The sequence below is a fragment of the Pantoea sp. SoEX genome (assembly GCF_009829945.1).
In the GTDB taxonomy this organism is placed as follows: Bacteria; Pseudomonadota; Gammaproteobacteria; order Enterobacterales; family Enterobacteriaceae; genus Pantoea_C.
Genome location: NZ_SZZT01000002.1, coordinates 1 through 57,671, shown reverse-complemented (window position 1 = coordinate 57,671; position 57,671 = coordinate 1). Strand labels below are relative to the sequence as shown.

Sequence of the window (57,671 nt, the reverse complement as noted above, 5' to 3'; positions counted from 1 at the left end):
TAGATATATAATTTAGTAATTATTAAAAATAAAAAATTATCTAAATAAATAATGATAACTATCTATCATTTATCCTTATTATAACTATTCAATGAAAAAAGAAATATGTTTTAAAAACTTGCAATTTATAACAGTAAGTTAAATGATATCTATAGTCATAGAAATAATATTGCTGAGATCAATGGTTTATTATAAAATAAACCATTTTATTATAAAATAATATGTTTTGTATAATTTTAAAGTGAATTTTTAGATGATTTTTGTTTTATAAATATGTATTATGTTAAATAATTAGTAGGTAAGTATGTAATTTATTATAATCTTCTTACTTTTCTAAATTAATTATTTTTATGATTTTTTCCAAAAAGTTATCTTAATTTCATTTTTTAATGATAGTTTCTATTATTCTAATTATTATATTAACCTTAATTTCCAAGACAAATAACAAAATAAAATACAATAATCTTCTATTAAAAATTTTAATTATTGTGAATTGGTAAGTATGTAAGAAAATAAAATAACTATCTTGTATGCACTAAATTATAATTGATAATTATAGTAATTTTTTCATTATGTTTTCAAGATATTTTTTGAAGTTAGGAGTTAACATGGATTTTAGTGTAAAAAGTGGAAGCCCAGAGAAACAGCGTAGTGCTTGCATCGTAGTAGGTGTTTTTGAAACTCGTCGTTTATCAATTATTGCTGAACAATTAGATAAAATAAGTGATGGGTATATAAGTTCTTTACTACGTCGAGGAGAACTAGAAGGTAAAGTAGGACAAGTTTTATTGCTGCATCATGTACCTAATATCCTATCAGAACGTGTTTTACTTATAGGTTGTGGTAAAGAACGTGAACTTAACGAACGTCAATATAAACATATAATACAAAAAATTATAAATACATTAAACAACACTGGATCAATGGAATCAGTATGTTTTATAACAGAACTACATGTTAAAGGACGAAATACTTATTGGAAAGTACGACAAGCAACTGAAGCTTCTATAGAAGCTTTATATAATTTTAATCAATTAAAAACAAACAAAACAGAAATAAGAAGACCATTGCGTAAATTAGTGTTTAATGTATCTACTAGACGTGAATTAAGTATAGGAGAAAAAGCTATTCAACATGGTATTGCAATAGCTAATGGGATAAAAATTGCAAAAGATCTTGGTAATATGCCGCCAAATATATGTAATTCTGAGTATCTATCACTGCAATCACGTAAACTTGCTGAAACATTTGATAATATTAGCATAAATACAATTGAAGAAAATCAAATGAAAAAATTCGGAATGAACGCATATTTAGCAGTAAGTAAAGGTTCTCAAAATAAACCATTAATATCAATTATTAAACATAAAACAAATTATTTAAAATCTAAACCTATTGTATTAATTGGTAAGGGTGTAACATTTGATTCTGGTGGTATTTCTATAAAACCATCTAGTAATTTAGACGAAATGAAATATGATATGTGTGGTGCTGCAGCAATATATGGAATCATGCATGTAGTATCAACATTGAACTTACCAATTAATGTTATCGGTATTATGGCCAATTGCGAAAATATGCCAGATGGAAATTCTATTAGGCCAGGAGATATAGTCACAACAATGTCAGGGCAAACAGTGGAAGTATTAAATACAGATGCTGAAGGTCGTTTAATATTATGTGATATACTTACTTATGTTGAAAAATTTGAACCAGAAGTGGTTATAGATATAGCTACTCTGACAGGAGCTTGTGTAGTTGCTTTGGGCCATCATATAAGTGGTTTAATATCAAATAACAACTCATTAGCTCATGATCTTATTCATGCATCTGAGCAATCAGGAGATCGTGCATGGCGATTGCCTATGACTGATGAATATCATGATCAATTAGAATCCAATTTTGCAGATATTGCAAATGTTGGTGGACGATCCGCTGGAGTTATAACTGCTGCTTGTTTTCTTTCTCGTTTTACCAAAAAATATAACTGGGCGCATTTAGATATAGCGGGTACTGCTTGGAAATCAGGAACTATAAAAGGTTCTACTGGAAGACCAGTAGCTATGATATCTCAGTATTTATTAAACCGCGCAGGATTAAATGAACATGATTGATATTTACTAATTTTATTTGATATTTTTTTATGAAAACAGTAACGTTTTATATTGTTAAATATTGTTCATTGAGCAATTATGTTAATAGCATTGATAGTTTGTTATGTCATTTATCCCGAAGATATTGGTATCAAGGAAAACGTATATTAATTTATTGTAAAAGTAAATTACAAGCTATCCATATTGATAACCTTTTATGGGAACAACCTGTAAATACTTTCATTCCACATAATATTGTTGGGGAAGTAATCGATGGCGAATCACCAATAGAAATAAGTTGGATAAAAAACGAAATCAGTCTAACTTCTTATAATGTATTGGTTAATTTACTTTTTGATTTTCCATCATGTTTTTTTCATTTTAAAGAAATAGTAGATTTTGTACCTTATGAAGAAAATTATCTTAAAGAATCAGGTCGTATACGTTATAAAAAATATCGTAAATTTGGTTTTAAAATCAATATAATCATATTATAGTTATAAAGAAATATACAGAAAATGGAAAAAAAATACGATCCAAAAAGCTTTGAACAAAGCATTTATAAACATTGGGAAAAAAGTGGTTATTTCAGACCAACTGGAAATTTTAATCAAGATAGTTTTTGCATAATGTTGCCTCCTCCAAATGTTACTGGTAGTTTACATATGGGACATGCTTTTCAACAAACTATAATGGATATTATGGTCCGTTATCACAGAATGAAAGGTAAAAATACATTGTGGCAAACTGGTACAGATCATGCTGGAATTGCTACTCAGATAATTGTTGAAAATAAGATTAGATTTGAAGAAGGTAAAGTACGTCTAGACTATAAAAGAGATGAATTTATACAAAAAATTTGGGACTGGAAAAAAAAATTAGGTAATACAATTAATTCTCAAATGAGAAGATTAGGAAATTCTATTGATTGGGAAAATGAAAGATTTACTATGGATAAAGAGTTTTCTAAAGCTGTAAAAAAAGTATTTATTAATCTTTATAACGAAAAATTAATTTACAGAGGAAAACGTCTAGTTAATTGGGATACTAAATTATGTACTGCTATTTCCGATTTAGAAATAGAAAATAGAGATGTTAAAGGTAAACTTTGGTATATTAGATATCCCCTTTCTGATAGCATTAAAACTAATGATGGTAAAAATTATTTAACAATTGCAACTACACGTCCTGAAACATTTTTAGGTGATACTGCTGTTGCAGTTAATCCACATGATATTCGTTATAATAAGCTCATCGGTAAATCAGTAATATTACCTGTAATAAACAGAACAATTCCTATTATTGGTGATGAATTTGTAGATATGACAAAAGGTAGTGGATGTGTAAAAATTACTCCAGCTCACGATTTTGTTGATCATGAAGTAAGTCGTCGTCATAAATTACCTATGATCAATATTTTTACATTGAATGGTTGTATTTCTGATTATTTCCAATATTTTGATACAAATGGCAAGAAAATTAATGTAAGTTTTAATAATACAATTCCCCTACAGTTTAGAAAACTAGATCGTTTTATTGCAAGAAAAGTCATTGTAGAAATTATTGATTCACTAGGTTTATTAGAAAAAATTGAACCCCATAATTTAACTGTTCCTTACGGTGATAGAAGTGGGGTCATAATTGAGCCAATGTTAACTGATCAATGGTATATACGAACTAAAAATTTAGCAAAGATGGCTATTGAAACTGTAAGACAGGGAGATATAAAATTTGTCCCCAAACAATATGAAAATATGTATTTTTCCTGGATGGAGAATATCCAAGATTGGTGTATTTCACGTCAGTTATGGTGGGGACACCGTATACCTGCTTGGCATTCAAAAGACGGAAACATCTATGTTGGTTTAAATGAACAAGAAGTAAGACAACAAAATAATTTAAATAATAATGTTATATTAGAACAAGAAAATGATGTATTAGATACCTGGTTTTCATCTAGCCTTTGGACTTTTGCTGCTTTAGGGTGGCCCCAAAAAAATAATCAAAGGCTTAATACTTTTCATCCAACTAATATAATAGTGAGTGGTTTTGATATTATTTTTTTTTGGATTGCTCGCATGATCATGTTAACTATGCATTTTATTAAAGATAAAAATAGCAAACCACAAGTTCCTTTTAAGGTTGTTTATGTTACTGGCTTAATTCGAGATGAAAGAGGTCAAAAAATGTCAAAATCTAAAGGTAATGTTCTTGATCCTATAGATATAATAGATGGAATATCTTTAGATGACTTACTAAAAAAACGCACTAGTAATATGCTATTACCACAATTAGCTAATAAAATTTACGAAAGCACTAGAAAACAATTTCCAAATGGTATTAAACCATATGGTACTGATGCTTTAAGATTTACTTTAACTGCTTTGGCTTCTACAGGTCGTGATATTAATTGGGATATGAAACGATTAGAAGGGTATCGCAATTTTTGTAATAAGTTATGGAATGCTAGCCGTTTTGTTTTGATTAACACAATAAATTATGATTCTAAAAATAATAAGGAAATAAAGTTATCAATTGCAGATAGATGGATTATAAATCAATTAAATGATCTAGTTAAAAATTATAGAGAAGCGCTAGATTCTTATCGTTTTGATATTGCAGCTAATAAATTATATGATTTTACTTGGAATGAATTTTGTGACTGGTATGTAGAAATAACTAAAATAATATTGAGTAATAAAAATCAAAATGAAATATATAGTGCACAAAATACTTTATTATTTATATTGGAATCACTTCTTAGATTAGCCCATCCTATAATTCCTTTCATCACTGAAAATATTTGGCAAAGAATAAAAAAAATCCAAAATATAGAAAGTGATACAATAATGTATCAAAATTTTCCTGAATATAATCAACAAAAAGAGGATAAAAAATCAAAAAAATACTTTGATTGGATAAAACAATTTGTAATCGCAATACGTAGTATTCGTAAAGAGTTAAATGTACAATTTAACAAACCAATAGAAATATTTTTATATAATTGCTCTGAATCAGTTGTAATGATCGTGCAATCTAACTATCATATTTTAATAAAATTAGCAAACTTAAAAAAATTGAATATTTTGTATACTTTATCTAAGACAAATCAAGATATGATATCTTTGAATAAAACCATCAAAGAAGCTGAAATAATAATACCAATGCTAAATTTAATAAATAAAGATACTGAATTAAATCGGTTAAATAAAAAAATAATTAAATTGAATATTGAAATAAATTCAATAAAATGTAAACTTGCTAATAATCCCGCATCTAATGCTATTCCAAAATATATTCTTATCAAAGAAAATACTAGAATAGAAAAATTAGAACAAGAAAAAGAAATACTAATTAATCAAAAAATTAAAATCCAAAATTTATAAAAATTTTATTTTTAATAAATCATGTGTATTTTTGATTAATTTCATTAAAACAGTAATATATTTTTAAATTAAATAATTAATACATAAATGTTTAATAGTAAAATATATTATTTCATTAATATCAAAAAATCAGAATCATTTTATTATCAAGTTGTCGTTAGTAGTAGCGTGGAGATTTATATGAGTCAACTATATTTGCGCCATTTTTTAAGATTATTAGATTTTTCTTCTGACGAAGTAAAATATTTAATTAATATTTCATCACAATTAAAACAAGCAAAAAAAGACTCCACTGAAACAAAATACCTAAAAGGAAAAAATATTGTATTAATATTCGAAAAAGAATCTACTCGTACTAGGTGTGCTTTCGAAGTAGCTGCTTATGATCAAGGTGCTAATATTACATATTTGACCAAAAATGATACTCAAATTGGTTATAAAGAATCGATAAAAGACACAGCTCGTGTACTAGGTCGTATTTATGATGGAATTCAATATCGTGGGTTCAGTCATAAAATAATAGAAAAAATTGCTAAATATTCTGGCATTCCAGTATGGAATGGTTTAACAAATGAGTTTCATCCAACCCAATTAATTGCAGATTTGTTAACGATACAAGAACATCTACCAAATAGACAGTTAAATGAAATAAAATTAGTTTATGTAGGAGATGCAAGAAATAATGTAGTAAATAGTATATTAGAAGCTGCTGCTTTACTTGGTTTTCATTTAAGAATATTAACACACAAAAAACTTTGGCCAAATAGTCAATTCATTGAAAATTGTATGCATATTTCCAAAAAAAATGGAGGAAAGATAATTTTTACAGATGATATTATTTATGGAGTAAATGGTGCTGATTTTATTTATACTGATGTTTGGGTATCTATGGGAGAACCAGAAGCAACTTGGGACGAACGTATTGAACTATTACGAAATTATAGAGTAAATGTTAAAATGCTCGAGTTAACTAATAATCCTAAAGTAAAATTTTTACATTGTTTACCGTCATTACATAATAAAGAAACTGATCTAGCTGTTGAATTATTAAAAAAACATAATTATTTTAAAAATGGATTTGAAGTAAGTAATGAAGTATTTGAATCAAATCATAGCATTGTTTTTGATCAAGCCGAAAATAGAATGCATACTATTAAAGCTATAATGGTAGCAACTCTTGTTAAATTGTAATATGAGATTCATGTTTTATAATGATCCTAATTATTATAATAAATTAATTAAAAATACATTAAGTGGTAATCCTTGATTAAAATCGCTAATTATTTGGTTATATTAGCCTGTAATTAAATATTTATTAGTAATATCATAAGGAAAAAAAGAAATATATGTCTAATCCATTATATCACAAACATATTATTTCAATAAGTGATTTTAACTCCAATGAGTTAATGCTTACTCTACGTGCGGCAAAAATACTTAAGTTAAATCCACAACCAGAACTATTAAAAAATCATGTTATAGCTAGTTGTTTTTTTGAAGCATCAACACGTACTCGCTTATCATTTGAAACAGCTATACATAGATTAGGAGCTTCAGTAGTTGGTTTTACTGATGTTAATACTACTTCTCTTGGTAAAAAGGGAGAAACTTTAATTGATACTGTTTCAGTAATTAGTAAATATGTAGATGCTATTATCATTAGACATCCAAAAGATGGAGCTACTCGTTTAGCAGCTGAGCATTCAGAAGGTATTCCAATTTTAAATGCTGGTGATGGCACTAACCAACATCCAACACAAACTTTACTAGATTTATATACTATTTATGAAACACAAAATCGTGTAACATCTCTGAATGTAGCTATCACAGGCGATTTAAAAAATGGTAGAACAGTTCATTCGCTCACTCAAGCTCTAGCTAAATTTAATGATAATAGATTCTTTTTTATATGTCCTCGGGATTTATCTATGCCTAGTTATATAATTAATATGCTTGATAGAAAAAATGTTCCATGGTCTTATTACGATAATTTCAAAGAAATTATTCATAATATAGACATTATATATGTAACTAGAATACAAAAAGAACGTATCAAACCTTCAGAATACTCTAAGATAAAATCAAGTTTAATTTTAACAACTAGCGATTTAGAAAATGCTAGAGATACTATGAAAATTTTGCATCCACTGCCACGTGCTAATGAAATTAGTACTGATATAGATAAAACACCTTATGCTGAATATTTTCATCAAGCTAAAAATGGAATCTACACTCGTCAAGCTTTGTTAGCATTAGTTTTAAATAATAAATTTATGGTATAATTATAAATTATAGAATGAAAATTATGGACCAAATTAATAAATTACAAGTAGAAGCAATCGAACAAGGTACTATTATAGATCATATTCCGATAAAAATAGGAGTTAAATTACTATCATTATTTAATTTAAACATTATTAATCAAAGAATTACTATATGTTTAAATTTACCGTCTAGTTTAATTGGTTGTAAAGATTTAATTAAAATGGAAAACACTTTTCTTGATCAGGAACAGATAAATCAATTAGCTATATATGCACCGAATTCTACAATAAAACAAATTAAAAAATATAAAGTAGTATCAAAAATAACTCCTTCACTACCAGATTTTATTAAAGATGTCATAATATGTCCTAACAATAACTGTATTAGCCGTAGTGAATTAATATTTTCTAGCTTTATTATTGAAAAAAATAAAAATAATCAGCAGTTAAAATGTATATATTGTGAAAGAGAATTTACAAACCATATAATGTTAATAAAATAATTAAATAAACACATTTTATTAGGAATTAAAATGTTTTACGAAATAAACACAAAACAAGCTCCATGTCCCATTGGTCCTTATGTTCAAGGTGTAGATTTAGGAAATATAATTATTACTTCCGGACAAATACCTATAAATCCAATTAATGGTACAATTGATAACGAAATATGTAAACAAACACGTCAAACATTAGAAAATATAAAGGCAATTATTAAAGCAGCACAATTAGATGTAAAAAATATTGTTAAGACTACAATTTTTTTGATAAATCTCAATGATATTGAATTAATAAATTCAACTTATGAACTGTTTTTTATAGAAAATCAATCAAATTTTCCAGCTCGTTCTTGTATTGAAGTTTCAAAATTACCGAAAAATGTAAAAATTGAGATAGAAGCTATTGCTATTCGTCAATAATGAATATAAAAATTTTTTCTTTTATAATGACCTTAGAAAGGAAAATTATAATATATTAATTCATTTTTTATCAAAACGTATTCCTATGCCATATGATTTTTGTTCCAAATTTAGTCTTATTATCAGTCATTTTTATTTCTTCTAACGTGATTAACCAAATAGGAGCAGAAATAAAACGTGACATCGGAAAACGTTTATGATAAGTAACCAATGCTTTCTTTTTATTTGTTTCCTCTTCTAATATTGAAATATATCCTTTATACTGTATTCCTTGTATTAATAATACATTTTTTTCACCATTGTTAATAGTTCCAGCAATATTAGAATTTTGCATTAAATATGATCCATGTCTAGTATTTGGTGAAGTCATCAAATATAATGACATACTTTTATCATCCTTAAATACATAAAAACAATTAGCACACCATAACTGATCATTATTAATACAACACAATGATAGTATGTGTTGTTTCTTTAAGAAATCTGAAATACAAGAAAATTTATGCACTGTCTATCCAAAAAATTGATTTGCTCAAAAATAAATCAGATATATAAAATAAAGTTTTAAAATTATAATATTAATGAGTTGTTCATATAGGTAAAAAGGAACTAAAATATTTATGAAGTTCCTTTTTCAATTATAATTTAAGTTATTTTAATATATTTGTTAAATTATAATTTAGATAGTTATAATAACTACATTGAAATCATTTAAGATTTAATACCACGACGTTCAGCATTAAAATTATTGCGATTATGATGTCTATTATATTGACGATTTACCTGTCCTTTATTTAGCTGCGAATCACCTATTAATTGCATATTAATAGGTTTATTTAAAATACGAGTCCTATTAAAGCACTGCATTACATTACATTTGATATTTTTTGATAACTCTATTATTGAGTGATTATTAAATAATTTAATATTCCCTATACAACTACTACTAATAGAACCTTCATTTGCAATAGCACCTACAATATGACGTACTTCCACTCCATCATCACGTCCTACTTCAATACGATATAATCTCATCTCATTCATTTTAATACTATTCATTTGAGTATTTTGATAATTATTTTTTTCTAATTTATTTCGTGCATGGCGATTTTCAGTACGACTATATAATTTATTGCGAGTAAAATTATTATTACATGGGTTGATATCTTTAGGTAACACCAATGGACGTTCTCCTTGAGCTATCTTTAATAACACTGCTGCTAAAGTTTCCATATCTAAATTTTCTTCGGGATGCATTTTAGAAAGCAATCTTCTATACTGATCGAGATCATTATTTTTGAGTTGTTTTTTTACTTTTTCGGTAAACTTAGCTAAACGACGTTTACCTAATAATTCAGAATTGGGTAATTTAACTTCGGTGATTGTTGTATTAATACTTTTTTCAATATTACGTAATAAACGACGTTCACGGTTTTCAACAAATAAAAGTGCTCTACCTGAACGACCAGCACGTCCAGTTCTGCCGATACGATGAACATAAGATTCTACATCTAGTGGAATATCATAGTTTATTACTAAACTAACACGTTCTACATCTAAACCTCGTGCAGCAACATCAGTTGCTATTAATACATCAATTCTACAATTCTTAAGACGTTCTAAAGTTTGTTCTCTTACTGATTGGTTAATATCACTATTTAATGCAGCACTATTATAACCATGTTTTTCTAGAGCACTAGCTAATTCTAAAGTGGTATTTTTAGTACGTACAAAGATAATTGCAGCATCAAAATCTTCGGCTTCTAAAAATCTAACTAATGCATCAATCTTACGACCGTATGCTGTCCAGTAACTTTGACTAATATCAGGTTGAGTTTTTATACTTGATTTAATACGTACTTCTTTAGGATCTTTCATAAAACGCTTTGTTATACGACGAATTTCATCTGGCATTGTTGCAGAAAACAAGGCAGTTTGACGATTTGCAGGAATGCATGATACAATATTTTCTACATCTTCAATAAAACCCATTCGTAACATTTCATCGGCTTCATCTATCACTAAGCCTGTTAAATTGGATAAATTTAAGGTCCCACGTTTTAAATGATCTAGAAGACGCCCGGGAGTACCTACTACAACTTGTGGTCCCTGACGCAATGCACGTAATTGTATATCATAACGCTGACCGCCATAAAGAGCGATTATATTTAATCCACGCAAGTATTGAGAAAATTTAGTAATAGCTTCAGTAACTTGAATTGCCAGTTCTCTAGTTATTGATAATACTAAAATTTGTGGTATTTTTTGATCAACATTAATATTATTCAACAAAGGTAAAGCAAAAGCTGCTGTTTTACCACTTCCGGTTTGTGCCATACCCAAAACATCATTACCAGATAATAAGTAAGGAATACAACCAATCTGAATCGGAGAAGGTTTTATATAGCCCATCTTTTTTAATGATTTAAGTATTTCAGATTTTAAGCCAAAATCATTAAAAGTTATTTTATTGTCAGTCATGCAATGTATGTTCCTCTTAATTTAGAAACTAATTTAGTTTATAACTTTAGGTTATTTTGAATGGAAAAGTATTGACAAAAAAAAGTATACCGTCATAAGAGATAATGCTTCTTTAATGTAATAAATTGTGCTTTATTAAATATTGTTAATAGATAAAATGATAAAAAATCTGATAATATTTTCTCCTTTATTTTCATAAAAAATAATTCATAACAATTTCGCTATAAAAAATAACATTTTTATCATCAAATAATATAGTATAATATTTGAAAAAATATTATCCACACTGATTATTATATATTACTTTTTTAATATAATTTTCTTAGGTTTTAAATTTTGTTCTACAACATCTTTTATACTTAATCTAATACGTCCTTGGCGATCAATATCTATTACTTTAACTAATATTTCTTGTCCTATATGTAAATAATCGGATACTTTGTCAACACGTTTATCCACGATTTGAGATATATGAACTAAACCTTCTTTTGTGGTATTAATAGAAACAAAAGCACCGAAATCAACAATACGAGTAACTTTACCGGTATAAATATTACCTATTTCTATTTCTGAAGTTATTTCTTTAATTCTCTGAATTGCTGCTGCAGCTTTTAAATTATCAGTGGCTGCTATTTTTATAGTACCATCGTCTTTAAGTTCAATATTAGTTCCTGTTTCTTCTGTAAGACTACGAATCACTGAACCACCTTTGCCTATGATATCCTTAATTTTTAATGGACTTACATAAATAGTATATATACGCGGAGCGAATTCAGAAATTTCATTTCTTGGAATACTAATTGCTTGTTCCATAACACTAAGAATATGTAATCTAGCACCTTTTGCTTGATTTAAAGCAATCTGCATAATTTCACGAGTAATCCCTTCTATCTTAATATCCATTTGAAGAGCAGTGATACCTTCTTTACTACCTGCTACTTTAAAATCCATATCTCCTAGATGATCTTCATCGCCTAAAATATCTGATAAAACAACAAATTTTTCGTTTTCCTTCACTAACCCCATTGCAATACCTGCAACAGCAGATTTAATCGGTACTCCAGCATCCATAAGTGCTAAAGATGCTCCACACACAGATGCCATAGAAGAGGAACCATTAGATTCCGTAATTTCAGCTACAATACGAATGGTATAAGGGAAATCTTCTTCTTTCGGCATAACCGCTATTATGCCACGTTTTGCTAATCTGCCATGACCTATTTCTCGACGTTTAGGAGAACCTACAATTCCTATTTCTCCTACAGAATACGGAGGGAAATTATAGTGAAATAGAAAATTATCTGTTCTTTCTCCCATTAATTCATCTAAATTTTGAGCGTCTCTAGTAGTACCTAAAGTAGTAGTAACTAATGCCTGTGTTTCTCCGCGAGTAAATAAAGCAGAACCATGCGTCCGAGGCAATACACCTGTTCTAATATCTAGACTACGAATCATATCTTTCTCTCTACCATCAATACGTAGTTCACCATTCATTATATTATTTCTAACAATATTTTTTTCTATATAATGTAATACCTTATTAATTTGCGTTTCTGATAAAGATTCATCTTCAATTTGCATAGTAGCAATAACATCATTTTTTATTAATTTAATCTGTTCATATCGTTCTTGTTTTTCAGTGATACAATAAGCATTACTCAATTTATCTTTAGATAATTGCTCAATACGTAATTTTGATATATCATTAATTATTTCTGGTTTCCAATCCCAACTAGTTCTACCTGCTTCATTGACTAATTCTTGTATATTATCTATGACAATTTGTTGTTGATCATGACCAAAAATTACAGCACTTAACATTTGTTCTTCTGTTAGAATTTTAGCTTCTGATTCCACCATTAATACAGCGTTTTTGCTACTAGATACAATTAAGTCTAACCGAGATTCTTTAAGTTCATTGATAGTTGGGTTTAGCACATATTGATTATTAATATATCCTACTCGTGCAGCACCAATAGGTCCATTAAATGGAAGTCCTGATAGAGATAAAGCCGTAGATGCGCCTATCATTGCTACTATATCTGGATGAATTTGAGGATTGACAGAAAGTACAGTAGCTATTATTTGAATTTCATCATTAAAACTTTCAGGGAATAAAGGTCTAATAGGGCGATCAATTAAACGTGCAATTAAAACTTCACTTTCACTTGGGCGGCCTTCACGACGGAAAAAACCACCAGGAATACGACCAGCTGCATAACTTCTTTCCTGGTAGGTAATATTTAAAGAAAAAAAATCTTGTTCGCACTTGATTTTTTTCTGACCCACAACAGTCACAAATACTGCAGTATCATCCATACTTACCATTACGGCTGAAGTAGCTTGTCGTGCTATCATACCAGTTTCTAAAGTAATAGTATGTTGACCGTATTGGAATTTTCTTAATATCGGATTCAACAAAATCACAGTCCTCAGTTTTGAGGGCAACGCTATTTTCAGCCTGCCGTTTATTTTTAATCTATAATTTCATATTTAAAATTATTAATACAAAATTTTCATTTTATGAAATAAAGACCATGTTAAGTAACAATAATCCATGTTATGAATTATTGCTAATTGATTTAGTAATATAAAATATTATTTTATTAAGTATATAGAATTATTTTATACTTATTTATATTATTTTTAGTTAAAAAATTAAATTATTTAACGACGTATATTAAGACTTTCAATTAAATTATTATATCTTATTGCATCTTGACGTTTTAAATAATCTAATAGTTTGCGACGCTTAGATACTATGCGTAATAGTCCAATTCGACTATGGTGATCTTTATTATGTTTAGAAAAATGTAGTTGCAGATCACTGATACGAGCACTTAATAAAGCAACTTGTACTTCAGTAGTACCTTTATCATTAGGATTATTCCTGTATTTAGAAATTATTGTTTCTTTTAGTTCTATTCCTAGAGACATAATGTAATACTCCATTGAATGAATATAAAATTATTATTTACTTTATATCTACTTAAGATATTTCATTAATTAACTTAATTATTAAAATAAAAATATTCACAAAACTAATGAAAATTATCATAAACTATTTAACAAACGATGTAGTATGAGACATTTATCATTATTGATTTTTGCAATACCTATAAATTTATGTAATTCACCTTCTGTTACACGTATGAAACCTTTTGGTGGTAAGTTATTAATAAATGTTAATTGTCCTTTTTTGAACTTTTCTGCTATAAAAGAAGGTAAATTTACCATAGGCAAATGAGATAATTGGCTATCTATTGGCAATAATAATTGATTAATAAATTCTTTTAAAGAAATACCAGTTTTAATAAAAATAGAAAATAATTTGTTTAATAGATCTAAAGTGATCATCTTATCTAAAGAACAATTTGCAACTTGTAATCTATGTAGTTTAATAACATGAGCACTGCAACCTAGTTTTTCACCTATATCGTCAATAAGAGTACGAATGTAAGTGCCTTTAGAACAATTTATTTCCAATTCAAGTTCATCTTTATTGTATCTAATTAGTTTTAGCTCATTTATGAAAATAGGCCGAGCTTTACGCTCGATTATTATACCCTTACGAGCATATTTATACAAAGGACGTCCCTGATATTTTATTGCTGAAAATATAGATGGAATTTGTAATATATTACCTCTAAAAGTATCTAATACCTCATGTAGATATTTTTCATTGAACATAATAGGTTTTTCTTTAATTACCATACCATACGAATCTGCAGTATCAGTTTTTTTACCTAATTTAGCTATGACTAAATAACGTTTATTCGCATCTGTCAAGTATTGAGAAAATTTAGTAGCTTCTCCAAAACAAATAGGCAACATACCAGTTGCTAAAGGATCTAGAGTACCAGTATATCCAGCTTTATTAGCAAAGAGTATACGTTTTACTTCCTGTAATGCGTAATTAGAAGAAATACCCTTGGGTTTGTCTAATAGTAATATACCAGCAAAATGCATTAATTTTCCTTTTTGTCATATAATTGATTAATAATATTACAAATATATTCTCCTTTTTTAAGAGAACTATCATAAGAAAAACTTATTATAGGAATAATTCGCAATTTCATATTTTGCTTCAGTAAAACACGAATATATTTGCTAGATGCTTTTAATGCTTTCATTCCATTCTTTATAGTATACAAATCATGCTTTGCTTTAAAAAAAGTAACAAATACTTTTGCATAAGATAAATCTCGGGAAACTTCTACACTAGACACAGTAGTAATCATTTTTAAACGAGGATCATCTATTTTTCTTTGTAATATTATTGTTATTTTTTTTTTGATTTCTTGTGCTATACGTAAGGAACGATCAAATTCTTTTACCATTAGTAGCTTATCCTGCTAATTTGATAGGTTTACAGAAACAAAAACCTATCGAATCATATTAATTGATACGTTTTATTTCTATATTTTTAAATACCTCAATTATATCATCAACATTAATGTTATTATAATTTTTAATTGCTATTCCGCATTCCATACCGTTACGTACTTCACTTACGTCATCTTTAAAACGTCTTAAAGAACCAACTTCACCTTCATAAACTACTATATTATTACGTAAAATACGAATAGGATCATTACGTTTTATAATACCTTCTATAACCATACAACCTGCAACAGAACCAAATTTTATAGATTTAAATACATCGCGAACTTTAGCTAAACCAGTAATCTGTTTTCTGTATTCTGGTTTTAACATACCATGCACTATTGCTTTTATATCATCTAATAAATTATATATTACAGAATAATAACGTAAATTTAAACCTTCAGTATCAACTATATAGCGAGCTGATGCATCAGCTCTTACATTAAAACCTATTATAATAGCATTGGAAGCAGATGCTAATGTTACGTCTGTTTCTGTTATACCTCCTACAGAACAATATATAATATTTACTTTTATTTCTTTAGTTGATAATTTATTTAAAGAATCACAAATTGCTTCTACAGAACCTTGCATATCTGCTTTTAAAAGTATATTTAGTTCTGACTTTTCTTTTTTATCTCGACTAAACAATATATTGTCTAATTTAGATTGTTGTTGACGAGCTAATTTGATTTCTCTTAATTTTCCTTGTCGATGCAGAGCAACTTCTCGCGCTTTTTTTTCATCTTGAACAACTGTTATATCATCACCTGCAGATGGAACTCCAGATAAACCTAAAATTTCAACTGGAATAGAAGGATTTGCTTTTATTACTTTTTGTCCTCTTTCATTACGCATAGCTCTAATACGACCATATTCAAAACCACATAATACGATATCATTTTGGTTGAGTTGTCCTTCTTTAACCAATACAGTAGCAACAGGTCCTCTGCCTTTATCTAGAAATGATTCTATTACTATTCCTTTTGCCATGCCTGAACGTATAGCTGTTAGTTCCATTATTTCTGCTTGCAATAAAATTGCACTTAGTAAATCATCTATGCCAGTACCGTTTTTTGCAGAAACATTAATAAACATATTTTCACCACCCCATTCTTCTGGAACAATACCATATTGAGTTAGTTCTTTTTTAATACGTTCCTGATCATGACCTTGCTTATCAATTTTATTGACTGCAATTATAATTGGTACTTTAGCTGCTTGCGCATGCTGTATTGCTTCAATGGTTTGCGGCATCACACCATCGTCTATAGCAACAACTAAAACTACAATATCAGTTATCTTTGTACCACGTGCGCGCATTGCAGTAAATGCTGCATGTCCAGGTGTATCAAGAAATGTTATCATTCCATTGCTAGTTTCAACATGATAGGCACCAATATGTTGAGTAATACCACCTGCTTCACCAGGAGCTACTTTAGTAGAACGGATATAATCTAATAATGAAGTTTTACCATGATCAACATGACCCATAATAGTAACAATCGGTGCTCTATTTTCCTTAATAGCATTATTAATGTTACGATCTTTTATTAAAGATTCTTCCAGCTCATTATCTTTACGCAAGATTACTTTATGTCCCATTTCTTCTGCAACTAATTGAGCTGTTTCCTGATCAAGAACTTGATTAATTGTTGCCATTGCACCCATTTTTATGATTGCTTTGATTACCAAAGAACCTTTTATAGCCATTTTATTTGCTAATTCTGCAACAGTAATAGTTTCGCCAATAACTATATTACGACTTACTGCCTGTATTGGTTTATTAAATGATTGTTGTATTGTATTTTGTTGTTTATGACGATTTCTATTGTTTTTACCTAATTTATTAAAATTTCTTATTTCTTCATTTTCGTTTTTTAGTTCTGTACGTTTATAGCCTTTTTTCTGGGATCGTAACATTTTATTATTACGTATATATTTATGACTGGGTTCAATTTTCCTATATTTATCTTCTTCAACATTACGAGCATCATAACCTGATGTACGAGAGTTGTAATGATTCTTTTCTTTTTTTCCCCATTCATCTGCTCTTTTTTCAGATAAAATTCGAGCTTTTTCTACTGCAAGACGTGCTTGTTTTTCAATTCTACTACGAGCTGTTTCTTCAGCTTTACGTTTTAATTTAGGCAATTCAGATTCAAGGAGATTTTTTTTGCTTTGCTGATTTATTGTCATTTCTTCGGTAATTTTATTGTTTATATTTTTATTAACTTTTAAATGATTAATTTGTGCTTTAGGTAAATTTGTTATTTTTGATTTTATTTCATTTTCAGTAGATAACTTATTTTTTATTTCTAAATCTTTTTCTATATTAAATTTTCCAACTTCTAAGATATCTTTAGTATAAGTATGTTTTTTGCGAACTTCAATTTTTACCGACTTAGCTTTTCCTCCAATACTTGGTATATTTAATGTACTGCGAATTTTACGTTGTAAAATTAATTTATCAGAATAATTTTTATTTCCATGTTTATGATTTAAATAAGATAATAAAATTTCTTTCTCATGCTGAGTTACTACATCATTTTCAGATTTGGATATTCCTGCATTAGCAAATTGTTGAATTAACCGATTTACTGAAATCTGAATTTCTGAGGCCAGCGATTGTACGGTTACATCTATCATTATATTCCTTCCCGTTATTACGCTTTATTACTAAACCAACATACATTACGTGCAGCCATAATTAATGCACCAGCTTGTTTTTCAGTTAGTTCTTCAATATCGATTAGATCGTCAATACTTTGCTCAGCTAAATTTTCTATTGTTGAAATACCTTTTGATGCTAGGCGAAAAGCCAAAGTACGATTTAAGCCTTTTAAATTTAAAAGATCCTTATTAGGTTTATGTCTAACTATACTTTCTTCTTTAGCTAATGCTATAGTAGTCAGTGCATTCTTGGCTTTCTTTCGTAAAGTTTTAATAACTTCTTCTTTAAGTCCTCCAATTTCTAAGAGTTCATGAACTGGTACGTATGCTAGTTCTTCCAAAGAAGAAATACCTTTTTCAACTAAAATAGAAGCAAAATCACTAGTGATATCAAGATGTTTAGTAAAATTATGGATTGCTGCATGTGCTTCAGATTGATATTTTGCTTGTAAATCTTCAATGGTCATTACATTCAATTCCCAACCACTAAGTTGTGAAGCTAATCTAACATTTTGTCCATTACGACCAATAGCTTGAGCAAGATTATTAGGTTCAACCGCAATATCCATAGTGTGTTTATCTTCATCTACCACAATAGATGTTACATCTGCTGGTGCCATTGCATTAATAACAAATTGAGCTGGATTATCATCCCACAACACAATATCAATACGCTCTCCTCCCAACTCATTAGATACAGCTTGAACTCGTGCGCCTCGCATACCAACACAAGCACCTATAGGATCAATCCTTTTGTCGTTAGTTTTTACTGCAATTTTAGCTCTAGAACCAGGATCTCTAGTAGCTGCTTTAATTTCAATAATCTCTTCATTAATTTCTGGAACTTCAATACGAAATAATTCTATCAACATTTCTGGTTTAGAACGAGTTATAAAAAGTTGAATACCTCTTGCTTCAGGACGTATTGAATATAAAACTCCACGTAATCTATCACCTGGCCTAAAATTTTCCCGAGGTAGATAATCTTCTCGTAAAATTATAGCTTCAGCATTATTACCTAAATCCAGAGATATACTATCACGATTAACTTTCTTTACCATACATGTGAGCATTTCGCCCTTTTGTTCACTGAATTTATCAATGATCATAGCTCGTTCAGCTTCACGTACTTTTTGTACTATTACTTGTTTAGCAGTTTGAGTAGTAATCCTATCAAAAGTTACTGATTCTATTTTATCTTCAACATAATCACCTATATTTAACTTATGATTTTCAAATCTAGCTGCATCTAAAGTAATCTCACGTGTTGGTTGTATTACTTCTTGTACTATTTCCCATCGACGAAAAGTATTAAAATCACCACTTTTACGATCTATACTGACACGTACGTCTATTTCATGTTCATATTTTTTTTTAGTTGCTGTAGCTAATGCACGTTCCAGTGCTTCAAAGATTTTTTCACGTGGTAAAGCTTTTTCATTAGAAACGGCTTCTACAACAGCTAATATCTCTTTGTTCATTTTGGTTTTTCTCAAGCCGGATTTTGGAAGTAGGGAATTAAGCTAGCTTTTTTAATACTATTTAAAGAGAAAACTTCATCATGTCCCTCAACATTTACCGTAATTAAATCTCCTTTTACAGATTTGATAACTCCCTCCCACTTTCGACGATTTTTATTCGCTACATACAATAATAAACTTACTTTTTTACCTAAAAATTTCAAATAATCTTCTGAATTAAATAAAGGACGGTATAATCCTGGTGATGATATTTCAAGATTATATGGTACATTAATTGAATTATCTAGTTCCATTATTGTATCTATTTTATAGCTAACATTTGCACAATCTTCTATATTGACACCATTTTTATTATCAATATAAATACGGAAAGTTGATACACGATTGTTTTTAATAAAATCAATCCCTATTAATTTGTATCCTAGATTTTCTATTTGTGTTGATATTAACTTTAGTAAGTTTTTTCTTAATTTCGGCAAAACTATTCCTCAGCATAGTAATAAAAGGGTTATTTCCTACTATTTTATGTAATCAACTGATAACAAAAAACCCCGAGTTCGGGGTTTTTGTTATCAGTTCACTAAATATTAAATGCTCTAGAATAACAAATAACCTACCCCCTAAAAGATCCTTAATATACCTAACCTAAATAAACAAAACCTAACATAAATAAACAAAAAGTTTTAAAAATTAATAAAAAATAATCAGTAAGCTATATTATATAATAATATATACAAATAAATTATAACACAATATTAAACATCTCTTTATAATATCATATTTATCAAGAATAATAGTATAAATAACAGTTTCATGAATTTAATTTATAATATTATGATTATAAAAATGGTACCGAGGACGGGATTTGAACCCGCATACCAAAATAGGCACTACCACCTCAAAGTAGCGTGTCTACCAATTCCACCACCTCGGTATTATTAGTTAAATTTGTTCATTCAACGTATTGTAATTATTGCTTAATAGACTGATAACTTTTTTTGCCTGATTTTTTTAAAGGGGCAGAAAGATTTTCCCATTCATTTTTGTCTAGTATTTTATTACTATTTAAATTGTTTAACATTAAACTAATTAAAAAAAACAATATAGCTAAAATAGCGATAGTTTTATTTAAAATACTATCAGAGTTTATAGAATCAAAAATCACATTTGATGCATTTGAATTAAAAGAAGTTTCTATCCCAGCACCTTTATTTTGTTGAAGCATAACAAAGAATATAAAAGCAATACATACAGCAAAGAAAAATATTAAAATAGCTAAGTACATAATTAACTTAATTATCCAAAAAAATTATTTTTTATGATTTACATGATATATGTTAAGAATTTTAACAAACATACTGTTTTTCTGCAATATTTTTTTGAAAATACGATGAGTATATAATTATATTATATTAATAGTTAATTTAATTTGATTTACTAGAAGATCAGATAATTTTTTAATTTGTTCTTTATCTTTACCTTCTACCATGACACGAATAAAGGGTTCAGTACCTGATTTTCTTAATAGTACACGACCACAACCAGACAATTCTTTTTCAATTTTTTGAAATAATTTTATTACTTCATTATTTTCTAATGGGTTTTTGTTTTTTTCTAACAAATTTTTATTATCAGGTAGATGAATATTGACTAATATCTGTGGCAACATATTTATTCCAGTACATAAATCATGTAAACTCATTTGATTACTAATCATTGCAGAAAGCACTTGTAAACTAGCAACAATACCATCGCAAGTAGTTGTTTTATCTAATATAATTATGTGACCAGAATTTTCAGCTCCTAATCTCCAACCTTTCTTGTTCATTTTTTCTATTACGTAACGATCACCTACTTTTGTGCGTTCAAATGCAACACCCAATTGGTTAAGTGCAATTTCTAAACCCATGTTACTCATTAAAGTACCTACCACTCCACCATGTAAATTACCATGACGCAAACCTTCTTTTGCAATAATATAAATAATTTGATCACCATCTACTTTAGATCCTAAATGATCAATCATCATGATACGATCACCATCACCATCATACGATAAACCTATATCAGCTTTTTCTGATAAAACACGTTGCAACATATAGCCATGAGATGTACCGCATTCTTTATTAATATTTACGCCATTTGGTTTTACAGCAATAGGCACTACTTCTGCTCCAAGTTCGCGAAGTACATTAGGTGCAATATGATAAGTAGATCCGTTTGCACAATCAACAACAATTTTTATTCCGTTAAGATTTAAATTACTAGGAAAAGTTCCCTTACAAAACTCGATATAACGACCTGACGCATCAACAATGCGGCTAGCACGTCCTAATTGTGATGGTTCCACACAAGTTATTTTTTTTTCCATTTCTAATTCAATAGATTTTTCTATATGATTAGGTAATTTAGTGCCTTTAGAAGAAAAAAATTTAATACCATTATCGTCATAAGGATTATGAGAAGCAGAAATAACAATTCCAGCTTCTGCTCTAAAAGTACGAGTTAAATAAGCAATTGCTGGTGTTGGCATGGGTCCTGTAAAAGCAACTGATAAACCTGCTGCAGATAAACCTGCTTCTAATGCTGATTCTAGCATATAACCAGAAATACGAGTATCTTTACCTATAATTATTTTTTTTGATCCCTGTCTTGTAAACACTTTCCCAGCTGCCCAACCTAACTTTAAAACAAAATCTGGTGTAATTGGTAATTCTCCTACTTTTCCTCTAATACCATCAGTACCAAAATATTTAAGATCACCCATAATTACGTTCCTTTATATCTTGTATAATTTTTACTATGTTCATTGCCTCTGCAGTTTCTTTAACGTCGTGTACACGAATAATTTGAATATTCTGTAGTAAAGCAATAACTGCACAAGTAACGCTGCCTATTAAACAGTTTGATGGATTAGCCTTTAATACATTACCAATCATTGATTTACGGGATATGCCTATTAATATGGGTAATCCAAAATGATGAAATTTATTTAGATTAGCTAATAACTGATAATTATGACTGATGTTCTTACCAAAACCAAAACCCGGATCTAAAATTATATTACTTTTCTTTATTCCTGATTCTTCACATCGAGTAATTTGTTTATGAAAATATTTATTAACTTCTTCTATAACGTTTTCATACTTATATTTATTATGACATAATATTCCTGATGGTCCATGCATGATACAAACAGGTAAATTAGTATACACTGCAGCTTTTAAAGCTCCATTTTCATACAGTGAACGGACATCATTGATCATATGAACCCCTGCTTTAAAAGATTCATAAATTAATTCAGGTTTAGATGTGTTTACTGAAATCCATATCTCAAAATTTTTTTTAATAGCTTCTATTATAGGAATAACACGTTCTAATTCTTCATTAACTGATACACTATCAGCACCAGGACGAGTTGATTCACCGCCTACATCAATGATATTAGCTCCCGCTTTAATCATATATTCAACATGTAGTAAAGCTTGTGATAATGTGTTATATTTGCCACCATCAGAAAAGGAATCAGGCGTGATATTCAGAATTCCCATGATATTTGGTTGAGATAAAAGTAAACAAGAATTTCTGGAAAATAATTTCACAACATTAAATCCTAGTTCTTAATGATACTTAAATTTTAAAAGGTCATTACGTTAAATTTATACTAACTTTCTTTATTAAGTTGTGTGAGTTATATTATTTATTGAGTTTTGATTTTTCATATCATTAGAACCTTCCCAACTAGCTGGATGACGAACCTTACGCCGTGCCATTAAATCATCTATTTGTAATGCATCAATTGTTTCATATTTCATTAAAGCATCTTTCATGGCATGAAGTATATCCATGTTTTCATATAATATACACCTAGCACGTTGATAATTGATATCTATTAGCTTCCTAATCTCTTGATCAATAATACGAGCTGTTTCATCCGATATATTTTTAGATTTCGCTACAGAACGTCCTAAGAATATTTCACTTTCTTCTTCTGCATATAGTAAAGGACCTAATTTTTCAGAAAAACCCCATTGAGTTACCATATTTCTAGCTAGATTAGTAGCAATTTTGATATCATTTGAAGCACCAGTAGAAACATAATCTATACCATATATTACTTCTTCAGCTAGTCTACCTCCATAAAGTGTAGAAATCTGACTTTCTAATTTCTTTTTACTTATACTAATTTCATCATCTTTAGGAAGGAAAAAAGTAACACCTAATGCTCTACCTCGAGGAATTATTGTTACTTTGTGAACCGGATCATGTTCTGGCACTAAACGACCAATAATAGCATGCCCTGCTTCATGATATGCAGTTGATTCTTTTTGAGATTCTGTCATCACTAGAGATCTTCGTTCTGCTCCCATCATAATTTTATCTTTTGCTCTTTCAAATTCAGACATTGACACAACTCTTTTATTTAATCTAGCAGCAAATAAAGCTGCTTCATTAACAAGATTTGCCAAATCAGCACCAGAAAAACCTGGGGTACCACGGGCTATAATAATAGGTTTAACATCAGCAGAAAGCGGTATGCGACGCATATGTACTTTTAAAATTTGTTCCCTTCCACGAACATCAGGTAATCCAACTACAACTTGTCTATCAAATCTACCAGGACGAAGTAATGCAGGATCTAGAACATCAGGACGATTTGTTGCTGCAATAACTATTATTCCTTCATTTCCTTCAAAACCATCCATTTCAACCAACATTTGATTTAGTGTTTGTTCACGTTCATCATGTCCTCCTCCTAAACCTGCTCCTCTTTGACGTCCTACAGCATCAATTTCGTCAATAAATATAATGCAAGGTGCTGTTTTCTTAGCTTGTTCAAACATATCTCTAACACGAGATGCTCCTACTCCTACAAACATTTCAACAAAATCTGAACCTGAAATAGCAAAAAATGGTACTTTTGCTTCACCAGCTATTGCTTTAGCCAGTAAAGTTTTACCAGTACCAGGAGGTCCAACCATCAATATACCTTTTGGAATTTTTCCACCTAATTTTTGAAAGCGATCAGGTTCACGTAAATATTCAACTAATTCGCTTACTTCTTCTTTAGCTTCATCACAACCAGCAACATCAGCAAAAGTAGTGGTAACTTGATTTTCTGTCAACATACGAGCTTTACTTTTACCAAATGACATTGCACCTTTACCACCTCCTTGTATTTGGCGCATAAAAAAAATCCAAATACCAATCAGTAACATCATTGGAAACCAAGATATAAATATCGAAGCTAATAAACTAGGTTCATCTGGAGGTGCACCGACAACTTTAATGTTTTTGGTCAGTAAGGTATCAAGAAGTTTAGAATCATTAATAGGAATATAAGTTATATATTTGCGATTATCTTTTTTGATAACAGTAATTTCCCGCCCATTGATTCGTACTTCACGTACTTTATCTTGATTGATTTCAGATAAAAAATTTGAATAATCAATTTTATGACTAGTTAGTTGATTGGGACCAAAACTTTGAAATAAAGACATCAACACAATCGCGATGACTAACCAAAGAACTAGGTTTTTCACCATATCACTCAAAGGATTAACCTCATATTACAACAATGTTAATAAATATAGTAGGTTACTATTTATCCTGATAGTCATTACTTATATGATTGTAACGAATATTACCTACTTATGCATAAATTTTAATTATAAATTTTGGATCAACTGCAATTAAATACTATTAATAAAATTTTGTTGTTTTTTATCTTAATAAATTGATTTTATCAAATTTAACAGTATATGTTGTATTTATAAATAGTTAATTGTTATAATATATTGAATAATTTCATTGTGAATATTAAGAAAAAACTCAACAATTTTGTATTTATATTATTAGTAATACATTAATTTTTTATTCATAATTATTTCCGTAATAAAAATTCTTACTTAAAGATGATGATAGATAAAATTTAAGATAATTTTTATTTCGTATGGAATATTTAGTTTCCTTAATAGATCATTATATCTATTTTTTCTTAAAAATTTAAATTAATTTACTTTTTTATTTGTAATAATTATCATTATTATATATCACAAGCATTTAAATCGAGATGGCGATAAAAATAGTTATTTTCAATCCCCTAGTATAGAAAAAATTGAGATGAATCTAAATGTTAGTTAAGTATTGAATTTATTATCGAATAATTTTAATATCATCCGTTTTAAAAAAATAGCTAATAAAATTATCGTTAATAGGGAATAAAATCAACTGATTACTCAAAAAGGCTGCATTAGCGCAGCCTTTTGTATAATTCTACATTAATTTTTTATTTCTTTACAAGATTAATGTTTAAAGGTATTCAACATTCAAAATTTTGTATTTTACATCACCACCAGGAGTTTTTATCATTGCAATATCATTAGATTTTTTGCTGATTAATCCACGAGCCATAGGTGAATTTATAGATATCAAATGTTTTTTGCAATCAGCTTCATCATCACCTACAATTCTATAAGTAAATTTTTCATCTGTGCTAATATTAAGTACACTTACCGTTGAACCAAAAATCACCCGTCCTGTTTTTGGTAACTGAGTTATATCAATTATTTGAGCATTAGAGAGTTTTATTTGAATCTCTTTAATACGACTTTCACAAAATTCTTGCTCTTCACGAGCAGCATGATATTCTGCATTTTCTTTTAAATCTCCGTACTCACGTGCTTCAGCTATAGAAGCAATTATGCGTGGACGTTTCACGTTTTTTAGTTCATTTAATTCTTTTCTTAATTGTTCAACACCTTTTAAAGTCATTGGAATTGGGTTCATTTAGTAATTTCCTCATTTTTTTATCTATCCTAAATAATTTCTCCTGATCAGTGATTATTGAAATGGTTTTCAAGAGTAATTCGATTTTTATTAAATTTTATTTAATCAATAAAAATGCGAAATTTTAAAGAGCTACTACTCATATAAATTAAAATTTAATAAATATATTTAGCTACTATATATTTTCTTGATACATAAAATTATTCTAAAATACTTTTTATAATTTTATCGTTTATATTATAAACATAAACAACTATTGCATAACTAACTGTGATAGTTAATTTTGTCACATATCAGAATTTAATGTTTATTCAAAATGAACATTTAACCGTTTTTATGAAACGATTTTTATATTAAAGAGCATGAAATTCTTTAAGTATCGTAAGTAATATCTTATATTTTTTTATTACATAACCTTTTTCTAATTATATCATATAATTAAGATTAATTATGAAAACAATTAATCATTAAATTTATGTATTTGCTATTTATATATATAATAATAAATTTGTAAAATCTTAATTTATTTTACTAATTATAATACAAATATATCGCGTTTTTTAGTATATATATTTCATGTTAAGTAATAATATTTATATCTTTAAGAGAAAGGAAAGAATTTAGATTGTATTAATTTTTACTAGGATAAATTATTAATTTTGTTCTTGTTCACCTTGTAATTTAATGTAACTAATTAAATCACCACATAAATTTTTAACACCTTTCTTAGTAAAACTGGAAATCAAGTAGAATCTATCTTTCCAGTTTAAATAATTAATAATTTCTTCAATACGTAACTGAATTTTTTTTTCATTTATTAAATCGATCTTATTAAATACTAACCATCTTGGCTTATTAAATAAATCGTCATTATACTTTTTAAGTTCTATGATTACAACATTGATATCTTTAATTAAATCGGTTTCATTATTAATATTTGAAATATCTACCAAATGTAGTAATAATTTACAACGTTCTAAATGCTTTAAGAAACGTATTCCTAAACCCACTCCATGAGCAGCACCTTCTATTAATCCTGGAATATCAGCTATTGTAAATTTCTTATTATCTATATTTACCACTCCTAAAGTCGGTATTAAAGTAGTAAAAGGATAATTAGCTACTTTTGGTTTTGCAGCAGAAATACTACGAACAAAAGTCGATTTTCCAGCATTTGGTAAACCAAGAACTCCTACATCTGCTAATAGCATTAACTTAAGATATAAAGTGCGTTTTTCCCCTTTAGTACCTGATGTTTTTTGATATGGACTACGATTAGTGGAAGATTTGAAGCGGTAATTTCCTAAACCATGCCAACCTCCATTACTAACTTTTAATTTTTGATTATGATCTATCATGTCTCCTAATATTTCATTGTTATCATAATCAATAACACGAGTACCTAATGGCACTTTAACAAAAATATCTTCTCCACTTTTTCCTCGACAATTCTTGCTACCACCATTTTTACCATGTTGAGCATAAAAAACTTTCTTAAAATAAAAATCAATTAGAGTATTTAAATTTTCATCAGCTATCAAATAAACATTACCACCATCTCCACCATCACCACCATCAGGTCCTCCTTTAGGTATATATTTTTCACGACGAAAACTTACACAACCATTACCACCATTACCTGCCACTACTAAAATGGTTGCTTCATCAACAAATTTCATTATTTATTTCTACCATAAAGTAAAGTAATAGAATCAAGTACGATAAAATGTGATGTTAAATATATAATTAATTCAATTTTATGCATGAATAATACTTATATATCTACGTTTTTTTGGTCCTTTTAACTCAAATTTAATGTTTCCACTCGTTAGTGCAAATAAAGTATGATCACGACCACATCCTACATTGCTACCAGCGTGAAATTTTGTGCCCCTTTGTCTAACAATAATATTACCTGCCATAACACATTCTCCTCCAAAACGTTTTACACCTAATCTCTTGGAATGAGAATCTCTTCCATTTCTAGATGAACCACCAGCTTTTTTATGTGCCAATTTCTAAACCCTCTAAGTATTAATATTAATAATTTTTACTTTAGTAAACCACTGACGATGTCCTTGTTGTTTTCTATAATGTTTACGGCGACGGAATTTAATCACTTTAATTTTCTTATTCCTTCCATGATAGATTATTTCTCCATTAATGGTACTGTTTAAGACAAATGGTGTACCAATTTTAAAATATTCACCCTTTGAAATCATTAAAATATCTTTAAATTGAATTTTATCTCCAATTTTTAAATTTAATTTTTCCAACTGAATAATTTGACCTTCAATTGCCTTATATTGTTTACCACCACTCTGAAAAACAGCATACATATAAAGTTCACCTTTAAACTATTGTTTAGTTATATTTAGATTATTACTTTTTATTAAAAAATCAAATTTTACACAAATCATCAAATTAAAACAACATTACAAAACAATAATCCAAAAAAAAACCAATTTAAAATTAATACAATTGTATATAATTTTGATATAATATACTAATTGATATATTATTCAATTAATTAATAGAACTAAATAAAAAATAATGAATTTAGAACAAATCAACAAACTTATAGAAAGAGACATGAATGATGTCAACCAGAGTATCATGAGTAATTTAGATTCTAAAGTTTCACTCATAAATAATCTGGGATTACATATAATAAATAGCGGAGGAAAACGTATACGTCCGATAATAGCAATATTATCTGCACGTTCTGTTGATTATCATGGTAAATTACACATAACTAATGCAGCATTGATAGAATTCATACATACTGCTACATTATTACACGATGATGTAGTAGATGAATCTAGTATAAGAAGGGGAAAAGTTACAGCTAATATAGAATTTGGAAATTCTTTTAGTGTTCTGTCAGGAGATTATATTTATACTAAAGCATTCCAAATGATGGCTAGTATAGGATCAATTAGAATTGTTTCTTTAATATCAAAAGCGATAAATATAATAATAGAAGGAGAAGTATTGCAGTTAATAAATTGTAAAAATTTAGATATTTCTGAAAAAGATTATATGAATGTAATTTATAAAAAAACTGCTTGTTTATTTGAAGTTGCTGCACAAAGTGCAGCTATTATTTCAAACGCAAATGTAATACAAGAAAAAGCACTAAAAAAATATGGAATGCATATAGGTATGGCTTTTCAACTAATTGATGATATTTTAGATTATTGTTCCAATAATAAAAAAATAGGAAAAAATACAGGAAAAGATTTAAAAGAAGGTAAAATTACTTTACCATTGTTACATGCAATTAGAAATAGTACTCCACAAGAGAAGAAAATTATTTATAAATCGGTTAAAGAAGGAAATGATATCAAGTTAATGCAGCCAATATTAGATATTATGAATCAATACGGATCATTAGATTGGACCAGGATAATAGCAGAACATGAAATAAACAAAGCCATTGATGCACTAAACTTTTTACCAAAAAATCAATGGAGTGATGCTTTAAAATTAATTGCTAACATTTCAATAAATAGAAAACATTAAATAACTTTATAATGTGATTATAAATATTATAATAAAAAATAACAATTACTTAATTCTTTTTACTATAGCTCCTATAGAAGCTAACTTATTTTCTATATTTTCATAACCACGATCTATGTGGTAAATATGATCTATTATCGTAGTTCCCTTTGCTATACATCCTGCTAATACTAAACTAGCTGCTGATCTTAAATCAGTAGCTGTTACTCTTGTTCCTTTTAAACTATTGACTCCTTGAAAAATAGCAGTATTAGATCTTATTGTTACATTTGCTCCCATACGTATAAGTTCTGGAAGGTGCATAAATCTATTTTCAAATATAGTCTCTTTAATAATGCTTCTACCTTCTGCTATCATATTTAGTAAACTAAATTGGGCTTGCATATCAGTAGGAAATCCAGGGTATGGAGAGGTATAAATGTTTACAGCTTTTGGTCGTTTTCCTTTCATCTTAAGACTAATCCAGTCTACACCAATGTTAATATCAGCACCTGCTGCATATAGTTTAGATAATACAATATTTAGTAAATTAGGTAATGTATTAAGACAAATAACATTACCACCTGAAATAGCAGCTGCTACAAGAAATGTACCAGTTTCTATTCTATCAGGTAAAATGCGGTATACACCCCCATATAATTTTTTTACTCCTTCTATAATAATTTCATTACTACCTGCGCCATTAATTTTTGCACCTAGAGTATTAAGAAAATTTGCTGTATCAATAATTTCCGGTTCTTTGGCAGCATTTTTAATTGTTGTTATTCCTGATGCTAATGTGGCTGTAATCATGACTGTAATAGTAGCTCCAACACTGATTGATTCCATCGATATATAGGCACCTTTTAGCTGTGTATGTATTTTAGCTTGAATATAACCTTCTTCTAAATTCACTATAGCACCTAATTTACTCAAACCATGTACATGCAAATCAATTGGTCTATTACCGATAGCGCAACCTCCAGGCAGTAAAATCTGTCCGCAACCAAATCTTGTTAATAACGGACCTAATGCCCAAATAGAAGCTCGCATAGTTTTAACTATACTATAAAGAGCTTTATAAGTATTAACTTTACTTGTATCAACATATATAGAAGAATTATTACATTTAATAGTTGCCCCTAATTTTCTAAGAATTTGTATAGCAATATCAATGTCATGTAAACGCGGAATATTTTGAAGCTCAATTGGTTCTTCAGTAAGTAAAGTGGAAAATAAAATAGGTAATGCTGCATTTTTTGCTCCAGAAATAGATACCCTACCATTTAAGCATGTAGGACCTTGCACATAAAATTTTTCCATTAACAAGATACCTAATAAATTATTATCATTAATAATATAGATACATTAAGAATTAAAAGTTAATAAATTTTTTATTATTAGACCATTCTTGAGGAGTATAAGTTTTTATGGAAACAGCATGGATTGTTTTATCTGAAATATATTTAGCTAGTGGTTTATAAATTAATTGTTGTTTTTGTACATAATTCAGTTTGCTAAATATTTTTCCAATTGCTATTATTTTGAAATAATTTTCATTTTCACTCGTTACATAAACTTTATCTAAATTTAATGATGTTGTTAATAAAGTTTTAATATCATTTTCTTTCATTTTTATATTTCACTATAACGTTAGATTTTTAAATATATATGATATTCATATTATTAATACTTTTATTAAAACAATAGAAAATTTATAAAAATAATAAGTAATTAACTTTAATTAAATTCTAGTAAATAAATAGTATTTTCCCTTGTAATTAATTTATTAATCTAAACTATTCTTGAATTTAACTAATTACAGTAATCTTAAAGAAAATTTTACTTTAAAAAAAATAAAATATCAAATAATCAATGACGTTAAAAAAATATTATTTTATTAAATTTAAAAGATAAATTAAGTTTATTGCTACATTGTAGTGAATATTTACTTCTATATTAAATAGTTATAATTTATTGAAATATTTCATAAATTATACTATTATTTGTGGTTTATATAAATGATCAGGTAAATATTTAATCTAAAAGTATAATAAACACATTATTTAAATATTAACAAAAAAAGATATTATAAATAATTAATTAGTAAAACTTTTATTTATTATTTTTAATAACACTAACATGTCAATATTAATCGCAAAAAATTTAGTTAAAATATATGAAAGTTGTAATATAGTAGACAATGTAAGTTTATATATAAAATCTGGAGAAATTATAGGATTATTTGGTCCTCAAAATTCGGGAAAAACTACTATAGGTTATATGTTGATGGGAATATCACCTATAAGTGAAGGTAAAATAACTATAAATGAGAAAGATATAAGAGATTTTTCTATATCTAATCGTAATGCATTTGGTATAGGATATATCCCTCAAAAACCATCTATTTTCCGTAATTTAAGTGTATATAATAATATTATATCTATAGTTCAAATCAGAAATGATATAAATGAAAGAGAACATCATATTTATGTCGATAATTTAATGAAAGAACTACATATAGAACACCTAAAAGATAATATGGGGAGTGATCTGCTAGGAAGTAATAGAAAAATTGTAGAAATTGCACGCACTTTAGCTGCTAACCCTAAATTTATTATAATGGATGAACCATTTAGTAATATAGATAACAATTCAAGAAAAATTTTAGAAACAGCTATAAACTATTTAATAAAAATAGGAATAGGAGTATTAATTATTGAACAAAATGCTATCGAAACACTAAAAATTTGTAAACGTGCCTATGTATTAAACAAAGGAAAAATTATTATGCATTTTGATTAGTTAATAATTTAATTCATGTGTTAATTTTGGTTACTAATATCTAGTAACCGTTATTAATAATTTTTAATAACAAAGAATAAATTATTTATACATAAAAATAATCAATGTAATCAAAAACATCAAGTCAAATTTCTTTTTTGTTAGTTAAAGTTATTAATAAAGTTACTTTATAATGCGAAGGTAAGGATGTTTTTTATCTCGATTATTTTTAGTGATATCTTCGTCATGTTTTTTATTATTTCCGTTAAATTTATCTTTAACATTTTTCTTATTGTCTATTAATGACATTTGAATATTATTATGAACATTTAAATTATTTTTAGATATTAATTCATTATTAGATTCAAATATAGTACCTATTCCATTTTCGCTTGCATATATAGCCAAAACTGATTCTATGGGAATATTGATATTATGCACAATTCCGCTAAAACGTGCATTAAAAGAAATATTATTATTGCCTAAATTTAAATTTTTTACAGCATTTGGTTCAATATTTAATAGAATTTGACCATCAGCAGCATATGTAAGAGGTACTTTTACTTCAGCTATATTAATATCTACTAGTAAATAAGGTGTCAATTGATTGTCTATTAACCAATTATAAAAAGCACGTAATAAATAAGGACGAACATTAGTCATTTTTATGTTTTCCATCATATTAACTCCTAAATTGTGAACGCATTTCACGTTCAACATCAGTCAAAGAAGTAAGAAAAGAGTCTCTACTAAAAATTCGTTTCATATATTCATGAAAAGCATCACAATACATTTCATCTACATTGATGCCAAGTAAAGGTAATCGCCATAATAATGGAGCTAAATAGCAATCTACTAAGCTAAATTCTTCACTCACAAAAAATGGTGAATGACTGAATAATGGAGACACTTCTAATAATTCTTTTTGTAATTTTTTAGAGGCTATTTCGGATTCGTTACCAACGGTATTTTCTATAATATTCATTATACTATACCAGTCCCGATTAATTCTATGCATCATTAAACGACTTTCTCCTCGTGCTATTGGATAAACTGGCATTAAGGGTGGATGCGGAAATCTTTCATCTAGATATTCCATTATAATACGTGATTCATATAATGTTAATTCACGATCTATAAGTGTAGGAACAGTACCATAAGGATTTAGTTTAATTAATTCTTTAGGTGGATTATCTATTTTAATATGCTCAATTTCTACATTTATTCCTTTTTCGGCTAATACAATACGTACTTGGTGACTAAAAACGTCAGAAGGACCAGAAAATAATGTCATTACAGAGCGTTTATTAGCAGTAACTGCCATTAAAACCTCCTTGCATATTTTTAATAAATCAGTTCTTTCATAAAAGTTTAGTTTCGTAAAAAACAAAAAACCTGCCCAGCAGGTCTTTTGTTAATGTTATTTCATAAGATAATAAATTTATTAGCGTTTTGAAAATTGTGGACTACGTCTAGCTTTACGTAAACCTACTTTTTTACGTTCCACCTGGCGTGCATCACGAGTAAGGAGACCTGCTTTACGAAAATCATTATGTAGATATTTATTATATTTTATTAAAGCCCGAGTAATTCCATGACGAATTGCTCCAGCTTGACCAGATACACCACCACCTTTAACAGTAATATATAAATCCAACTTGTTATTTAAATTAACTAAATCCAAAGGTTGTAGTACAATCATGCAAGCATTTTTCCTACTAAAATATCCTTCTAAAGTACGGTTATTAATTGTAATGTTACCGCTACCCGGTTTAATAAATATACGTGCAGATGAACTTTTCCTACGACCAGTTCCATAATTATAGTCCTGAACTTCAACCATTACTTTTCTCTATTATATTTTAAATACTAAAAAATTATTGTATATTTTAAATGTTAAGGAATTGAGGTTTTTGTGCTAGATGTTTATGCTTATTACCTGAATAAACTTTTAGTTTACGATACATAGCATTTCCTATTTTATTTTTTGGCAACATTCCCTTAACTGCTATTTTAATTATACGTTCAGGAGAACGAATAATCATTTCTTCAAAATTAGATTTTTTAATACCACCTGGATAACCACTATGATGATAGTAAATTTTATTGGAACGCTTATTACCAGTTACTAAAATTTTGTCAGCATTTAAAACAATAATATAATCACCTGTATCAACATGAGCGGTATATTCAACCTTATGTTTACCGCTTAATCTACGTGCTATCTCACTTGCTAAACGACCTAAAATCTTACCAGAAGCGTCAATAAAATAGATGCCATGTTTAGTGGTCTCTTTTTTAGCTGTAAAAGTTTTCATTAAAAGTTTACCCAAAATATAAATTTGATATGGATAAAATTATAATTATCACTTATGAAAAGTCAGATATTAATTTTATCTATAATTAGACAACTTACCATATCAACTATATCATAAAAATATTGTACCAACATATTATAAATAATTAAACCATAAAAATCGAATTTTATTTTTTGTAGGTAGCAAAATATTGATGTTGTGATTTAAAATAGTTGTCACTTTGCATTTCTTCTAAACGTGATACACAACGTTTATATTCAAATTTTAGTTTTTTACCCTGATAAATATTGAATCTATCGGTTTCTGCAGAAATTATTAATCTAATGTTATTAGCATATAATTCATCTACTAACAACAAAAATCTTTTTGCTTCATTTTCATGATTATACATCATAATTGGAATATTATGTACTAATATACTATGAAAAATACTGCATAGTCTTACATAATCGTGTTGATTACGACCTTCTCCACAAATTACATTAAAATCTACTGATAATACATTATTACTGTTGCCAAGTACTATTATATCACGGTAATTAATATTTAATATAGATGTTTTAAGTTTATTTCCTGATAAATAGTAGAACATTTTTTCCATATAATCATATGCATCACTATTAAGTGGAAATTTCCATAAACAAATAGATTTTAAATATCTATTCCTATAATCGATTCCACAGTTCATATTAATTATTTTAAAATATTTTTTTATGTTTTTAATTATCAACAACAAACTATTATTTTCTGAATATTTATGATTTAATCCTTCGGGATGTATATTAGAAGTTAATATTAAGATTACTTTACTTTTTAATAATTCATTAATTATAGTACCAATAAGTATAGAATCATTAGCATCAGATATATAAAATTCATCTATAAACAAAATATCTGTTTCTTTTTTTAATTGATTACAAATCATTAATAAAGGATTACTATGACCTTGCAATATTTTTAATTTTTGACGAATAAATAATATAAAACTATAAAAATGAAAATACATTTTTCTTTTGCTAGAAATTGATTGAAAAAATAAATTTATTATCCAAGTTTTTCCACATCCAGGATTACCCCATAAGTAAGCTCCTTTTGTTGTTATTTCTATTTTATTTTTTTTAATATATTTAATTATTAATCTCAACCATTTTTTTAAATTATAATACTTAAATTGATGATTATTAAATGAATTGTTGTATAATTCATTTAATAAACTTATAGTTTTATACTGTACTTCATTAAATACAAATTGATTTATCAATATAGATTTTTTGTATATGAGACCTAGAGGAAAATTTTGCATTATTTTTTTAAATTATTAAAATATTTAGTTATAAATAGCAATTTTTAAAAACAATACTATTAATTACAATAAAAAACTTATTTTTTAATTGATATTTAATAAAAGTAATTTTTGATAAAAAAATATTAAAAATATATATCAATATCACCAGCAAACTATAAATATACAACTTATTATATCATAAAAATAATTATGTTTGTAGTAAGTAGTAACTTATTAATAAATAAAGTAATAAATGAAAATTATTTTATTTTTATTTGTTAAATAAAAAATAAATATATTTTGATTTATTTCAGCTTAACAACTATTTTAAACATTACTATAGTATGACAAGTAATAATCTAAATTAATAATTTTTTATATATTAAATTAAGTTAAAAACAAATTATCACATTAAAACATTAAATTTTATTTTAACACTTTTTGTTAAAGCAAGAGAGCATTGTAGAAATGAAAAAACAAGTGAGATTGTTTCATTTACTATTTTTAAGTATATGGATTAATTTTGTTATTGTTCTAGATGTAGTAGCAACTGTACCAATAAGTATTAGAAACAATATACCTAGTCTAGCACCCGTGTTAGAAAAAGTATTACCTGCTGTAGTTAGTATATATGTTGAAGGAGATACATTAGAACAACAAAAAATAGATTTTTCTGAAACATTAAAAAATTTTGATAAACAAGAACCACAAGATAGATTACAACCATTTGAAGGACTAGGTTCTGGCATAATTATAGATGCAAATAAAGGTTATGTATTAACTAATAACCATGTTATAAGTGGAGCTCAAAAAATTTATGTTAAATTAATAGATAATAGAGAATATAATGCTAAATTAATTGGATGTGATAAAAATACAGATATTGCACTAATTAAAATTAATGGTGCAAAAAATCTTACTCAAGTAAAAATAGCAAATTTAGATATTACTAAAGTAGGTGATTTTGTTATAGCTGTTGGTAATCCTTTTGGTTTAGGTCAGACTGCAACTGCTGGAATTATTTCAGCTTTAGGAAGAAATGGTTTAAATATACAAGGATTAGAAAATTTTATTCAGACAGATGCTGCTATCAATAAAGGTAGTTCTGGTGGAGCGCTAGTAAATTTAAGTGGTGAATTAATTGGGATTAATACCGCTATATTAGCATCAAATAGTGGAAGTGTAGGAATTGGGTTTGCAATACCTAGTGATATAGCTTTAACTTTAGCACAACAATTAATAAAATACGGAAAAATACAACAAGCTAGATTAGGCATTAAAGGTACTGAAATTAGTATTGATATGGCACATATATTTGATTTAAAAGGTCAAAATGGTGTATTTATTTCAGAGGTTATTCCAAATTCAGCTGCACAAAGATCGGGAATTAAAGCCGGTGATGTAGTTATGTTAATGAACAATAAACCTGTTAACAGCTTTAATGAATTACGTGTTAGGATTGGAATTACAGTACCTGGAAAAAATATCAAATTAATTTTGCTTCGCGATGGAAAAATATTTTCTATGGATGTAAATATTGAAAAAGATATAGTAGCACCAGTTGATGAAAAAATTGTATTTCCTATGCTACCAGGTGTAATTCTTGAAAATAGTGAGACAAAAAAAGGTGATCAAGGTATACTAATTAAAAATATTGAACAGGGAATAGTATCAGACACATTAGGATTAAGAAAAAATGATATAATCATTAGTGTCAATCGTAAACGTACTTTTACAATAGAAGATATGCATAAAGTAATAACAAGTGATCCATCTATGTTAACACTAAATATAATAAGAAACAATGAAAGTATATATTTATTATTAAAATAATAATTAGCGGATACCTATTTATTATATTTACGTATCCGCTTTAATTCAGTTTTTAATTGTTTTATTTATATTTATCACTTTGATAAATATTTTTTAATAAAAATATTTAATTCTAATGCTAGAATTAAATATTAACAACGATCCATAGGAAAAGTCATTACCTCATCTATGGAATTTATATTCAATGCTAACATTACTATCCTATCCAAGCCCATTGCTACACCAGAACAATCAGAAATACCTTGTTTAATTGCTTCTAGTAACCTATCATCCATGGTATTTACTGGTAATTTATTATTTATACGTATGTCATTATCTTTTTCAAAACGTATAATATGTTCTTTAGGATCAGTTAATTCAACACATCCATTTGCTAATTCAATTCCTTTATAATAAACTTCAAAACGCTCTGCTATACGATTATCGCTACTATTTATTTTTGATAATATTGCTTGATTAGACGGAAAATTATAAATGAAACAAGGATTTTTTTTTCCAATATTTGGTTCAATAATAATCATAAAAATTATCATTAGTATTGTACTTATATCTTTTTCGGCAGTTATTAAATTTTTATTATCTAACTTATTTGCAATTTCATTGAGTTGTGTTAAATTAGCAGAAAGAGGATCTACATCAAGATATTCAATAAAAATATCTTGATAAGAAATAAAATCTGCACTACTACAACCTAAAATAAATTGTAAAAAATCATTTACTTCATTCATTAAACAAAACATATCACATTTAGGACGATACCATTCTAACATAGTAAATTCTGGGTTATGATAACGTCCAATTTCTCTATTACGGAAACTTCTTCCGATTTGGTAGATTGGCCCACTTCCTGATGCTAGTAATCTTTTCATATGATATTCAGGGCTAGTTATTAGCCAAAGATCCATTTCATTCAAGGTATAATCAATAAATTTAGTTTTAAATGGTACAATATAAACATCAGTAGTTGTTCGTTTGCTAATTATAGGTGTTTCAACTTCAAGTACACCATTTATAGAAAAAAATTTTCTAATTTTCTCTATAATTTTAGCTCTTCTAAACAAATTATTTATTGATATACTAGGTTGCCAATTTAATTGTTCAGTCATATGTAGTATCTCTTTTAAAAAAGAATCAATTAAATTGTTCTGAAATTTTATTTATCAAGAATAATTTAACTTTATTATAAATAAGTACAAAAATTATCTTATTTTATTATTTATAATAAAAACATTAATTATTTAATACGAGATACATATTCTCCAGAACGAGTGTCAACTTTAATTGTTTCACCTATTTTTAAAAACAAGGGCACTTTAATTACTGCACCTGTAGATAAAGTAGCAAATTTACTAGTAGTACCAATAGAATCTCCTTTCAAACCTGGATCAGTTTTAATAATTTTTGCTTCTATAAAGTTTGGAGGTTGAATATTAATGGGTATATTATTCCACAAAGTAATAATATAACAAATGTTTGTTTGCATCCATTTAGTGGTATCACCCATGGTTTTTTTATTTACTTGAAAATGTTCAAAATTTTCAGGATGCATAAAATAATAAAATTCATTATCATTATACAAATATATTAAATTAGTATCTGAAATATCTGCTGATTGAAAATAATCCGTAGATTTAAAAGTTTTTTCAACTCTAGTATCTGTTAGTAATCTTCGCATTTTAACACGAACAAAGGCCTGTCCTTTTCCAGGTTTAACAAATTCACTATATTCTATAGTATATGGTTCGTTATCAAAAATAATCTTTAAACCAGCACGTAAATCATTACTAACGTAATTTACCATTTTAACTCCTTATCAAAATTAATAATAGAGAACATGAAAAGTGGCAAATATTATAACTGTAAATCACTACTCTTACGAAAAAAAAGAAGTAGAGTGGCTCAAACAGCTTGCTAATGTTATCACTGAGCCAAAAAAATTATTAAAAATATTAGAGATAGAAGATAAATATATAACTAAAAAATCTGCCAAATTAAATAATATTTTTCCTTTACGCGTACCACAATCATTTATTAATAGAATGGAAAAAAATAAAATAAAAGACCCATTACTTTTACAAGTTCTCATTCAACATCAAGAGTTTCTGAAAATTTCAGGATATACTAAAGACCCATTAAATGAACAACAAAATAAAATACCTTGTTTATTACATAGGTATAGAAATAGAATCATATTACTCTTAAAAGGTGGTTGTGCTATCCATTGTAGATATTGTTTCAGACGTTATTTTCCTTACCAAAATAATCAAGGCAATAAAAACAATTGGAAAAAAGCACTAAATTATATCAGTTCTAATAATGAAATAAACGAAATAATTTTTTCAGGAGGAGATCCTTTAATAGCAAAAGATCATGAATTAGAGTGGATTATAAGTCAATTAGAAAATATATCGAATTTAAAAAAATTAAGAATCCATAGCCGTTTTCCAGTTGTTATACCCTCACGTGTAACAAATAAATTATGCCAAATATTAAAAAAAACAAGATTAAAGATAATATTAGTTACACATATTAATCACTCTCAGGAAATAAATGAAGAATTATTTGATGCAATATCTAAGCTCAAAAGAATAGGAGTTACTTTATTTAATCAAAGTGTTTTGTTAAAAGGGATAAATGATGATTTAGAATCATTAATGAAACTAAACAATACTTTATTTGATATTGGAATATTTCCTTATTATTTACATATGCTAGATAAAGTACAAGGTACATCTCATTTTTACGTGACAAAATATAAAGCTATAAAATTATTAAAACAACTATCAAGTAGAGTATCTGGTTATATAGTACCAAAGCTAATAGAAAATAGTCAAAATATCAAAATAACACTTAACAACCGAAATTAATTTTAAATAGGTAACTATAATAGTACCGTTCCCTCTAATCAAATATTCTTGATTAGAGGGGGATTATAAAAAATTAAATTTGTTTAAATAGAAGTAGTCATAGGATAATAAAACAAAAATTACATCATACCACCCATGCCGCCCATACCACCCATACCAGCAGCACTACCAGCACCGCCACTTAAATCAGGAGTATTGCTTTTTGGCATATCAGTAACCATGCATTCAGTGGTAATCATTAAACCAGCAACAGATGCCGCATATTGTAGTGCAGAACGAGTTACTTTTGTTGGATCTAATATACCGAAATCGATCATATTGCCATACTCTTCAGTTTGTGCATTATAACCGTAGTTACCATCACCAGCTTTTACATTATTTGTAACTACAGATGGCTCTTCACCAGCATTAGCAACTATTTGGCGCAATGGTGCTTCCATTGCACGTAATGCAACTTTAATTCCAACGTTTTGGTCTTCATTTTGACCGGTCAAGTCAACTAATTGAACTGCAACACGAACTAAAGCTACACCACCTCCAGAAACAACACCTTCTTCAACTGCTGCACGAGTTGCATGCAGTGCGTCTTCAACGCGAGCTTTTTTCTCTTTCATTTCTACTTCAGTTGCTGCACCAACTTTTAACACAGCAACTCCACCTGCTAATTTTGCTACTCTTTCTTGTAATTTTTCTTTATCATAATCGGATGTAGCTTCTTCAATTTGTTGACGTATTTGAGCTACGCGTCCTTGAATTTCTTTTTCTTTTCCCATACCATCAATAATAGTTGTGGTATCTTTATTAATAACAACACGTTTAGCTTGTCCAAGATCTTCTAAAACAGTCTTTTCAAGTTCTAAGCCAATTTCTTCTGATATAACTGTTCCACCAGTTAAAATAGCAATATCTTGTAACATTGCTTTGCGACGATCACCAAAACCAGGAGCTTTAACTGCAGCTACTTTAACAATGCCACGCATAGTATTGACCACTAAAGTAGCTAGTGCTTCACCTTCTACATCTTCTGCAATAATTAATAATGATTTACCAGATTTTGCAACAGCCTCTAATATAGGTAACATCTCACGAATATTAGAAATTTTTTTATCTGCTAACAAAATAAATGGATTTTCTAGTTCAACAGCTCCAGTTTCCGCTTTATTTATAAAATAAGGAGATAAATATCCGCGATCAAATTGCATACCTTCAACTACATCTAATTCATCTTGTAATCCATTGCCTTCTTCTACAGTAATTACACCTTCCTTACCAACTTTTTCCATTGCTTGAGCTATTAAGGTACCAACACTTTCATCGGAGTTAGCAGATATAGTACCAACTTGTGCTATTGCTTTAGGATCTGAGCAAGGAACAGAAAGTTCTTTCAATTTCTCCACTGCTGCAATTACTGCTCTATCAATACCCCTTTTTAAATCCATAGGATTCATGCCTGCTGCTACAGCTTTTAAGCCTTCATTTACAATAGATTGAGCTAGAACAGTAGCAGTGGTAGTACCATCTCCAGCTGCATCATTTGCTTTAGACGCTACTTCTTTTACCATTTGAGCGCCCATATTTTCAAATTTATCTTCTAATTCAATCTCGCGAGCAACAGAAACTCCGTCTTTAGTAATAGCTGGAGCGCCAAAAGATTTATCTAAAATTACATTACGACCTTTTGGACCTAAAGTTACTTTTACTGCATCTGCCAGTACATTTACGCCACGCAACATTTTTACACGTGCGTCATTACTGAATTTTACGTCTTTAGCTGCCATTTCAAATATTCCTTAAACTTCGTTATATTCAGTGAACTATGCATAAAATTTTAAAATTTAACTTTTAATAAGTTTCTACTATTGCTAAAATATCACTTTCATTTATGATTAATACTTCTTCTTCATTAATTTTTTCAGTTTTAGCACCGTAACTTTCATTGAATATTACTAAATCACCAACTTTTACGTCCAAAGGTTTTACTTGACCACTCTCAAGAATACGACCTTTACCAACAGCTATTACTTTACCACGAGTGGATTTAGATGCCGCTGAACCAGTTAACATAATACCACCGGCCGATTTAGCTTCAACTTCCTCACGCTTGACGATAACACGATCGTGCAATGGACGAATTTTCATTTGATAGTTCTCCTTCAAGTAAGAAATCTAATCGTTTTATTTTGTTTGGTGAATACCGACCAAATGGTTTACAGCCTTGCTGGTGAAATAAATAGGGACATGTGTTAATGCTTTCAAGGGGAGCAACAATAAAATTTTTATGAAAATATAATAACTAGTTAGTTTCATGTAATTATAGTCTATATTTCAATATTTATGTAAATTATACAATATATTATAAATTATATCTAATTAATATAAATCAATTATTTTTAAAGTCATCACAATGATCAATATATTTATTGTTTTTCCTTTCAAATTCCCCATCTATGGTGCATTTGTTATTATTAAATTTAATCCAAATAATTAAGTGTTTCATAATTCTTAAAATTATGTAATTTTGTATTGGCGGTATTAATAATAGTAAACCACATAAGTCGGTAAAAAACCCTGGTAATAATAACAAAAAACCACTAATTATCAAAGAAATAATTTTAATTATTTCCAATGTTGGCATTTCATTATATATTAATTTTTCTTTAATTAATATGAAATTTTTTATACTTTGATTTTTAACTATTAATACACCAATACTAGAAGTAAATAATACCAATAAAATGGTAAGTGGAATACCAAATAGGTTAGATACATGAATAAATAAGAAAATTTCTATCCATGATAGTATAAAAAACATGATTAATAATAGCCAACCCACTAAATTCTCCTAAGATTCATATTTTTATATTTTATAAAATATTTGCAACAAAATATAAAAATATTTATCGTCTATAAATATTAAAAATATAATGAATAAATTTTAATTTATCGATATTATAAAATAGATTGTATCTTTCTACAATTAACCGTAACAAAAAATCCACTTACTGATCAATATCATTATTAATATACTTTAAATTATAATATTAGGTAAAAATTATATTGATTAAATTATAATATTAGGTAAAAATTATATTGATTAATAATATAAATAGTACTTACATTAATGATAATAGTTTATCAGTTTTAATATGTATAGTTATTGGAAATATTTAATAATAAAAGTTTTTGATGATTTAATAATAGTTAAAGTTAATATGATATATGGAAAAATGGAATGGACATTATCATTATTATTTGTACTGTACCAGAACAAGATTATAAAGATATTGCTAAAAAATTATTACAATCTAAATTAACACCCTGTGTTAACATAGTTCCAGGAATAATATCATATTATACTTGGGAAAATAAAATTAAAATGGATAAAGAAGTTCAGTTTTTTATTAAATCTGATAAAATACATCAACAACTATTAGTAAATTTAATAAAGAATATTCATCCTTATGAAATTCCAGAAATAATAATATTACCAACTATTTATGTAAATAAAGAATATCATAACTGGTTAAAATCATCTTTTATATAAAATTAATTTAAATTAGAGATTTAAATCTTAATAGTTGAAATGTATATTTTAATAAAAAATATAAAAATAGAAGTTGACTAATCTAAATCTTTAAGGTCTAATATAATATCTGATGATGAATTAGTGATATGTTGCCCAGATAGCTCAGTAGGTAGAGCAGGGGACTGAAAATCCCTGTGTCGGTGGTTCAATTCCGCCTCTGGGCACAAAAAATCTTATTTAATTTAGGTTAGGTAAGCTCAAACACCGAATTACATAATACTACATACTACTTTATTAGTATACATTATAAATGTTATGTTAAATAAATTTATAATATCAAATAGCAATCGGAATCGAGCTTTACCGATTAGAGCAAAATTTTGTATATTATTAATAACTCTTTAAATAATTAGAAAACCATTGATACACCTAAATATGGAGTTTTAGTTAAATATTCAGTTGATCTATAAGATTTAGAAGGAGAATTGTTATTTAATCTTATGTATCTGTAACCCAGTTCTAAACTTAAAACAGAAATAGGTGTATAACTTATACCACTATTAATTTCTTGATAAGAATTACGTATTGTTTTCAGAGCACAACATTCCTTCGCATAATTATACTGACCATAAATACTCCAATGTGAATTAAACTTATAACGTGCTTTAGCACCTAATCCTAAAGACATTGTAGTTTCTGCCAATGATTCTTCATATTTATTAAAAATAGTTTTAATCGATGGAGATATTTGAAATGAATTTATATTTATATTATAGCCAACCCCAATATCAAAGACATTACTTTTAATATTATTATATAAGAAACGACCATTGAAGAATGATCCAGTATTTTTAGTACTAGATCCGATGGATAACATAGTACCATATCTACCTAAAAAAATACTACCTTCGGCTGCATGTACTATTTGTGTGAGACTACTTAATAAAATCAAACTCAGTGTACTTCCAGTAATAAACCTCTTTAACATAATTTTATTCCTCGAAATAACAATTGACTTATTGATGAAATTAATCTCATTAGAGTAAAGACATAAAATTATAAATATAACTACAAAAAATAATCATTAATAATATAATATTATAATTTTTCATAGATGATCAAATTTAAAAAGTAATATCACTTGTCAATTGTCAGATATTATGTAGATTATTTTATTTGTTAATGTTATGTAATACTCTGTTGACATTGTAACATAAATAATTGATTTATTCATAAAATAAAAAAATTATTTTTATTTTATGAATAACATCATTGTTGATATCATTTATTATATTTATACATAATTATTTTATAAAGTTAAAATAGATATTATGTTTAAAACAACACATGTACTATCTTCTATATAATACACAACCCATGTATTTATAAATCTACTGTATGGTTATAAATTATTTGAAAATCACATCATTATCTTTTTTAAAAAGGAATATCATCATCAAAATTTATTACTGGTTCATTTATTTTAGGTTCTGATTGAGTTTTTTGTAAACAAGAATCGTTATCCATATTATTATTAATTTGTTGAGATGGATTCCAACTAGTATTATTTTGATTACTCACTGAAATATTAGAAGTATTATTCTGTTGACGACTACCCAACATTTGCATAGTTCCTCCCATGTTTACAACCACTTCTGTAGTATATCTTTCTTGACCACTTTGATCTTGCCATTTTCTAGTACGTAATTGACCTTCTACATATATCTGTGAGCCTTTACGCAAATATTCACTAGCTACTTCTGCTAGCTTTCCAAAAATCACTACTCTATGCCATTCAGTTATCTCTTTATTTTCACCTGTATTTTTATCTCGCCAACTTTCTGAAGTAGCTAGTGTAATATTGGTTACAGCATTACCATTAGGCATATAGCGTACTTCCGGATCTTGCCCTAAATTACCTATTAAAATTACTTTATTAATGCCTCTAGCCATATTTTTTCTCTTATTTTTTTTAACATCAATCATTATAGATAATAATTAGTATATTTATTTAAATGAATCTAAATTTGATATTTTAATATAAAAAAATTAAATATCAAGAAAAGACTGTGATAAAAATAATTTAAATTATAAAAAATAACTCTTATTATTAATTATAAGAATTATTGTGTTTACTAAAATATTTAAATGATTATTTTATATTAAAATTTTTAATTTATAATTAATTATCAAATTAATCATGAAACATATTGGTTGTTTAATATATAATTAATTTAAGCTATATTAACAAGTAATATAGCTTAAATTTATAGAAATTATAGTAAAACATAATTTATTATATAATAATTTATATTTTACTACATATAAATTTAAAAACTAAAAATCAAACAATATATAATATTACTACAGTGATGATTTGTAAGTTGTATGTTTATGGAATAAAATAATCAACATTAGTTTTATTTTATTATAGCAAAATAAAATATAACATAATAATCAATTTATTATTTAATAAGTTGCTGTATTAATGTAATTATTATTTACAATAAATAATTAATTCTCGTAATAATTACCTACATAATTATCGAAACGTGACCACTTACCATTAAATGTTAAGTATATAGTACCAACAGGACCATTACGTTGTTTACCTACAATTATTTCTGCTACTCCTTTTAAGTCACTGTTATCATTATATATTTCATCACGATAAATAAACATTATCAAATCAGCATCTTGCTCTATTGAACCAGATTCACGTAAATCAGAGTTCATTGGACGTTTATTAGAACGTTGTTCTAAAGAACGGTTAAGTTGTGAAAGAGCAATAATTGGAACATTAAGTTCTTTAGCAAGTGATTTTAATGATCTAGAAATTTCAGCTATTTCTAAGTTACGATTATCTGAAAAAGATGGTATACGCATTAGTTGCAGATAATCTACCATTATTATATTTAATCCATCATTTTCTCGGTAAATACGTCTTGCTCTTGCTCTAATTTCATTAGGTGTTAAACTTGATGAGTCATCTATGTAAATATTTTTCTTTTTCAGTAATATATTTATTGTACTAGAAATTCTACTCCAATCTTCATTATCAAGTTGTCCGGTTCTAATACGAGTTTGGTCAACACGAGATAAAGATGCTAACATACGTAATATTATTTGTTCGCTAGGCATTTCTAAGCTAAAAATTAGTATAGGTTTGTCATGCAACATTGCAACATTTTCACATATATTCATGGCAAAAGTGGTTTTACCCATGGAAGGTCGTGCTGCAATAATTATAAGGTCAGAAGGTTGTAATCCAGCTGTTTTTTTATTTAAGTCTTGATATCCTGTATTTATACCAGTAATACCATCTTGAGGTTTTTGAATTAATGATTCAATACGTGAAATCGTATTTTCAAGAATTTCACTTATATTTTTAGGACCATGATTTTGATTACATCTATTTTCTGAAATTTTAAAAACATTAGATTCTGCATAATCTAGTAGTTCTTCACTACTTCTTCCCTGAGGATTATATCCAACATTAGCAATTTTATTAGCTACTGATATGATTTCTCGTAATATTGCACGTTCACGAACAATATCTGCATAAGCATTAATATTTGCAACACTTGGCGTATTTTTAGATAATTCAGCTAAATATGCAAAACCTCCTACTATTTCTAGTTTGCCGTTACTTTCTAATGATTCAGATAAAGTAATTAAATCAATTGGTTTTTTATTTTCTAATAAAAACTGCATTTCTAAAAAAATAATTTTATGAGCAAAATTAAAAAAATCGTTAGCCATAATATAATCAATGATACTAAACCAACATTCATTATCTAGCATTAATCCGCCTAAAATAGATTGTTCAGCTTCTATAGAATGTGGAGGAACTTTTATATCTTCTAATTGATAATCTTTCTTTTTTTTGTTATTAGTATTTTTTTTTCCTAACATAACTAAGTATATTACCTACTGTTTTTGAGAAGAAATTCAGAAATTTTACTTGATTCAGTATTAATGCTTTGCCTTATAATTGAATTAATTTCAGGAATATAAAAAATAATAAAATGATTTTTAATAAGCATTTAAAAATTTTTATTATAATGAATGGATTTTAATTAAAAAATAAAATATTGGTAATTCAATAAGATATTGTAAATAGTTATAATAAATATTGAAACAAAGCATAAATATTACATTAACAAAAAATACTTACATGAATTATTTTAATTATTAAATTTTAACATTTTTAATGCATTTTCAATTACCCAAATACCTGCATTAGATTTATGGATATTATCGCTAATATAACGACGCCACTGATTAGAACCAGGAACACCTCTAAATAAACTCAACATATGTCGTATTATTCTATTAATTCTAATATGTTTTTTTATTTCCTTTTCAATATAAGGATACATACTTTTTACTAATGATACAGAATCAATTTTTTTTTTAAACCAAAGATATTATTGTCAACTTCAGATAAAATAAAAGGATTTTTATAAACCCCACGTCCTAACATTACACCATCAAGATATTGTAAGTGTATTTGCGCCTCTTCTAATGTCTCTATACCACCATTAATTATTACTAAAAAAGAAGGAAAATCTTTTTTAAGATGATATACATGAGAATAATTAAGAGGAGGAATTGTAAGATTTTTACGAGTATTATACATGGAAAGTAATGCTTTTCTTGCATGGAAAATAAAAATTTTACAACCACTATACTGTGATACAGTACCTATAAAATCCCTTAAAAAATTATAATGATCTTGTTCATTTATCCCTATACGAGTTTTCACTGTTACTGGAATATTTACAACATCATGAATGGCCTTGATATTATCGGCAACTAGATGTGCATTATTCATCAAACTTACACCAAAATAACCTTTTTGCGCTCGATATGATGGACAACCAATATTAAGATTAATTTCATTATAACCATAATTTTCTGCTAATTTAGAACAATAAGCTAATTGGGTTGAATTATTTCCACTTAATTGCAGTGCAACCAAATTTTCTTTATCATCATTATATTCTATGTTAAAATTATACTTGCTGTTTATGATTTCATTTGTATTGATCATTTCTGTATATAAAATCGCGCAACTACTCAACTGTCGGTGAAAATAGCGGCAATGCCGATCAGTCCAACCAAGCATTGGTGCTACAGCAAAACGCCTATAGTAATTATTCATTATTAAAGAATAAGTTTGTGATCTAACATAATTGTTTACCGTATTTAAATTTTATTTTTTAAACAAAAACTCATCCGACGGCACTTCCTTGTGCCTAAATTTAAAATTTGTTTTATATTTTAATAATGATTGCACCAATGACAATCTTTATTATGACTTTCCCAAGCTCTTACTTCTTTTTCTGCTTGATCTCTAGCATAACCATAACGTTCTTGGATTTTACCTATCAATTGCTCTCTTTTGCCTTCCATGCATTGAAAGTCATCATCTGTTAATTTACCCCATTTCTCTTTCATTTTTCCCTTGAATTGTTTCCAATTACCGTCAATTTTATCTTTATTCATTTTAAACCTCCACATCAACCTTAGGTTTAACATAATACCTTATTATATAATAATTATAAATTTAATTATTAGTTGTGTGTTATTTAATATTAATTGTAGTAGATAATTGTACACAATACTGAGTATTATCTATATTATTTTTTTAAAAGATTAATCAATTATTTAAAATAATCATGTTTGCTTCATTCTAGAATAGAAATTTAAGTATCAATAAATTATTTAAAGTAATTATAATGATATAACCTAAACATAGAATTTATTTTAATAATTTAAATAATACTAAAATTTTTTATTTAAACTGTTTAAAATATTATTGAAATATAATTAACTTTATATATATTATTAAAATTTAGGAGATGTCTTGTTTAAATTTAACTGGTATAAAATTTATTTAAATTTAGTTGATATAATAGTATCTATAGCAATAAGAAGTAAAATAGTTACTATAGATGATATTTGCAATAAGAATATCAATAAAAAAACACCTCTTATATATATCCTGCCTGATAAATCAATGCTTAATTTATTAATTTTGCGAAAACAATGTATTAAATATAAACTACCTGACCCTTTATCTATTATAGAAATAAATGGCATGACCTTACCATGTCATCTTTTTATTAATGATAACAGATATTTGCACTCATATTTAATTCCGTATTGGAAATTAATCAAATCAATTAAAATACTAAGACGTTATATTAGATTAGTAAATAAACATGAGATAAAAATATTACTTATATCAGTAGTGATTAGCAGGTCACCTAATTTTAATAGCAATATCGATGTTAAACAAAAGAAAAAATCGAAAGTAATAAATATCTTAAAGAAGATGTTTATAATTATATGGCATGGTAGAAATGTTTTAATTTATTCTTCATCAATGATTTCTCTGAACAAAATATTACTAAAAAATAACTCAGACAGAAATATTATTAAAAAACTCGTGAGAATAGCACATATTTATTTTATAAGACAGAAAATTAATACAATAGGACCTAATATTATTAAATATAAAGATTTATTACTAGTTTTTTTAAAATCTAAAACACTTAAAAAAATAATAAAACAAGAAGCAAAACAAAAACATATTACTTATAAAATATCTAAAAATAATGCTATAAAAATTATCAACGAAATTGCTTCAAATATTTCTTATGAAGCTATCTACTTGACTGATTATTTAATGAAACAGTTTTGGAACATATTTTATGAAAAAATTAATATTAACGGATACGAAAAAATATACAAATTAGTTTCAAACGGTCATAAAATTGTTTATATACCATGTCACCGTAGTCATATAGATTATTTATTGATTTCTTATGTGTTATACAATAAGGGATTTTCAATACCTTATATAGCTGCAGGTCAGAATCTTAATTTTTGGCCTATAGGTGGCATACTACGTAGTTTAGGAGCTTTTTTTATTAGGAGAAAATTCAAAAACAATAAGCTTTACTGTATCATTTTTCGTAAATATTTAGATAAATTATTTAATTATGGATGTTCAATAGAATATTTTATAGAAGGACAAAGATCTCGTACTGGATTTTTACTTAAACCTAGAACTGGTCTATTGACAATGACTTTGCAATCAATTATAAAAAATAACGGTAGAAATTTAGTTACTTTAGTTCCTATATACATAGGTTATGACAATATATTAGAAATAAATTATTATAGCAATGAATTAAGTGGAAAAACAAAAAAAGATAAAATAATACAAAAACTACGTAATTTATTTACATTATGTAGATTAAGAAATCTTGGTCATATTTATGTTAATTTTGGAGAACCTTTAACCTTAAATAGTTATTTAAATAAATATGTTCCTGAATGGTATAAATCAAGAAATAATATTAATAAATCTCGTCCAATATGGTTAACACCATTAGTAAATAATCTTGCTATTAAACTTATGACACGTATTAATGAAGCTAGTGTAGCTGGTGCAGTAAATTTATGTGTTACAGCTATTATTTCTTCTACCACATATTCTTTGACTCAAAAAGAACTTACTGATCAATTGAATTTCTATATAGAATTATTAAATAAAGTGCCTTATTCTTCTGGAATTACAATTCCTATGAATACTAATGAAATAATTGCTTATATTATAAAATGTAATAAATTCAAAATTAAAAAAAAAGATAATACTGAAATTATATTCACATTGCAAGATGAAGTAAAAACAATTCTTTACTACCGTAATAATATTCAACATATGTTGATAATGCCCTCGTTAATTGCAACTATTATTATAAACTTTGAAGAAATCAATATACATGAACTTATCAATTATGTTAAAAATTTATATCCTATAGTGAAAAGAGATTTGTTTTTATGTTGGGAATGCAGTGAAATTCCATCATTAATAACAAAAATTTGCAATCAACTAGAATATCAGAAATTAATTTCTTCCAAAAAAGAAAAATTATTTTTACAACATGATAGGTCAGATATTTTGAGATTATTATCCTATAATGCTAGAGAAATGTTGCAACGTTATATCATAATATTTCATATTCTTAAAATTAATCAAATCGTAAATAATAAATTAATAGAGACAGAAAGTATTATATTATCTCAAAGTTTTTTATCAAATAAAAATATTTACATACCAGAATTTTTTGATCAATGTTTTTTTAGATCTATATTATCAACTTTACGTAATCAAAAATATATATATATAAATGGTAATGTAAATAAAGAAAAAACCTTATCTACATATAATGTCTTGTACAAAATATTAAATAATAAAACTAAAGTTTAAATTTTTATATTTAATAGGAAAGAATAATACTTAAGATAATATAGTAATTTATTATTTTTATATTATATGATATAAAAATAATTTTAATTGAATTATTAAATGAGTTTAATTTAACGTAATTAAAAAATAATTTTTTTATTCAAAGAAATTTTTGTGCAGAATACGTATAATATTTTCTGCATCAATACTTTGTACTAAAAAACTAATATTGTGATCACTAGCACCATAACAAATCATATTTAAGTTAAATGGCTCTAATGTTGCAAATAACATTTTAGTAATGCCATTAACTTTTGTTAAATTATTTCCAATGACAGCAATCAGAGATAAATTTTCTCTTATTGTAACGTTACAAAATGTTTCAAGTTTAACTAATAAACTATTATTAATAGGTTCATTTATGCTTGTATCACTATTATTAATAATTAATGATATATTAGATTTGTCACTTATTATAATATCTACTGGTAGATTGTAATTAGATAGTATATTAAAAACATTTGCTAAAAATTTTGTTTTATTATATTTTAAATCGTTAAAAGTTAATAAAGTTTGTTTTTTAAGTAAAGATAATGCCCGAAGTAATGGTATAATTTTGGTTTTATTGGAGATATATGTTCCACCTGCTTCTGGTTTTTGACTAGAGCTGACGAAAACTGGAATATCGCTTCGTACTGCAGGTAATAGAGTAGAAGGATGGAGTATTTTGGCACCAAAACTTGCCATTTCTGCAGCTTCCTTAAATGTTATTTCATCTATTCTTTTAGCTGTGGGCACTAACCTAGGATCAGTTGTATAAATACCAGGTACGTCAGTCCAAATTTCTATACATTTAGCTTTTAATGCTTCACCTAATAACGCAGCTGTATAATCACTTCCTCCACGACCTAAAGTAGTAGTACGTCCTTGATCTTCTCTACCAATAAATCCTTGTGTAACTATAATTTTTTTTAACAATAGTGGTTCTAGATACTTTTTAACTTTTTCGGATATAATATTAATATTGGGTTTAGCGCAACCAAAATTATTATTTGTTTTCATTACATTGCGTACGTCAAACCAATCAACATTTGCTCTTTTTTGACGTAATATTTCAACGAAAATCATAGATGACATTAATTCACCGTAACTAACAATTTCATCTTTTAATTCTACAGAACTAACTTTAGAAGCATTTTCAGCTAATATTGCAATATTCGCTATCATATGATCGATTGATTTATGCAATTTATTTTGCTTATCAAAATGATTAAGTATTGAATTTTGAATATCACTAATTTTACCAATTAAAGAAGATCTGTAAATTTTATTAGTATTTACTACAGAAAGAGCTATAAGTATATTAGTTATAGTAGCCGAAGCAGAGAGGACAATTAAACGAATATTAGAATTGTTAACTATTAAATCAGCACTACGGTTCATTGCATTAAAATTTGCAACACTAGTGCCTCCAAATTTAGCTACTATCAATTTTTTAACCATTATTAGAACCCCTTAAAATAATATATATTATAAATATATTTTTTAATTAAAAAATTTTATGTTGAATTAGTTATGGTTATAAATACTATCGTTTTAAAAATTTATAGATGAATTAAAAACCAATCTTTTAATAAATTTACCAAATAAATGAAAATATTTTTAAATGAAAATCATAAAAATTTTTTCTAATTTAGATAAAAATAATATAAATTCATATCAAATAAATATTGATAATTTTCAATCTATTAAATAATTTATAAGTTAGTGTTTATTTAATTAATCACAAAATATATTTTTAAATCATGTTAATATTAATGTTTGTGATTTAAAATAGAATAAAAAATTATACAAAAAAAACAAGAGCTTTTTATGGAAAAAATCAATCCAATTCATACTATATCTTGGAAGAAATTACAAAAACATTTTAAACAAATGAAATCATCACAAATTGTAAACTTATTTGCTGAAGATCCTTATAGATTTCATAAATTTTCTGCTATTTTCAATGATCAAATTTTGGTAGATTTTTCAAAAAATATTCTCACTGAAGAAACAGTAAAAATATTACAATCATTAGCAAGAGAAACTAATCTTAAAAAAAATATTGATTTAATGTTTTCTGGAAAAAAAATTAATTTTACTGAAAACAGAGCAGTACTACATACTGCTCTAAGAAATTGTAGTAATAAACCTATAATATTAAATGAACAAGATATAATGCCTAAAATAAATAAAGTATTAAACAAAATGAAAAATTTTTCAGAAAAAATTATTAATGGCGATTGGTTAGGTTATACTGGCAAACCAATAAAAGATATAGTAAATATTGGTATAGGTGGTTCACATCTTGGTCCTTTAATGGTAACTGAGGCACTCAGTCCTTATAAAAATCATCTTAATATACATTTTGTTTCTAATATTGATAGTGCACACTTAACTAATACACTAAAAAATTTAAACTCAGAAACAACATTATTCTTAGTAGCATCTAAAACATTTAATACTCAGGAAACATTAACTAATGCTTATAGCGCACGTAAGTGGTTTCTAGAAAAAACAAAAGATAAACATAACATGTCAAAACACTTTATTGCAATGTCTAATAATATAAAGGAAGTACAAAAATTTGGTATAAAAATTGATAATATTTTTGAATTGTGGGATTGGGTAGGAGGACGGTATTCTTTATGGTCATCAATTGGATTATCAATTGTTCTCTCTATAGGATTTGATAATTTTAAACAACTTCTTAGTGGTGCATACGAAATGGATAAACATTTCTCTGAAACACCATTAGAAAAAAATATACCAGTAATACTCGCATTAATTAGTATTTGGTATAACAATTTTTTTGGTTCAGAAACTGAGGCAGTTTTACCTTACAGTCGTAATCTGCATTGCTTTGCTACATATTTACAACAATTAAGTATGGAATCTAATGGTAAACAAGTAGATAGAGAAGGAAATCGTGTTAATTATCAAACAGGTACTATAATTTGGGGAGAGTGTGGAACTGATGGGCAACATTCGTTTTATCAGTTATTACATCAAGGTACCAAATTAATTCCATGTGATTTCATTGCTCCAGTAATACATCATAACTCATTAGATGATCATCACTTAAAGCTTTTATCACATTTTTTTGCACAAACAAAAGCATTGGCTTTTGGTACATCTTGTGATCAAATAGATCAAGAAAATATATTAAACATAAAAAATAAAATTAAAAAAAATATAACATCATTTGAATTATTTGAAGGTAATCGCCCTACTAATTCTATACTAATACGAAAAATTAATCCTTTTAATCTTGGATCTTTAATTGCGCTTTATGAACATAAAATTTTTACTCAAGGATCTATATTAAATATTTTTAGTTTTGATCAATGGGGAGTGGAATTAGGAAAAAAATTAGCAAATAAAATCTTAATAGAACTAAAAATTAAAAATCAAACGAAAAAATATGATGATTCTACTAATTCATTAATTAATTACTATAAAAAATGGCAATAATTAAAACTAATAATATTTTTCTTTTTAGCATTTATTTAATAATTATATAAAATAACAAATTTAGTAATAATCTATTATAAATATAATGATTACAAATTAATATAAATAATTATTACATAGATTTCATATATAATAAGTTAAATGGTGTTATTTGATATACATAATAATTTAACCAATTAAAAAACAATAAATATCCGTGGCTGCACCAAGAAATACTGGGTATCAAGGTAGGATCATCATTTGGAAAATAGTTATAAGGAACTATAGGAGATAATCCTAATTTACAATCTCTTTGGTATTCATTTGACAACGTAAGTAAATCATATTCAGGATGACCAGTAACGAAAACTAAACGTTTATCCATACTAGACATAATATATGCATCAGAAGAAAAATCTAATGTAGCATGTAATTCTAAATCAGTATAATTTTTTATTAACTGAACGGAAAAATCTGCATAACGTGAGTGAGGGACAAGAAAATTATTGTCAAAACCACGTGTTAGTAAAGAAGATTTTAAAATTTTGTGAGTAAAAACACCAAATAGTTTACTGTTTCTGACTCTTTTAGGAATTCCGTATATGATATTCAGTGCAGCTTGTGCTGCCCAACATATAAAAAGTGTTGAAGTAACATGGTCTTTCGCCCAGAAAAATATTTTTTTAATTTGAGACCAATATGACACATCTCTAAAATCTATTAGACCTAAAGGTGCACCAGTAACTATTAAACCATCAAACGTATTATTATAAATGTGTTCTAAATCACAATAAAAATTATTAAGATGATCACTAGGTGTATTGCGAGACTTATGACTATTAATACGTAATAATTGAATATCGATTTGTAATGGATAATTAGAAAGTATACGTAACAATTGATTTTCAGTTTCAATTTTTTTAGGCATTAAATTAAGTATTAACAACTTTAACGGACGAATTTCTTGAATATTAGTGTTATGAGATGAAGTAAGTACAAAAATATTTTCATTTCGCAATAATTTTACTGCTGGTAAACGATCTGCAACTTTAACTGGCATAAAATATTTCTTAGTAATTAGATTTAAAAAATAATAGAAACAATAATCAATCAGTACAAGATTAAATTAATGATCCCATTAAAAAACAATATGAATAAATGAATAAGTTTTAGTTAAATGGCGGAACGGACGGGACTCGAACCCGCGACCCCCTGCGTGACAGGCAGGTATTCTAACCAACTGAACTACCGCTCCAATTTAAATTTAAAAAAATATTACAAGAAAATTCTATTCAATTTACTAGATAATAACAATTGTAT

Annotated in this window: 48 protein-coding genes, 3 tRNA genes and 2 pseudogenes; 15 read left to right on the top strand and 38 right to left on the bottom strand. The window is 27.0% G+C overall.

Annotation, left to right across the window (positions count from 1 at the left end; genetic code table 11):
• The first annotated feature begins 608 nt into the window (after positions 1-608).
• From pepA to FD726_RS01705, 7 genes are all read left to right on the top strand, one after another.
• Positions 609-2,114: a leucyl aminopeptidase gene (gene pepA / locus FD726_RS01735; protein WP_159989873.1), complete on the top strand. Its 1,506-nt coding sequence runs from the start codon at positions 609-611 to the stop codon at positions 2,112-2,114.
• A gap of 29 nt (positions 2,115-2,143) precedes the next feature.
• Positions 2,144-2,590 carry a DNA polymerase III subunit chi gene (locus FD726_RS01730; RefSeq protein WP_159989872.1) on the top strand — a complete coding sequence of 149 codons (447 nt, stop codon included), beginning with the start codon at positions 2,144-2,146 and terminating at the stop codon, positions 2,588-2,590.
• Between the two features lie 21 nt (positions 2,591-2,611).
• Entirely contained in the window at positions 2,612-5,479 is a 2,868-nt protein-coding gene (locus FD726_RS01725) for a valine--tRNA ligase (protein WP_159989871.1), read from the top strand.
• 180 nt (positions 5,480-5,659) lie between these two features.
• Positions 5,660-6,670, top strand: coding sequence for an ornithine carbamoyltransferase (argF, locus tag FD726_RS01720; protein WP_159989870.1), 1,011 nt, complete (start codon positions 5,660-5,662; stop codon positions 6,668-6,670).
• A gap of 155 nt (positions 6,671-6,825) precedes the next feature.
• The gene (gene pyrB / locus FD726_RS01715) at positions 6,826-7,761 is read left to right on the top strand and encodes an aspartate carbamoyltransferase (RefSeq protein WP_159989869.1); all 936 of its coding nucleotides are present in this window, start codon (positions 6,826-6,828) and stop codon (positions 7,759-7,761) included.
• Between the two features lie 23 nt (positions 7,762-7,784).
• Positions 7,785-8,246, top strand: coding sequence for an aspartate carbamoyltransferase regulatory subunit (gene pyrI / locus FD726_RS01710; protein ID WP_159989868.1), 462 nt, complete (start codon positions 7,785-7,787; stop codon positions 8,244-8,246).
• 30 nt (positions 8,247-8,276) lie between these two features.
• On the top strand, positions 8,277-8,663 hold the full coding sequence (locus FD726_RS01705) for a Rid family detoxifying hydrolase (RefSeq protein WP_159989867.1): 387 nt from the start codon (positions 8,277-8,279) through the stop codon (positions 8,661-8,663).
• 70 nt (positions 8,664-8,733) lie between these two features.
• Here the strand turns inward: FD726_RS01705 and FD726_RS01700 are convergent, their stop codons facing one another.
• From FD726_RS01700 to rplU, 18 genes and pseudogenes are all read right to left on the bottom strand, one after another.
• Positions 8,734-9,171, bottom strand: coding sequence for a YhbP family protein (locus FD726_RS01700; RefSeq protein ID WP_159989866.1), 438 nt, complete (start codon positions 9,169-9,171; stop codon positions 8,734-8,736).
• Between the two features lie 203 nt (positions 9,172-9,374).
• Positions 9,375-11,144: a DEAD/DEAH box helicase gene (locus tag FD726_RS01695; RefSeq protein WP_159989865.1), complete on the bottom strand. Its 1,770-nt coding sequence runs from the start codon at positions 11,142-11,144 to the stop codon at positions 9,375-9,377.
• Positions 11,145-11,444: 300 nt separating this feature from the next.
• The gene (pnp, locus tag FD726_RS01690) at positions 11,445-13,565 is read right to left on the bottom strand and encodes a polyribonucleotide nucleotidyltransferase (RefSeq protein WP_159989864.1); all 2,121 of its coding nucleotides are present in this window, start codon (positions 13,563-13,565) and stop codon (positions 11,445-11,447) included.
• A 246-nt stretch (positions 13,566-13,811) separates the two neighbouring features.
• Positions 13,812-14,081, bottom strand: coding sequence for a 30S ribosomal protein S15 (rpsO, locus tag FD726_RS01685; RefSeq protein ID WP_159989863.1), 270 nt, complete (start codon positions 14,079-14,081; stop codon positions 13,812-13,814).
• A gap of 117 nt (positions 14,082-14,198) precedes the next feature.
• A complete protein-coding gene (gene truB / locus FD726_RS01680) occupies positions 14,199-15,113 on the bottom strand; it encodes a tRNA pseudouridine(55) synthase TruB (RefSeq protein ID WP_159989862.1) in 915 nt (304 codons plus the stop codon).
• Positions 15,113-15,484: a 30S ribosome-binding factor RbfA gene (gene rbfA, locus FD726_RS01675; RefSeq protein WP_159989861.1), complete on the bottom strand. Its 372-nt coding sequence runs from the start codon at positions 15,482-15,484 to the stop codon at positions 15,113-15,115. Before rbfA ends, truB begins: the two co-directional genes overlap by 1 nt.
• A 58-nt stretch (positions 15,485-15,542) precedes the next feature.
• Entirely contained in the window at positions 15,543-18,179 is a 2,637-nt protein-coding gene (infB, locus tag FD726_RS01670) for a translation initiation factor IF-2 (protein ID WP_159989860.1), read from the bottom strand.
• 17 nt (positions 18,180-18,196) lie between these two features.
• Positions 18,197-19,684, bottom strand: coding sequence for a transcription termination factor NusA (nusA, locus tag FD726_RS01665; RefSeq protein ID WP_159989859.1), 1,488 nt, complete (start codon positions 19,682-19,684; stop codon positions 18,197-18,199).
• Between the two features lie 11 nt (positions 19,685-19,695).
• On the bottom strand, positions 19,696-20,163 hold the full coding sequence (gene rimP / locus FD726_RS01660) for a ribosome maturation factor RimP (protein WP_159989858.1): 468 nt from the start codon (positions 20,161-20,163) through the stop codon (positions 19,696-19,698).
• A gap of 368 nt (positions 20,164-20,531) precedes the next feature.
• Positions 20,532-20,618, bottom strand: a tRNA-Leu gene (locus FD726_RS01655).
• 36 nt (positions 20,619-20,654) lie between these two features.
• The gene (gene secG, locus FD726_RS01650; protein WP_159989857.1) at positions 20,655-20,969 is read right to left on the bottom strand and encodes a preprotein translocase subunit SecG; all 315 of its coding nucleotides are present in this window, start codon (positions 20,967-20,969) and stop codon (positions 20,655-20,657) included.
• Positions 20,970-21,086: 117 nt separating this feature from the next.
• Entirely contained in the window at positions 21,087-22,451 is a 1,365-nt protein-coding gene (gene glmM, locus FD726_RS01645) for a phosphoglucosamine mutase (protein WP_159989856.1), read from the bottom strand.
• Entirely contained in the window at positions 22,444-23,286 is an 843-nt protein-coding gene (gene folP / locus FD726_RS01640) for a dihydropteroate synthase (RefSeq protein WP_159989855.1), read from the bottom strand. Before folP ends, glmM begins: the two co-directional genes overlap by 8 nt.
• 75 nt (positions 23,287-23,361) lie before the next feature.
• On the bottom strand, positions 23,362-25,230 hold the full coding sequence (gene ftsH / locus FD726_RS01635) for an ATP-dependent zinc metalloprotease FtsH (protein WP_159989944.1): 1,869 nt from the start codon (positions 25,228-25,230) through the stop codon (positions 23,362-23,364).
• A gap of 766 nt (positions 25,231-25,996) precedes the next feature.
• Positions 25,997-26,473, bottom strand: coding sequence for a transcription elongation factor GreA (gene greA, locus FD726_RS01630; protein WP_159989854.1), 477 nt, complete (start codon positions 26,471-26,473; stop codon positions 25,997-25,999).
• A gap of 683 nt (positions 26,474-27,156) precedes the next feature.
• Positions 27,157-28,152 (bottom strand): annotated as a pseudogene (cgtA, locus tag FD726_RS01625) (Obg family GTPase CgtA); the annotation flags it as partial.
• Positions 28,153-28,230: 78 nt separating this feature from the next.
• Positions 28,231-28,488, bottom strand: a complete 258-nt coding sequence (gene rpmA / locus FD726_RS01620; RefSeq protein WP_159989852.1) for a 50S ribosomal protein L27 — start codon at positions 28,486-28,488, stop codon at positions 28,231-28,233.
• Between the two features lie 12 nt (positions 28,489-28,500).
• Positions 28,501-28,812 carry a 50S ribosomal protein L21 gene (gene rplU / locus FD726_RS01615; protein ID WP_159989851.1) on the bottom strand — a complete coding sequence of 104 codons (312 nt, stop codon included), beginning with the start codon at positions 28,810-28,812 and terminating at the stop codon, positions 28,501-28,503.
• Positions 28,813-29,026: 214 nt separating this feature from the next.
• On the opposite strand from rplU, the gene ispB reads away from it, so the two are divergent.
• Positions 29,027-29,998: an octaprenyl diphosphate synthase gene (ispB, locus tag FD726_RS01610; RefSeq protein WP_159989850.1), complete on the top strand. Its 972-nt coding sequence runs from the start codon at positions 29,027-29,029 to the stop codon at positions 29,996-29,998.
• Between the two features lie 45 nt (positions 29,999-30,043).
• Here the strand turns inward: ispB and murA are convergent, their stop codons facing one another.
• Both murA and FD726_RS01600 read right to left on the bottom strand, forming a co-directional pair.
• Complete coding sequence (gene murA / locus FD726_RS01605) at positions 30,044-31,300, bottom strand: UDP-N-acetylglucosamine 1-carboxyvinyltransferase (RefSeq protein ID WP_159989849.1); 1,257 nt, start codon at positions 31,298-31,300, stop codon at positions 30,044-30,046.
• Between the two features lie 52 nt (positions 31,301-31,352).
• Positions 31,353-31,610 carry a BolA family protein gene (locus FD726_RS01600; RefSeq protein WP_159989848.1) on the bottom strand — a complete coding sequence of 86 codons (258 nt, stop codon included), beginning with the start codon at positions 31,608-31,610 and terminating at the stop codon, positions 31,353-31,355.
• A gap of 509 nt (positions 31,611-32,119) precedes the next feature.
• Between FD726_RS01600 and FD726_RS01595 the strand changes: the two genes are divergently transcribed.
• The gene (locus tag FD726_RS01595; RefSeq protein ID WP_159989847.1) at positions 32,120-32,782 is read left to right on the top strand and encodes an ATP-binding cassette domain-containing protein; all 663 of its coding nucleotides are present in this window, start codon (positions 32,120-32,122) and stop codon (positions 32,780-32,782) included.
• Positions 32,783-32,944: 162 nt separating this feature from the next.
• On the opposite strand, the gene FD726_RS01590 is transcribed toward FD726_RS01595, so the two are convergent.
• From FD726_RS01590 to zapE, 5 genes are all read right to left on the bottom strand, one after another.
• Positions 32,945-33,439, bottom strand: coding sequence for a ClpXP protease specificity-enhancing factor (locus FD726_RS01590; RefSeq protein ID WP_159989846.1), 495 nt, complete (start codon positions 33,437-33,439; stop codon positions 32,945-32,947).
• Between the two features lie 4 nt (positions 33,440-33,443).
• Positions 33,444-34,085 carry a stringent starvation protein SspA gene (gene sspA, locus FD726_RS01585; RefSeq protein ID WP_159989845.1) on the bottom strand — a complete coding sequence of 214 codons (642 nt, stop codon included), beginning with the start codon at positions 34,083-34,085 and terminating at the stop codon, positions 33,444-33,446.
• Between the two features lie 120 nt (positions 34,086-34,205).
• Positions 34,206-34,604, bottom strand: a complete 399-nt coding sequence (rpsI, locus tag FD726_RS01580; protein ID WP_159989844.1) for a 30S ribosomal protein S9 — start codon at positions 34,602-34,604, stop codon at positions 34,206-34,208.
• Between the two features lie 46 nt (positions 34,605-34,650).
• Positions 34,651-35,079 (bottom strand): 50S ribosomal protein L13, encoded by a 429-nt coding sequence (gene rplM / locus FD726_RS01575; RefSeq protein ID WP_159989843.1) that lies wholly within the window; start codon positions 35,077-35,079, stop codon positions 34,651-34,653.
• A 166-nt stretch (positions 35,080-35,245) separates the two neighbouring features.
• Positions 35,246-36,382: a cell division protein ZapE gene (gene zapE / locus FD726_RS01570; RefSeq protein WP_159989842.1), complete on the bottom strand. Its 1,137-nt coding sequence runs from the start codon at positions 36,380-36,382 to the stop codon at positions 35,246-35,248.
• A 450-nt stretch (positions 36,383-36,832) separates the two neighbouring features.
• On the opposite strand from zapE, the gene FD726_RS01565 reads away from it, so the two are divergent.
• Positions 36,833-38,197 carry a Do family serine endopeptidase gene (locus FD726_RS01565; RefSeq protein ID WP_159989841.1) on the top strand — a complete coding sequence of 455 codons (1,365 nt, stop codon included), beginning with the start codon at positions 36,833-36,835 and terminating at the stop codon, positions 38,195-38,197.
• Between the two features lie 131 nt (positions 38,198-38,328).
• Here the strand turns inward: FD726_RS01565 and epmA are convergent, their stop codons facing one another.
• Both epmA and efp read right to left on the bottom strand, forming a co-directional pair.
• Positions 38,329-39,303, bottom strand: a complete 975-nt coding sequence (gene epmA, locus FD726_RS01560; protein WP_159989840.1) for an elongation factor P--(R)-beta-lysine ligase — start codon at positions 39,301-39,303, stop codon at positions 38,329-38,331.
• 128 nt (positions 39,304-39,431) lie between these two features.
• Entirely contained in the window at positions 39,432-39,998 is a 567-nt protein-coding gene (efp, locus tag FD726_RS01555; RefSeq protein WP_159989839.1) for an elongation factor P, read from the bottom strand.
• A 40-nt stretch (positions 39,999-40,038) separates the two neighbouring features.
• On the opposite strand from efp, the gene epmB reads away from it, so the two are divergent.
• A complete protein-coding gene (gene epmB, locus FD726_RS01550; protein ID WP_159989838.1) occupies positions 40,039-41,064 on the top strand; it encodes an EF-P beta-lysylation protein EpmB in 1,026 nt (341 codons plus the stop codon).
• Between the two features lie 119 nt (positions 41,065-41,183).
• On the opposite strand, the gene groL is transcribed toward epmB, so the two are convergent.
• From groL to FD726_RS01535, 3 genes are all read right to left on the bottom strand, one after another.
• Complete coding sequence (groL, locus tag FD726_RS01545) at positions 41,184-42,842, bottom strand: chaperonin GroEL (protein ID WP_159989837.1); 1,659 nt, start codon at positions 42,840-42,842, stop codon at positions 41,184-41,186.
• Positions 42,843-42,906: 64 nt separating this feature from the next.
• A complete protein-coding gene (locus FD726_RS01540) occupies positions 42,907-43,203 on the bottom strand; it encodes a co-chaperone GroES (protein ID WP_159989836.1) in 297 nt (98 codons plus the stop codon).
• A gap of 241 nt (positions 43,204-43,444) precedes the next feature.
• Complete coding sequence (locus FD726_RS01535) at positions 43,445-43,897, bottom strand: FxsA family protein (protein ID WP_204162670.1); 453 nt, start codon at positions 43,895-43,897, stop codon at positions 43,445-43,447.
• A gap of 399 nt (positions 43,898-44,296) precedes the next feature.
• Here FD726_RS01535 and cutA point away from each other — a divergent pair, with 399 nt between their 5' ends.
• Complete coding sequence (cutA, locus tag FD726_RS01530) at positions 44,297-44,608, top strand: divalent-cation tolerance protein CutA (protein ID WP_159989835.1); 312 nt, start codon at positions 44,297-44,299, stop codon at positions 44,606-44,608.
• A 133-nt stretch (positions 44,609-44,741) separates the two neighbouring features.
• Positions 44,742-44,814, top strand: a tRNA-Phe gene (locus tag FD726_RS01525).
• A gap of 185 nt (positions 44,815-44,999) precedes the next feature.
• Here FD726_RS01525 and FD726_RS01520 read toward each other — a convergent pair.
• From FD726_RS01520 to FD726_RS01500, 5 genes and pseudogenes are all read right to left on the bottom strand, one after another.
• Positions 45,000-45,578 (bottom strand): YfaZ family outer membrane protein, encoded by a 579-nt coding sequence (locus FD726_RS01520; RefSeq protein ID WP_159989834.1) that lies wholly within the window; start codon positions 45,576-45,578, stop codon positions 45,000-45,002.
• A gap of 449 nt (positions 45,579-46,027) precedes the next feature.
• A complete protein-coding gene (locus FD726_RS01515) occupies positions 46,028-46,543 on the bottom strand; it encodes a single-stranded DNA-binding protein (protein WP_159989833.1) in 516 nt (171 codons plus the stop codon).
• A gap of 561 nt (positions 46,544-47,104) precedes the next feature.
• Positions 47,105-48,505 carry a replicative DNA helicase gene (gene dnaB / locus FD726_RS01510; protein ID WP_159989832.1) on the bottom strand — a complete coding sequence of 467 codons (1,401 nt, stop codon included), beginning with the start codon at positions 48,503-48,505 and terminating at the stop codon, positions 47,105-47,107.
• Between the two features lie 272 nt (positions 48,506-48,777).
• Positions 48,778-49,757 (bottom strand): annotated as a pseudogene (dusA, locus tag FD726_RS01505) (tRNA dihydrouridine(20/20a) synthase DusA).
• A 119-nt stretch (positions 49,758-49,876) separates the two neighbouring features.
• The gene (locus tag FD726_RS01500; RefSeq protein ID WP_159989831.1) at positions 49,877-50,101 is read right to left on the bottom strand and encodes a CsbD family protein; all 225 of its coding nucleotides are present in this window, start codon (positions 50,099-50,101) and stop codon (positions 49,877-49,879) included.
• Positions 50,102-50,462: 361 nt separating this feature from the next.
• Here FD726_RS01500 and plsB point away from each other — a divergent pair, with 361 nt between their 5' ends.
• The gene (gene plsB / locus FD726_RS01495; protein WP_159989830.1) at positions 50,463-52,877 is read left to right on the top strand and encodes a glycerol-3-phosphate 1-O-acyltransferase PlsB; all 2,415 of its coding nucleotides are present in this window, start codon (positions 50,463-50,465) and stop codon (positions 52,875-52,877) included.
• A 135-nt stretch (positions 52,878-53,012) separates the two neighbouring features.
• Here the strand turns inward: plsB and lysC are convergent, their stop codons facing one another.
• Positions 53,013-54,359 carry a lysine-sensitive aspartokinase 3 gene (gene lysC, locus FD726_RS01490; protein ID WP_159989829.1) on the bottom strand — a complete coding sequence of 449 codons (1,347 nt, stop codon included), beginning with the start codon at positions 54,357-54,359 and terminating at the stop codon, positions 53,013-53,015.
• 369 nt (positions 54,360-54,728) lie between these two features.
• Between lysC and pgi the strand changes: the two genes are divergently transcribed.
• Positions 54,729-56,372, top strand: coding sequence for a glucose-6-phosphate isomerase (gene pgi / locus FD726_RS01485; protein WP_159989828.1), 1,644 nt, complete (start codon positions 54,729-54,731; stop codon positions 56,370-56,372).
• Positions 56,373-56,484: 112 nt separating this feature from the next.
• On the opposite strand, the gene FD726_RS01480 is transcribed toward pgi, so the two are convergent.
• Both FD726_RS01480 and FD726_RS01475 read right to left on the bottom strand, forming a co-directional pair.
• On the bottom strand, positions 56,485-57,411 hold the full coding sequence (locus FD726_RS01480; RefSeq protein ID WP_159989827.1) for a homoserine O-succinyltransferase: 927 nt from the start codon (positions 57,409-57,411) through the stop codon (positions 56,485-56,487).
• 118 nt (positions 57,412-57,529) lie between these two features.
• A tRNA-Asp gene (locus FD726_RS01475) sits at positions 57,530-57,606 on the bottom strand.
• Positions 57,607-57,671 lie beyond the last annotated feature (65 nt).

Coding starts and splice junctions, on each gene's coding strand:
- pepA (WP_159989873.1), top strand. CDS start 609: ATGGATTTTAGTGTAAAAAGTGGAAGCCCAGAGAAACAGCGTAGTGCT.
- FD726_RS01730 (WP_159989872.1), top strand. CDS start 2,144: ATGAAAACAGTAACGTTTTATATTGTTAAATATTGTTCATTGAGCAAT.
- FD726_RS01725 (WP_159989871.1), top strand. CDS start 2,612: ATGGAAAAAAAATACGATCCAAAAAGCTTTGAACAAAGCATTTATAAA.
- argF (WP_159989870.1), top strand. CDS start 5,660: ATGAGTCAACTATATTTGCGCCATTTTTTAAGATTATTAGATTTTTCT.
- pyrB (WP_159989869.1), top strand. CDS start 6,826: ATGTCTAATCCATTATATCACAAACATATTATTTCAATAAGTGATTTT.
- pyrI (WP_159989868.1), top strand. CDS start 7,785: ATGGACCAAATTAATAAATTACAAGTAGAAGCAATCGAACAAGGTACT.
- FD726_RS01705 (WP_159989867.1), top strand. CDS start 8,277: ATGTTTTACGAAATAAACACAAAACAAGCTCCATGTCCCATTGGTCCT.
- FD726_RS01695 (WP_159989865.1), bottom strand. CDS start 11,144: ATGACTGACAATAAAATAACTTTTAATGATTTTGGCTTAAAATCTGAA.
- rpsO (WP_159989863.1), bottom strand. CDS start 14,081: ATGTCTCTAGGAATAGAACTAAAAGAAACAATAATTTCTAAATACAGG.
- truB (WP_159989862.1), bottom strand. CDS start 15,113: ATGCATTTTGCTGGTATATTACTATTAGACAAACCCAAGGGTATTTCT.
- rbfA (WP_159989861.1), bottom strand. CDS start 15,484: ATGGTAAAAGAATTTGATCGTTCCTTACGTATAGCACAAGAAATCAAA.
- infB (WP_159989860.1), bottom strand. CDS start 18,179: ATGATAGATGTAACCGTACAATCGCTGGCCTCAGAAATTCAGATTTCA.
- nusA (WP_159989859.1), bottom strand. CDS start 19,684: ATGAACAAAGAGATATTAGCTGTTGTAGAAGCCGTTTCTAATGAAAAA.
- secG (WP_159989857.1), bottom strand. CDS start 20,969: ATGTACTTAGCTATTTTAATATTTTTCTTTGCTGTATGTATTGCTTTT.
- glmM (WP_159989856.1), bottom strand. CDS start 22,451: ATGGGTGATCTTAAATATTTTGGTACTGATGGTATTAGAGGAAAAGTA.
- ftsH (WP_159989944.1), bottom strand. CDS start 25,230: ATGGTGAAAAACCTAGTTCTTTGGTTAGTCATCGCGATTGTGTTGATG.
- greA (WP_159989854.1), bottom strand. CDS start 26,473: ATGAACCCAATTCCAATGACTTTAAAAGGTGTTGAACAATTAAGAAAA.
- rplU (WP_159989851.1), bottom strand. CDS start 28,812: ATGTATGCTGTTTTTCAGAGTGGTGGTAAACAATATAAGGCAATTGAA.
- ispB (WP_159989850.1), top strand. CDS start 29,027: ATGAATTTAGAACAAATCAACAAACTTATAGAAAGAGACATGAATGAT.
- murA (WP_159989849.1), bottom strand. CDS start 31,300: ATGGAAAAATTTTATGTGCAAGGTCCTACATGCTTAAATGGTAGGGTA.
- FD726_RS01600 (WP_159989848.1), bottom strand. CDS start 31,610: ATGAAAGAAAATGATATTAAAACTTTATTAACAACATCATTAAATTTA.
- FD726_RS01595 (WP_159989847.1), top strand. CDS start 32,120: ATGTCAATATTAATCGCAAAAAATTTAGTTAAAATATATGAAAGTTGT.
- FD726_RS01590 (WP_159989846.1), bottom strand. CDS start 33,439: ATGGAAAACATAAAAATGACTAATGTTCGTCCTTATTTATTACGTGCT.
- sspA (WP_159989845.1), bottom strand. CDS start 34,085: ATGGCAGTTACTGCTAATAAACGCTCTGTAATGACATTATTTTCTGGT.
- rpsI (WP_159989844.1), bottom strand. CDS start 34,604: ATGGTTGAAGTTCAGGACTATAATTATGGAACTGGTCGTAGGAAAAGT.
- rplM (WP_159989843.1), bottom strand. CDS start 35,079: ATGAAAACTTTTACAGCTAAAAAAGAGACCACTAAACATGGCATCTAT.
- zapE (WP_159989842.1), bottom strand. CDS start 36,382: ATGCAAAATTTTCCTCTAGGTCTCATATACAAAAAATCTATATTGATA.
- FD726_RS01565 (WP_159989841.1), top strand. CDS start 36,833: ATGAAAAAACAAGTGAGATTGTTTCATTTACTATTTTTAAGTATATGG.
- epmA (WP_159989840.1), bottom strand. CDS start 39,303: ATGACTGAACAATTAAATTGGCAACCTAGTATATCAATAAATAATTTG.
- efp (WP_159989839.1), bottom strand. CDS start 39,998: ATGGTAAATTACGTTAGTAATGATTTACGTGCTGGTTTAAAGATTATT.
- groL (WP_159989837.1), bottom strand. CDS start 42,842: ATGGCAGCTAAAGACGTAAAATTCAGTAATGACGCACGTGTAAAAATG.
- FD726_RS01540 (WP_159989836.1), bottom strand. CDS start 43,203: ATGAAAATTCGTCCATTGCACGATCGTGTTATCGTCAAGCGTGAGGAA.
- cutA (WP_159989835.1), top strand. CDS start 44,297: ATGGACATTATCATTATTATTTGTACTGTACCAGAACAAGATTATAAA.
- FD726_RS01520 (WP_159989834.1), bottom strand. CDS start 45,578: ATGTTAAAGAGGTTTATTACTGGAAGTACACTGAGTTTGATTTTATTA.
- FD726_RS01515 (WP_159989833.1), bottom strand. CDS start 46,543: ATGGCTAGAGGCATTAATAAAGTAATTTTAATAGGTAATTTAGGGCAA.
- dnaB (WP_159989832.1), bottom strand. CDS start 48,505: ATGTTAGGAAAAAAAAATACTAATAACAAAAAAAAGAAAGATTATCAA.
- FD726_RS01500 (WP_159989831.1), bottom strand. CDS start 50,101: ATGAATAAAGATAAAATTGACGGTAATTGGAAACAATTCAAGGGAAAA.
- lysC (WP_159989829.1), bottom strand. CDS start 54,359: ATGGTTAAAAAATTGATAGTAGCTAAATTTGGAGGCACTAGTGTTGCA.
- pgi (WP_159989828.1), top strand. CDS start 54,729: ATGGAAAAAATCAATCCAATTCATACTATATCTTGGAAGAAATTACAA.
- FD726_RS01480 (WP_159989827.1), bottom strand. CDS start 57,411: ATGCCAGTTAAAGTTGCAGATCGTTTACCAGCAGTAAAATTATTGCGA.